The organism is Halobacillus sp. ABD4_316, assembly GCF_056161385.1.
In genome coordinates this window covers 112,885-168,515 of sequence record NZ_JBSWZA010000004.1, presented here as the reverse complement: position 1 = coordinate 168,515, position 55,631 = coordinate 112,885, and the positions used below count along the sequence as shown (strand labels likewise).

Sequence of the window (55,631 nt, the reverse complement as noted above, 5' to 3'; positions counted from 1 at the left end):
CAAGGGCTGTTTCTGTGTCACCGCCAAGGTATTCAAGCTCTACAGAATCCATACCTTCTTCTTCTTTCGCTTCGTTCCAAAGCTTCTTCGCTTCCTCAACATTTGTTTCTACAAGCTCTCCGTTGATTTCACGGAAATCTTCTTCTGTTTCAGGGTGTTTCGCGAAGTTTCCAGGAACATCGCCGCCTGCTGGAACAGAACCGTTATTCAAAATAACATCAATCATGCTTTGGCGGTCGATAACCATCTGAACCGCTTGACGTGCTTTAACGTTGCTCAGCATATCGCTTTCCTGATTCATCTTCAGGTAGAAAAGAGTCGGCTCTTCCTTCACACTGAATTCATCAGAAGTACGGTATTGATCAACAAACTCAGAAGTCAAGTTAACGCGGTCAACTTCACCTGTATCATACAAGTTTACTCCTGTAGCTGTTTCTTTAACAACTTTTACATTGATTTCTTCAAGCTGTACATTTTCTGCATCCCAGTAGTCTTCATTCTTTTCAAGCGTCCAGCCTTCCCCGTGACTCCATTCCGTCATTACAAATGGTCCGTTGGAAAGAAGGTTTTCGGATTCAAGCGCGTACTGTTCACCTTTGTCCTCAACGAACTTCTCGTTCATTGGAAGGAACGTGCCGAACGTCGTCATAGACTCAAAGTATGGAATCGGCTTTTCAAGTGTAACTTCAAATGTGTAGTCATCTACCGCTTTAACGCCAAGCTCTTCCGGAGGAACTTCTCCGTCAGCTACAGCCGTTGCATTAGCAATTACTCCACCCATCATATATGGACCGTATTCAGATCCTGTATCAGGGTTTACAGCACGCTGCCACGCGTAAACGAAATCGTTGGCAGTTACCTGATCGCCGTTTGACCAAACAGCGTCTTCACGAAGAGTGAATGTCCAAGTCAAACCGTCTTCACTTACTTCGTGTTCTTTAGCAATACCAGGCTCGGGTTGACCATTCTCGCCCAGGCGGTAAAGACCGTCTGTCGTAGATCCAAGCCATTGGAATGCAACAGCGTCTGTTGCAAGCGAAGCATCCATTGTTGGAATATCCGCTGTATCCATCAAGCTAAGTACTTGTTCCCCTGAAGCTTCAGAAGAACCTTCTGTGTCTGATGAGTCCCCGCTGTCTGCAGAATCAGACGACTCGTCCGATCCGCCGGAACATGCTGCGAGGAACATGCTTAGTGCCAGTGCCAGGACCAGCAGCAGCCAATTTGTCTTTTTCATCTTTGAAAATGACCTCCCCTAAAAATTTTCAAGAAATTATTGTGGTATTTTGTCCACATATCGAATTATACAAGTTTTCTAACTATTTTGCATTACCTTTTTTTCATGAAAATTCCCAAATTCCCATCATTATTACGTTTCATTAACACAAAATAAAACTAAATACCTAGTTTATTTTACAAAGACTTTGGAATAAACTCTAGTAAATATTAGCCTTTCTGTATAAAAAAAGGGACGCATTGATAAGTATGTGTTGTTTAGCGCAGTTCTACGCTAAAGCCCATGTATGATTTATACATTATTTTATGTTTATTAAATATTCTGTTTCATTAACAACTTTACTCTGCCTTCATACGTGCTCTCCATGCTATAATGATGGGTGAGTTTGTCAGAAAGGTGGAGACCTTGTGAGCATCATGAGAAATAAATGGAGGATGACCGGTATTAATCTGGCGGCCGCTACTTTATTATTTATCATCCTCGCCCCTGTTTACAATCTATATCATTACATTAACCAGCTCTTCTACCTGTCCTTCTTCTATTTAGGGATCGGATTGATTGCGTGGGTGACCCGCGGTGGGTTTTTCGATGGAATCACCTATGGGTTCCGGCGCTTTACCAATAGAATGAGTAAAAACGGGGATTATATGGACGACTGGCAGGATAAGCCCCTTCCTTCTAAGAGTATCAGCGGCTCCTGGCCGCGCTTCTTCTTATTCCATGGGTTTATCTTGATGGTGGGTTTACTTATTTTACTTCTCATTTACTATCTTCTATAGCTACTTGCGGAAATGCCGGTGTTACGCTATAATACAAAATTACTTCAAACATAAGATGAAAAGCTGGGAAGAAGATTAAGTACGGTTCATCTCCCCTCTCCAGAGAGGCTGTGGCTGCTGTGAACAGCTGAGGGCATGAACGGGAACTGGGACTTCGGAGCTTCTGATAGACGTAGCATCGGCGTTAACGATTCGAGAGACTTTCGTTTGTGTAAACGAAAGTAATAAGGGTGGCACCACGGTCATTCGTCCCTTCCACAAGGAAGGGATGGATGGCTTTTTTATATTCCTGCTTTTCTTACTTATAAACTAAACCAGAGGTGAAAAAGATGACAAAAACGATTTTTTCCGGTATTCAGCCGAGTGGAACATTGACGCTCGGTAACTATATCGGGGCTATGAAACACTTTACAGAGCTTCAGGATGAGAACAACTGCTATTTCTGTATAGTAGATGAGCATGCCATTACCGTTCCGCAGGACCGTTTAGAACTTAGAAAGAACATCCGTTCACTCGCTGCTTTGTATCTGGCTTCCGGCATTGACCCGGACAAGGCGACCTTGTTCATCCAGTCTGAAGTTCCTGAACACACTCAGCTTGGATGGATGCTCCAAAGTATCAGTTACATCGGGGAACTGGAAAGAATGACACAGTTCAAGGATAAGTCTGCCTCCGGAGGTAAGGACGGCGTTTCCTCCGGCCTCCTGACGTATCCTCCTTTGATGGCTGCTGACATCCTTCTTTATAAAACGGATATCGTACCCGTCGGCGATGACCAGAAACAGCACTTGGAGCTGACACGAAACCTGGCCCAACGCTTCAACAACAAATTCAATGACATTTTTACGATTCCGGAAGTGCGCATTCCTAAAGCAGGAGCCCGGATTATGTCCCTGCAGGACCCGACGAAAAAAATGAGTAAATCCGACGAGAACCAGAAGGGCTTCATTTCAATGCTGGATGACGAGAAAAAAATCCTGAAGAAAGTGAAAAGCGCAGTGACCGATTCGGACGGAATTGTGAAATACGATAAGGAAAACAAACCAGGGGTCTCCAACCTGCTTACCATTGAATCGGCCTGCAGCGGTGTTTCCATCAGCGATTTGGAAAAGAAATATGAAGGAAAAGGGTACGGCGACTTCAAGCAGGGGGTAGCGGAAGCGGTCATTGCTGTTCTCAAACCGATCCAGGACCGTTATGAAAGCCTGATTGACTCTGAAGAACTGGATGATATTCTTGATCAAGGTGCTGACAAAGCGTCTTATGAAGCCGGGAAGATGATCCGGAAAGCGAAAAAAGCTATGGGCCTTGGAAGAGTGAAAAAGAAATAAAATCAAAAACAGCCGGAATTGAGTGTTCTCAATTCCGGCTGTTCATATGTTGGGAAACGCGTTCATTCTCTCCATGCCAGATGGTTTCAAAAAATGGTTGTCCTTTAACCATCTTCTTACATAATTCTTCATGAACCATTGACCAACCGCTGCATGTCCCTTTATACAAACGGTCCCAGGCTTCCTGTACGCTGAACTGCTTGATGGACGCATACTGCCCCGGATCCCATTCCGTGAGCCAGTAACGTACTTCCTCAGGATGGTCCGAATTCTTCAGCTGATCAAGCGCCATCATAAGCAGCTGCTTCAACTGCCGTTCCCTGCGGGTTAAGCCGGCCATTTTACGGGGGTCCAGGGATAAAATATGATGCTCTTTCAAAATGTTTTTATCCATATAATAGGATTCCGGCATTTTCCCCTGAACCATTTCAAAAACAAGACGTTCCTGCCTTGGAATCAGACGGCTCTTCTTGACCGGGAGGGTATAGCCGATCGTGTCAAAAACGACGACATCCTTTCCATTTGTCACAACCGCAGCATACTCCACGGTCTGCCGCTCCTGGTTCTTTTTCATATACGTCTTCCGGTGGATATCCTGAAGCAGTGCCGGCGGCAGATCCTGAAGATCGTTTTCAATAAAATGAAACAGCTCATCATTCACAAACAAAAGTGGAATCTGATCGATCAATTCAATGCCGTCTTCTTTCCTCCACTCATGGAATCGGCACACATTGTACCCGTTCTCTTCACCTTCAAACCAGTTCACCCATAGATCATGCATGTATAACATTACGGACCCTCACTTTCAATCAGTGATCTCTTTTGGTTACATTATGACCATTACTGGCTTTTTTATTCTTTCAATCCATATTTTAGAAAATTAATCATCCATTAAAATCAGGGCCGTCGTGATGAGTAGAATCCCAAGAGGAAACAAGTAACATTCCAGGCGGGTTCGGATCAGCAGGAAAAATTCAATCCAGCTGAGACCTGCGGGAACAAAGTTCAAATAGGTGATGGTGATCGTCCCTCCAGCCACAGCAAAACCGAAACCGGTTAACAGCAATAACCAATACCACACAGGCAGCCTCCTCCCGGCTCGTCCTCCTACAGCTATCTTATGAAGAAAATCTTCTGGAAATGCGCGGAAATACTGAGAAATCCCAGTCTTTACAACTCTTCCATTAACAGGTACATTATTTATCAGGTACGTTTCTACTTTGAAAGGATGATGAGGTTTGAGTAATTCCCGTTCCTTGCGGAAAAGACGGAATAAACGCCGCAGACGCAAGGGGATAATCGCCCTGTTCGCTTTTATATTGCTGGCCTTCAGCAGTTATACCGCTTACGAATTTTTAGCCGGCAAGCACCGTTCTCTCAATAACCAGACCGCATCGGCCGAGAATGCCTTCTCAGAAACGACGGAAAGCCTCTATAAAGATGAATTTAAAGGTGTCGATAATGGGGATGACCAAATGATGGTTCTCCTTCTGGGTATTGACCAGAGAGGATCGGAAGTGTCCCGGACTGATACGATGATGCTCGCTCAGTATGATAAAAAGACGCAGAGTACGAAGATCGTTTCATTGATGAGAGATATGTATGTGGACATTCCAGGTCACGGCAAAAACAAATTGAATGCCGCTTTTGCCATCGGCGGACCTGAGCTCCTCCGCGAAACAATCGCTGAAAACTTCGGTATTGAAGCCGAGTACTATTCGATCATAGATTTTAACGGTTTTACCGAAATTGTGGACACCCTCTCCCCTGACGGAGTAGAAATTGACGTAGAGAAAGATATGCAGTATACGTCCGGGGACGGCTCAACCAACATTGACCTCGAGCAGGGAAGCCGGATTTTATCCGGAGATGAACTGCTTGGCTATGTCCGCTTCCGTAGTGATGCTTCGGGAGACTTTGGCAGAGTGGAGCGGCAGCAGAAGGTGATTCAAATTTTGAAGGACGAACTACTGTCTGTGCAGGGCGTTTTGAAAGCTCCCCGCCTCGTCGGATCCATCCAGCCTTACATCGACACCAATCTAAGTGGAACAAGCATCCTGAATGCCGGGAAGGATATCCTTTTCCAATCTTCCGGGAGCATTGACATGATGAGTGTTCCAACAAATGATAACGTGTGGAATGAACGCAAGGACTATCCGGTCGGCCTCGTGTTGAATCATGATTTTGTAGAGACCGCTCAGACGTTGGAAGAATTTTTCGAAGAAGACAAAGAGTCCGGTGTGTCATAACGACACACCGGACTCTTTTTTATTAATCCTGATATTTTTGGAAGATCAGACTGACGTTATGTCCGCCGAAACCGAGGGAATTACTCATCACCGTGTTCACGTCCTGGTGACGGGCTTCGTTCGGTACATAATCCAGATCACATTCCGGATCCGGTGTTTCATAATTAATCGTTGGAGGCAGAATGCCATCATTGATCGCTTTCAATGAAATAACCGCCTCAACGGCACCAGCGGCTCCCAGCAGGTGACCGGTCATCGATTTTGTAGAAGAAATCGCCAGTTTTCCGGCATAATCCTGGAATACGGTCTTCGCCGCATGGGTTTCAAATTTATCATTCAGTTCTGTAGATGTTCCATGAGCGTTCAAATAATCGATATTCTCGGGTTTCAGGCCGGCATCACCGATGGCTTGAAGCATAGCTCTTGATGCGCCTTCGCCTTCCGGGGCTGGAGACGTAATGTGATACGCATCTCCTGTCGAGCCGTAACCTGTGATTTCGCCGTAGATTTTCGCTCCGCGTTTTTTCGCAGATTCCAATGTCTCAAGAATGAGAATCCCGGCACCTTCACCCATAACAAAACCGTCACGGTTCTGGTCAAACGGGCGGCTTGCTGTTTGTGGATCTTCATTTAAGGACAGTGCACGGGCGGATGCGAACCCTGCGAAGGACATTTTGTTCATTGGTGCTTCCGTACCACCCGCAATCATAATGTCCGCGTCTCCACGCTGGATGACCTTGTAGGCATCTCCAATCGAGTTGGCACCTGAAGAACAGGCCGTTACCGTACAGGAGTTGATCCCTTTCGCACCGAGAGAAATCGACACCTGTCCCGCAGCCATATCCGGAATCATCATCGGGATGAAGAATGGACTGACACGACGGTATCCTTTCTGCTGGAAAGTCTCAAACTGGGACTCATACGTTCCCATGCCTCCGATACCGGATCCGATCCACACACCGGTACGCGGCGCAATTTCTTCTGTGATTTCAAGGCCGGCATCTTCGACGGCCATATGAGAAGCAGCCATGGCGTATTGAACAAATGGATCCATACGGCGCGCATCTTTACGATCCACCCACTTGGAAGGGTCGAAATCCTTCAATTCCGCAGCGACATGCACCGGGTAATCGTCTTTATTTACTTTTGTGATTTCTCCGATACCGGAAACGCCGTTTTTTATACTGTTCCACATATCTTCCACTGTATTACCGACAGGAGTTACGGCTCCCATTCCAGTAATGACGACACGTTGTTTATCCATGAAAATTCCTCCTTGGTTACTTACCCCATCGAAGAGCTACGGCGCCCCATGTGAGACCACCGCCGAATCCGACAAGAACTACGAGATCATTATCTTTAATTTTACCTGCCTTCACGTCCTCTGACAAAGCGATCGGAATTGAAGCAGAAGAGGTATTTCCATAACGTTTAACGGCTGTAGACATTTTCTCTTCTGGTATCCCAAGACGCTGGCGGGCCGCTTCCATAATACGAATGTTGGCCTGGTGAGGCACCAGGTAATCGACATCCTGTTCACTTAAGCCGATCTTTTTAACCACGTTCACGGATGATTCCGGCATTTGACGAACTGCGAACTTGAATACTTCCCGACCATTCATCTGAAGTTTTGCCTCGGGTTTCTGATATAGATGCTGGCCGCCTGATCCGTCAGAGCCAAGCTCAAAGGAAAGAATCCCCTTGTCCTCACTGACAGGACCGATCACAGCTGCACCCGCGCCGTCCCCGAAAAGAACACACGTATTACGATCGCTCCAGTCCGTAATTTTAGACAGTTTCTCAACACCGACAACGAGTACATTCTGATAAGCGTTTGATTCAATGAATTGTTTCGCTGTTATGACACCGTACATGAACCCTGCACAGGCCGCACTCAAATCCATAGCGGCCACTTTTCTCGCTCCAAGCTTTTCCTGAAGAACGGTGGCGACCGAAGGGAAAGGCGTGTCAGGAGTGACGGTGGCTACAAGGATCATATCAATGTCCTGAATGTCCAGACCAGCATCCTTCAAAGCTTCCTGAGAGGCGCGGACAGCAAGGTCAGAAGTGTCCATATCATCGGAAGCGATGCGGCGCTCTTCAATTCCTGTCCGCGTCCGGATCCATTCATCACTTGTATCTACTATTTTCTCCATATCTTTGTTGGTCAATACTTTTTCAGGCGTGTAGTGTCCTATTCCTAAGAATCCTGCCTTCATATGTTCATCCCCTTAAAGGTAATATCTAATATCAATTCTTATGACTTGGTACTAATTCTAATTCATACAGAACATTTCTGCAAGCACACCGCCATCTCCTCCCCTTTTCAAAAAATCATGATATTTCCAACCGTATTAAAAAGCCGCCCACATGGCCGGCGTTCCTGCTCATATTGTAGAAATAAGGAGGTGTATCATGAATGACCAAGCGTAAATCATCCCCGTTTGATGATTTCTGGGGATTCAACAATAAAGATAACAAGGAAGATAAGGAAAAGGAGTCTTCCCTCCACTTCCCTGACTTATTTCAGGAAGCTTCGAAAACATGGAAATCCATTTCTCCAATGATGAAGCCGTTTATGGATAAATTTAAGAAATGAACGAAAAAAGACTTTGAAGGCAGATGCCTCAAAGTCTTTTTTCACTGCGGGAGCGTGCCCGTTTCCTTATAGTTTTCCACTTCCGCTTCCAGATTCTCCTGGAATTCTTCCGGAACGACAGGACTGAATTCCCCCATCGTAATCGCTCCTTCACTGAAATCAAAGGTAAGTGCTTCTCCGGGAAGGTCTCCGTTGAAATAACGTTCCATAGCCAATTTGTATACTTCATCAACGTTTTGAACCGTGCTCGTCAAAACCGTTTGAGCAGCAATGGAGGACTGGTCTTCCAAGTAACCGACTGCAAGACGGCCATCATCCCTCGCCTGTTCGATAATGGGCACCGCAAACAAATCACCCGCCGGATAAAAAACGTCAGCTCCCTTGTCCCTCATTCTTTCATACTGCATAAGAGCAAGTTCAGTGTTTTCCCAGCTGTTCAAAAGAGCCACATCGACGTCAGCCTCCGGATTCTGATATTTCACACCCTCATAAAATCCTTCCACCTCGGGCTGCCATTCAAAAGCACCGATCAAACCAACTTGATCCGCCTTCGTCATTTCACCGGCGACCATGCCTCCGAAAAACCCCATCGCCCTTGCATCAAAGTTCAGGCTCGTTACGTTTTCTGCGGCAAACTGCCCGTTAAAGTATATGAAATCAATCTCAGGATACGCTTGATGCAGTTCACGAAAGTAACTGCCATAGATATTGCTGTGTCCGAAAATCACCTCGGCTCCCTGCTGAACAAGCGCTTCCACAGCTTCCGCCGATTGCTGGTAGCTGCGGATTTCTTCTTTATAATAGATATCCACCCCATACTCTTCCTGAATTGCCTGCAGCCCCCGGTACCCCTGCTGTCCCCAGGATTGATCGTCAATCGAAGTTTCCACGAGAAGGCCGACATCGACGTCTTTTTCATATCCAGGGAACCATTGGCAGCCAGCTAGAAAAACAATCAGAAGCAGAATCATGATGACTCGATTTTTCAACGGTATGCACTCCTAAACCCCTGCGGCTAGTCTATCCCTATATTCTACATCTTTTTCAAAGAGAACGCTATGCCGCGGGAGCAGGGGGTCAACAAAGGAGCTGCCAGCTGTGAAAGACGGCTTCGATCCGCTGTTCCATCAATTCCTCATCTTCGACATGGCCGGAAAGCTGAAAAGGCTGATTGCCTAAAAGGCTCTTGGATAAGTCGTTCAAGAAGTCTCCGATATACACCGCTTCTTTCTTCTTGATCCATGATTTCAACTGCTCCGTGTCCTGAATACCAAATCGCTGAAGATCCATCCATTCACCATACAGGGCGGGAAGTTTCACCCAGAGCGTTTCTCCGTTTTTCCGGACAAGGAGGTGATGATCGACATATTCCACAGAGGCTTCCTTCTCTGTCCCCTGCACGTGGTTTTCTTTATCTTCCCTTTGGAAAAAGTGCTGAAAATTACTATTCCGGCCGACATACATATATAAGAAATCACTCTGATTCGTTTCAATAGGATCGATCCCGATCACTTCCACGCCTTCCTGAAGAAGATAGGATGTGATATGAAATCCAATCCAGTGAAAGCACGGCTGGACGGTTACAAGCATAGAAAATCACTCCTTCTTTATCTTCCTACATCCTATTCCACCTGATGTCTTTTCATGAAGCGATTTCATATTTCTTTTTTTTCGACATTCTGCTACTATAGAAATAGATTGCGTAAATGAGGTGAGTAACGATGCGGATGATATGGACAATTCTATGGGCTTTTGTATTAAGTTTTATGTCAGCGTATGTGATCAGCAACATGGCCGGAGGCAGTTTCGCTTTCAGCCAGGTGATTGTGATGACCATTCTTTTCACATTAGCCGCTGTTGTACTTGGGGACGGTCTGATCAAGGACGAAGCTTGAGCCAAAACGCTGCTATCTTCGGATGGCAGCGTTTTTATGTGTCTGAACAGCTGAGGATATGAATAAATAGACCGATTGTACATAAAAATCAATCAACGATATAGTGGATAAAGCTATGGTTGATCTGGGTAGGAGGAGAAAAACATGGAAGAAATATGGCTGATTATTAAATACTTATTTCTCGGGATATTCCAGGGGTTTACCGAACCCATCCCGATTTCATCAAGCGGACACCTCGTTATCGTACAGGAGCTGCTCGGTTTAAACCTGAAGGGGCTCACCTTTGAGGTTCTCGTAAACTTCGGCTCTCTTGTCGCCGTCCTCATTATTTACAGAGAAGATCTGATCCGTTTGTTCAGAAACGGCATCGGCTACATCATGACAAAAGACAGCCGGCAGAAAGATGATTTTGATTTCGTCCTGTATTTGTTTATCGGAACCATTCCTGCAGGTGTTCTCGGCGTTTTACTTGGAGATGCGATTGAAACCTTATCCAGTGTTCAGACGGTTGGAATCACACTGATCATTACAGGAATCGCCTTATGGCTCATCCGTAACATGAAAGGCAGAAAAGGCGACGGGCAGATGACATGGAAGGATGCGCTCATCGTTGGTATGGGACAGGCGGTTGCCTTGATCCCCGGTATCAGCCGGTCAGGAGCGACCATTGTTGCGGCTATGTTCCTTGGCATGAAACAGGAAACCGCGCTGCGCTTTTCTTTTCTTCTGTTCATCCCTGTCAGCTTAGGGACGATGCTTCTTTCGATGGATGATGTCATTGCGGATGCCGGCGGTTCTACAGGTACGTGGATTGCCTATGTTGTCGCCTTTGCCGGTTCGGTAGTCGCTTCCTATTACTCCCTTCGCTGGTTCATGAACATTATGGAGCGGGGAAACTTAAAATACTTCGCTTTCTACTGCTTCATCGTCGGCGGACTTGTCGTTTTATTCTTATAAGTGTAAAAGAGGCGTTTCACACAGATGTGAAACGCCTCTTTATTTTGTAGAAATGGTCAACGTCTTCAGGAGCTCTCGTTCCCCTCCTCTCAAATGGAGGGGCGGTTTTCACCCTCCACTGACAGGAGGCAGAAAGGCAATCGTGTCGCCTTCTTCAATTTTATGTTCCCGGCCGGCGAACTCTTCATTGACCGCGACCATACTTGTTTGAAGCTGGTCACTTGGGCAGACTTCAAAGACCTTCTTTTTCACTTCCTCCACCGTCAAGCCGGCAAGATCCATATCAACGTTTTCCGTACCGGCGGCTTCTTTCAAGCCGGCAAAAAACAACAGCTGATTCATCGGCTTTCCTCCTTCGTCGGCACTCCAGGTTTGGTTTCCTTCTGATTCCCGATCCACTCTTCGCCATCTTCCCAGTGTTCTTTCTTCCAAATCGGAACAATTTCCTTGATCCGTTCGATGGCATACCGGCTTGCCGCATAGGAAGCGTCCCTGTGCGGGGTGGAAACAGCAATCACAACAGCGATATCCGTGATATCCAGGCGGCCTGTGCGGTGGGCCATCACCGTTGTTGTGCCCGGCCACTGCTGTTCTATCTCGTCAGCAATCTGCTGAAGCTTCTTTTCTGCCATGGATGGGTACGCCTCATAGTGTAAATGCAGTGTTCTTTTCCCTTTTGTAAACTCACGGACCGTACCTATGAACGTGTTGATTGCCCCTGCATCCCTTCGCGTCACCATGGCAATAATATCACCGGGAGACAAAGGTTCATCGGTCACCCATACTTTTTTACTGTTCACGTCTCTCCTCCCCTTTCGCTAGACGATAGACCTCCGACAGACGCTTTCTCCAGTCTTTCAGTGCTATCACTGGAAAAGGAACATCCACGGTCACCGCTTCATTCCATGTAATGACCAGCTGGATATTGTGCAGCTGATCGAGAAGTTTTAGATCTTCTTCCCTTTTTATGATGACAGCTTTCGGGTAGGCTTCGTTCTTATACCCTTCCACAGCAATTAAATCCGGATCAAACTGGCGGTATAAAAAAATAAGCTTGTCGAGCGTATAGACCTCTTGATGGGACAACTCAAGCTGAAAACGTCCGGGACTGTCGACTCCTGTCATAAAGGCACCCGCCTCATGAAGGCGGCAGCTGTCTGTTTCATGATGCATCACCTTCAATGGTTCTTCATGGGTGTGACGCTTGATGGCGGCAGTTTTTTCTCCACGCTCTGCTCCGAATGCAATCAAATCGGAGAGCAGGGATGTTTTTCCGCTGTTTTTATACCCGACGATTTGGAAAACCGGGGCTTCATTCATGTCGTTCCCTCCCTCTCGTATTCACGAGCAGGCACGGCAGGCTTTCCCTACCCCAACCCAAATGCTTCACTTATGTAAAAAACCCTGCCGCATTTCATACGGCAGGGGCCTCACCTTTCATCAATCCGGAATTCCAAGAGCGATTTTCGCATAACGGCTCATGCGGTCCTTCGTCCAAGGTGGATTCCAAACAATGTTTACGGTAATCTCATTCAATTCAGGCAGATCAGCAAGTGCGCGCTTAACGTCCTGCTCAATGTGTCCTGCGAGCGGGCAGCCCATGGCAGTCAAGGTCATTGTCACCTTTGTGTCTCCGTTGTCTTCTATATCAACACCATAGACAAGACCGAGGTTGACAATATCAATGCCGAGTTCCGGGTCAATGACATTCTCAAGGGCGCCCATTGCGTTTTCTTCCAATGCAGTTGTACTCACTTAAGTTCCCCCTTTACAGTATTTCAAACTCTATTATAAACAAAATATTGGAGATAATAAAATAATCCCGCTGTTACAGCACAAGTTCCAGCCAATTGACCATTTCAACCATTCCGAACCGGCTCACTTTATGGTCCCGTCCCACTTCTCTCAGGAAACGGATATTTTCTGGATTTTTATACTGTTTGATCGCTTCATTATAGAAGTCGTACGAATGCTCAAACGGCACAACTGGATCGGCATCCCCGTGCCAGAAGAACAGCGGCCGTCCAAACAGCTTATCCATCTGTCTGGAAAGGTCGATGCCTGCCAGGGAATCATACATCTCATCCAGATCCTCCTGACTTAGAGGCACATGAAGACCTGCCTTCTCCGCTCCTTTGATGGTACGCTCTGCAAAATCCACAATTTTCGGTGACCCCATCATGACTGCTGACGCCTGGATCCATGGATACATCGTCAAAGCTGCGCTTGTCGTGATTCCACCCATGGATGTGCCTCCTACGCCGATACGACGGTCAAGAATCAGATCAAGGCGGTCAAGTTCATCCTTCAGATCCTGCAGATCCTTCAGGTTTTGATACACGATGTCCCAGAACTTCATATCCAGTTCCTTTTTTGAAAGGTCCTCTTCCCGCTCTCCGTGAAAGGCGCTGTCCGGCAGAACTACACGGAAGCCTTTCTGCGCGAGCATATAAGCCTGTGGAAGATTGTGCTCCTTTGCACTTGTGAAGCCGTGAAAATAAATGAATACAGGGAGCGGCTGGTCCTGTTTTTCTGTATCTACAATGGTAAGTGCTGGTACGTTTTTGTATGAATTACGGTATATCCCTATCATTGCGGCTGGTTCCTTTCTGATAATCTTTACTTGGCCTTAAGGCATGTTTAATAAAAACGGTCTATAATTTATCGTAACACTGCGGTTCTTGATTGGAAAGTGTTAGGTCATCAAGGAGGATATTCTTTACAATCCATTACCTGACCGATAAACTATACATACAAAATGAGGTGAATAGTATGAAACAGCATTTAATTGCATTGGATTTAGACGGTACTCTTTTGACTGACGAGAAAAAAATCAGTGAAAAAACGAAGGGCATCGTTCAAAAGGCCATGGATCAGGGGCACATCGTTGTCATCGCTACAGGCCGTCCACACAGAGCAAGCATCGATTTCTACCATGAACTTGGACTGGAAACACCGATGGTCAATTTCAACGGGGCCCTGATTCACCATCCTTCCGACCACCGCTGGGATGCGATCCATTCTCCTTTAGGGATCCGCACCGCACATAAAATCATTCATACCTGCCAGGAACTGGGCGTCAAAAACATCCTGGCGGAAGTGAAGGATCAAGTATACCTTGACCAATATGACGAAGATATTATGAGCATTTTCCAGACGAAAAATGATCCGATTACGGTCGGGCGTCTGCAGGCCAACTTGAAAGATGACCCGACTTCCATTCTCATTCATCCGGAAGAGGAAAAAATTAAAGCGATCCGTGCGGAACTGGATGAACACGCTGCGCTGATCGACCACCGCAAATGGGGCGCTCCCTATCACGTAATCGAAATCGTAAGGGCAGGGCTGAACAAGGCGGTCGGCCTGGATAAGATCTCCCGCTATTTCCACATTCCGCAGGACCGGATTATCGCATTTGGTGATGAGGATAATGATCTTGAAATGATCGACTATGCCGGAGTAGGCGTTGCTATGGGGAATGCGATCAACGAATTGAAGGACGTCGCCAATCACATCACCGGCACGAACGAAGAAGACGGCATCGGGGCGTTTCTCGATCAGTACTTGAGCCTCAATAAACGGGCGATCTAAAGGAAATGGTTTCCTCGGTTAAAACCACTGCTCTCTGCCATACTAAGCTTGAACGTGAAAGCGTTCAGGCTTTTTTATGACAGGAGGGTCTTGTCATGGAGCAGCGTAAGCAGGACAGCCGCAAAGACAACAGCCGGGTGGAAGTGCAGACATTTGACGAAAGCATCATGGAGCCGAAAAGGCTGACAGATGCAGATCGTAAACAAATGGAAAGCGACCGGCATACAGTAGGAGGGTTTTAACCATGGAGAAAAACCTTTTTGAAAATGCGCGCGATGCAGTCAACCGTTTCACCCAGCGTGGCGGAAGACATGATGCTACGAGCCAGCAGGATATGGAGGCGGCCAGACAAGCGATCCAATCTGCCTATAGCCAATGTTCACAACAGGAGAAACAACAGCTACAGCAGTTGGAGCAGCAGATGGAAGCCCATCATAACAACCTGCAGTAAATTTTTTATTCAGACCGGATTGATTTCCGTCTGTAAGGGGTATAACAGAAGTGCCCCCCTAATGATTTTCATAAAAAAGAAAAACACCCGTCCTGCGGGTGTTTTTCTCAGCTTGTAGAGAAACCTCTGTTTCTTTACAAGCTTTTTTCTTTCTTACCGCCAGGAGCGAAAGCCCCTTGGGAGTTCTTTAACATCGAACAAGACTCTCCTTCTCCCCGCTCACCTTTGCTGGATGGAGGAGAGTTTTTTTTATATTCCGGCAGGCAGCCGTATCAGCGGCTGTTCCTTCCCTTTTTCTTTTCCACGTAAGCGGCCATAGTGCAGCCCGTGCCGTTCGCTTGAATCTGCGAACCTGCGTAAGGCACAATCTCTCTCCTCTATATTCTAACGTCGGCACGAGAAGCGTTCGGTGGTGACGCCTGCGGGAAGAGCACGGGCCGAAGATCCACTTGGTCCAATGGGTTTCTTGACCATGTCAGCGGAGTCCGTGCCCGCGGCAGGCATCCACCGATAAGCGGAACGTGTCCCCCCAACACGACGTGCGGAGAACTCTGACTGGATAACACAGGCTTTTTCTTCGGACTGCCGGATTGAATTCCGGCAGTCCTTTTCATTGGGTTCCAAAAACTTCTGCACTTTTCCTGAAACCCCTCTCCCCCACTTGTATACAATAGCTGTAAGGAGGCGGAGAGAAATGGAACAGGATCAGACTTTCGGTTTATGGGTGACCGCTGCAGGGACAATCGCCTCGGCTGTGAGCATAACCATTGATAATGACGACCTCGATCTCATCGGTAATGTTCTGCAAGCATCCGGAAACGGGCTTGCTGCCAATGAAGACGCAACCTTTACACTCCGTACAGCCGGAAGCTTGATCCAGGCCTCGGGAAATACAGTCATCGTTTACAGCCTGCTCGCGCATCTGCCGGAAAACGAGGCGTTGTCCCTGGTCATCCAAGGAAATCTTTTACAGGCGCTCGGGGGAACCATCGCCTTTTCCGAAACTCTGAAAGACCCCTCCAGTCGTTTTTCCGTCTATACTTTGAACGGCCAGCTGATGGAAGTCATCGGAAATTCCATGCAGGCCGTCGGGTCAGGAAAAGAACGGCGCGGAGAGGAAGACCCGTCCCTCAACCTGATCGGCAGCTGGATCCAGGCCGGGGGAGCCGTTTTGTCCGCCCTGGCCGCTGAGGCAGCCCGCATTCACGAAAAAAAGACGGGGAAGACCCCGCCTTTTACGTAAAACGATCATAGGATTTTTTCAAGGTCACGGCATAAAGGACATGACCGAACAGCCAGAAGAGAACGGCGGATCCATCTGTTACCGGTGGCGTTTCCTTAAGTGCAAGGATGGTGAGCGGGACATACGTCAAGGCGGCAGGCGCTGTCAAAAGAGCCGCTGCCCGCCAATGGTTCCGGGACGTACTTTGGACCCGGTACATAAACAGCCACGCATACACCAGACCGATGATCCAGGATATGATCATATGAAAAAACCACTCCATAAGAACCGGCCAGTCAATACTTCCGAACCACGGAATAAAGTCTACGTTCATCAACAGCGTATACACTTTATCCCCCGTAATCTTCTCGACGAACCACATGTACAGGCCAAGGACAATGCCAGATGTCGTTCCGATAAACAGTCCCCATCGAATCATAGGCTTCCTCCAGGTTTAATAGGCTTCCTGCTTCCTAAGTTCCCTCAGAAGATTTTCTAAAACCTGTCGAAGCTCCCGGTAATCCCCTTCAAGCATACGGAAATACATCGCTCTCATGAAATGCTTGCTGTTGTTGATAATGATGTCTTCCTTAGGGTCCTGCCACCCGTCTCTTATATAAAGCAGGGTCTCCAGCCATTCCATCCGCTCCACATGGTCAATTTTACGGAACATCATCAATACAGCGGTGACCATTCTTTCTTCTTCATCAAAAAGGTAAGGCTGGTCGATGAGAAACTGCTCCCGGATGACGGGAAGCATATGGAGAATCTCCTCACGGGTCATTTCCTCACAGGCGGCTGCACTGTAAATGGCATCCGCTGCATGAGCCATGGCGTGAGCCCATCCCTTCCCTTCCACATAACCTCTGTGATCTTTTTCCTGCTGCATGTATTTCTTCAAATGCTCCCACACCCGGTGGACCTCCTCTTCCTTCAGGAAAGGAGCTTCCCTGTGCTTCTGCATAATGGGCGGAATCAGCAAAACGGAAAAGCTCCGCTTGAATACAGCATCTTCCTCCTGCTTGGACGTACCGATTCTGTAAAACAAATAATTTTTATTTAAGACGGACTGAAGTATATTTTTCAACTGGTCATTCGAATAATGACCACGCTCAATAAACGTTGTAAAAACGGAGTGGATCAGGTTATCTCTCAACTCAGGATGTACCGTTCCGATTTTCTGAAGCATCATCGTCGTCAATTCCTGCAGGTTCTGCCCCTCTGGAAGAGCATAATCGTTCTCTTTAATCGGCTGCAGAACTTCAATTAGTTTCGTTTCCATCTCCCACACCTCCTCAAACATTGCTCTCATTGTACCACAGATATTCCCATCCCACGCCTGATAACGTTTAGGAGTTTTGATTACAGGATTTTTTTGATAGAATAGTAGCAGATGGAACAGAGGAGGATAATCATATGGCTATACAAGTACAGGAAACACCCAATCCGAATGCACGCAAGTTCACGACGGAATCCATGATCTTTCAGGGGGACGGCAGTGTGTCCGTTATGCCCGGGCAGACGAGTGAGCACAAAATCATGAACGATCTAATGGAGCTGGACGGTGTCGATAACGTATTCGGCTTCCAAAACTTCATCACTGTGAACAAGCTTCCACAGGGAGACTGGGATGAGCTGACACCGAAAGTGAAAAGCACACTGGAAGAATACGGGTATTAAAAAACAGCCCTGCCGTTCTAAACGGCAGGGCTGTTTTTTTATTCGGTCGTTTGTACCTGTTCAAGAGGAATATAGTTCAGATGAATCGGACGCCCGTCGTCTGAACTTTCCTCAAATAAAATCAGAGTGACCATGCCGTAATCCGGCATATCCTCCTTCGGGATGGAAATATTGATCTCAAAAGGAGACCAGGAAGGAGCTCCCTCTTTGACTTTTACTGGTGTTGGGGATACCTGTACGTTATGACCGTCTTCCACACTGTAAAGGAAAGATCCTTCAGAAACGCGGGCTTCCCCTTTTACGACATACGATCCGTTATCTCCTGACACCGTCACTTTACGGAAAGCTTCCCCTTTGCCGTATTCCGCCTCTTTCAATCCGGTCTCATCCGTCTTTGCTTCCTCTTCGGTTACAGCATCCTTCCCTTCAAGGGTGAATGACTGGGTCACTTCAAAAGGATTGGCATCCAGCGGCTGATCGTTGATCGTATCCACAAGGAACGTCATCGTTGCCTCGTAGTCTCCCGGCTCAATATCAGCCGGCCACGTTTCAGAAGCCTCCAGAAGGCCTCCTGCTTCGACTTCCTCGGTCGTTAAGCCCTGCGCAAACATCTGATCCGCGGAGTAGGTATACACCACTTCTCCTTCTTTGTCTTTCACCTGGATTTCATACTTCTGACTTGAGGTGAAGCCCAGAATGACCGGGTCCTCCCCCGTATTCTTCAAGGAAAACTGAAACGAAACTTCTCCGGAGTCCACAACTACTTCCGCATCCATCACCATTTGTTCGATCAGGCCCTCCATATCAATTTCCGTCTGCTGATCCTCGGTCATCTCCTCGGATGCCGCTTCTTCGCTCTCCTCACCTTCCGCCTGTTTGACTTCCGATTGGTTCGAGCATCCTGCGGCAAATAAGAGCGCTATTCCGAAGATACCGGCTAGCACGTTTTTCATGACCCCCACTCCTCTTTATGCTATTTAATGTATTCGTCGTTTCAGAGGTGGAAAAGTTACATCATTGATCGTCTTTTCGGAAAAACCCGAAGATACCTGTCGTCTGAACGATGTTGGTAAAGGCTTTGGGATCCACATCCTGAATGATGTGCTGCAGGTCATAAAGCTCATAACGCGTAATGACCATGACGAGCATGTTTTTATCCTGCTGGGTAAACGCCCCGCGGGCAGGAAGTGTCGTAATCCCACGGACCATGTGACCGTGGATGGCTTTTTCAAGATCGGCTGCCCTGGATGTAATGATCATCGCTGTCAGCTTCTCATGACGTGTATGGATCGCATCAATCACCCTTGTTGTAACATACAGCGTAAGGAGTGTATAAAGGGCGTTCTCCGGTTCGTAAAGCACTCCGGCAATCACGATGATGGCACTGTTAATGATCAAGAAATAAATGCCGATCGGGCGGTCTTTCATTCTCGACAGAATCATCGCGATAATATCGAGACCTCCCGTGGAAGCCCCCCATTTCAAGGTGATACCAACACCTGTACCACCAATCACTCCCCCGAACACCGCATTCAGGATGATGTCTTCGGAGAGCTGCATCACAGGGATGACCTCAAGAAAGAACGTCGTAAAAGCAACAGAAATGGCACTATAAACGGTAAATCCTCTTCCTACTTTCATCCATCCTAAAATGGCTACAGGGATATTAAGTATGAATAAGAGCAGCCCGGTACTGACCGGAATGCCGGCGAAATCATTCAAGATACTCGTTAACAGCTGGGCGACACCTGTAAAACCGCTCGCATAAACGTTGGCTTCAATTAAGAACAAGTTCAGTGAAATCGCGTTCAAAACCGCACCGAACAAAACAATCAGAATCCTTTTTATTTCTACTGTAAACACCGAAAAACCTCCTAACCTCTATCATCTATTCATTTTTATCACCCGATGTAGGTAAAATCAAGTTAAACTTGAGGAAAATACCCTGATTTTGTCGAACGATGGTTCACTTTTTATTTTGACTATCCACAGGATTGTGCCTACACTTAACATACAAACTCTATGACAGTAGGTGACGCAGATGAACGTGCAGATTATTTGTGACTCGGCCAGTGACTTGAGCCGGGACACTGTTGAAAAGTATGGGATTATCTCCCTCCCTTTAAAAGTGATTATGAAAGACGAGGAATATGTGGATGGGGAGACGATTACCCCGAAGGATGTATACGACCGTATGCGCCAGGGGGATGCACCGAAAACGGCGCAAGTCTCTGCGCAGACATTCAGAGAAACGTTTACGGATCTTGCCGACAAGAACCAGCCTTTCATTTATTTCTCCTTCTCCTCCGAACTTTCCGGCACGTACCAGACGGCAAAAATGGTCGAGCAGGAAATCAAGGAGGACTATCCGGATGCCGTTTTTGAAGTGGTGGACACAAAGGCGGCCTCCCTCGGATGCGGTCTCATCGTTATGAGAGCCGCAGAAATCGCCCGTGAGGGAGCAGACCTTGAAACCGTTCTGGAAACAGGAACCTATCATGCAGAGCATATGGAGCACATCTTTACAGTCGATGACCTTGAATACCTTCAGCGCGGGGGCCGGGTGAGCCGGACAGCAGCTTTCGTCGGAGGACTGCTGAAAATCAAACCGCTTCTGCATATGGAGGGTGGAAAGCTGATCCCCCTTGAAAAAATTCGCGGATCCAAGAAAGTCATGAAGCGGATGCTTGAAGTCATGGAAGAGCGGGGACATGATTTGAATAACCAGCGTGTGGCCATCAGCCACGGAGACGATTTCGAAAGAGCCGGACAGCTGGCTGAAATGATCAAGGACCAGTTTGGAATATCCGATATTCACATCGATTATGTCGGTGCAACCATCGGCGCCCACTCAGGCCCGGGCACGATCGCTTTATTCTTCTTAAACGACACATATCAATAACTATTCCCTGAACGATGTAACCCTACTCCCTCTTTGCGCGTCTCATTTATAAAGACAGCCGGGGAGGCAGATGGGATTTACAGTTCCCTCCCCCTGTCCCACGCGATCGGGGGTTTTTCTTATAAAAAAAGCTCTGTTAAAGTCTGTTGTTGATATTTTAAACGATTACTAAATCGTCTCCATCTGGAATCAGGGGTCCGGTCCGTTATTACTCAGAGCGTGGGATGGCAGGGAAAACCGTCCGCTTTCCGCGGGGAACGATGAGCCTCCTCGGACTTCGGTTATGTCCTTTCTAACTCCCCTTCTTTGAAGAGGCGGCCTTGGGAATGGCGGGACTCCTGTGGGATGAAGGTACATCGTGAGACCCCGGAAGGCGCTGCCTGAGGAGGCTCACGGTACCCCACGGAAAGGGAGTCATTCCCAAGGCCGCCTCCTACAAATCCCATGACAGAAAGGGGTGATCTGAGCTCACATGTTACATAACAACACCAAGCAATAACAGAGCCTATAAAAAAAGCAGCATCCACGTTTTTTCTTTTTTCATTACTTCTCTTCCTTTTTACTGGCTGTCAAACAGACAGGGAAGGCTCAGAATCCCACGAAAATGAAGATACAGCGGTGGAACAGGATCAGACGACCGAGCCTTCCGATTCCGGACTTCAAGCCGACAGGGAAAACGGCAAAGCTGAGGAAGGGAGCAGTATCGGAGAGTTGATGTTGTATGAAGCTGTCCTCACTCTTGAAACCGATGATTTTAACTCTTACCAAACAAACATGAACAAAAGCATGAAGCAGTATGATGCGTACATGGTCGAAACATCCATTCAAAAAACAGCCAGCGGCGGGCGTGAAGGACACATCACTCTGCGAGTACCGCAGCCGTCGTTCACTCCTCTTCTTGACGCCCTTGAGGCCGCGGCAGACGACGTGAAGTCGAGAAACATCAGCAGCCGTGATGTCACCAGACAGTATGTCGATCTGGAAGCCAGATTAAAGACGAAGGAAGAAATTGAAGCCCGTCTCCTTGGATTTCTAGAAAAGGCCGGAGCCACTGAGGATTTGGTGCGTATCTCACAGGATCTGGAGCGGGTTCAGGGAGACATCGAGTCCTTGAAAGGTGAAATGAACTTCCTGGAAAACCAAAGCGAACATTCAACAATCACTTTGATGATCAAGGAAACAAACCTCTCTGTACCTGAAAGTGCGTCACTTCATACAGGAGAACGTATCAAACAGGCGTTTTTCCGTTCCTTGAACGGACTGCTCCTGGGCAGCGGTAGGACTCATTGGGTACGCTCCCTTTGTCGTTCCACTTCTGGTGGTCGGCGCATGGTTGATTCTCAGATATCGCAGACATTCCAGAAAAAACAAATAAAAAAAGCGTTCCAGCAAGCTGGAGCGCTTTTCATTCCCAGGCTGTCGAAAAAGTTGTCGACAGCCTTTTTTGTGGACTCGTTTCCCCATATGGTTTGAGCCCGTACCCGAGGCAGTCCCCGTCGATAAGTGGATCCACCAGAAGGTCTATGCTTTTTCAGACGAACGGCTTTTTCGGCTCAAGATGATAACCGCCACGGTAAACAGAAGCAGAACGCCCCCGACAAAGCCGATGAACAGCCAGTTATAGCCGCTGTTCTCTTCAATGATGAATACATCCGCCGTTTCCCTGTCCATAGCCAGGCGGTACGTCCCATCCGACTGTTCCCGTACCACTCCGTCCTGGAGAAGGCCGCGCAGCTGGAGGCCGCTGTCCAGGTGATCCAGCTCTGCTGTTTTCGTTTCTGCCGCATTGTTGATGGCAACAATCAGCGACTCTTCTTCGTCCCTGCGCTCGAAAACGATCAGCCCGTTGTCGTTATATAACTCTTCATATCCTCCCCGGGTCATCGCCGGGTATTGGTCCCGCATCGACGTTAATTTTTCAATCCGCTGCTTTAACTCCTCATTTCCGGCTTTCACATTGATCATCGGTACCGTTTCAGGGTCCCCTCCATCATCCAGCGGCGTTTCCGATCCGTAATACACAACAGGAACGCCTGGTGTTGTAAAAAGATAGGTAAGGCCGAGACGCCAGCGGGTAATGGGGTTCTGCCCGTTTTCAACCGCCTCATGTGTAAAGCGGCCGGTAAAAGGGCCGTCGAGCTGCTGGACACCGGTTGCCGATGATGCGATGCCTGCTACAGCACCCGGAGCTTCGAAGACGTTCCTGATCTGCTCAGGAAGATCCCCTGCCTCTTCCAGGCTGGTTGTATAAAGAACAGAATCCTTCTCCTCCATCATCTCTACACCCGTTTGTGATATAACGTGGAAGCCGTCTACTCCCGCTTCTTCCTCCCAGAACTCCATCGTTTCCTCCATGTAAGCAGCGGCTGCTTCCTTTTCCATGTTCAGCTGCGGAAGATCGTCAAGCCATGACAGAGGCGCATCTGTCACACCTTCCTTCAACCAGCTGCTTTTCGTATCGTCTTCGAGCCACGGATGTTCAGCAGCTGTGAACAAAGGAAGATCAAGCACCACTTTCAGGTCACGATCATGAGCTTCCTGGACGAACGCTCTCATTTCCTTCATCGTCCCGAGCTGTTCCTCGACAGCCTGGAAGTCTGTGACCCAGAAGCCATGAAATCCTCCAGGCGCATTGGCCATCACCGGGGACAGCTGGATTTTCGTAAAACCAAGTTCCTCTATGTAATCCAATTGGCTGGTCAGACCTGCAAGATCCCCGCCTTGATAAGCCTGCGGGTCTTCAATGTCCACTTGTTCATCGTTGCTGCGGTCGCTGTTGAAAAAGCGGTCCACCGCGATATAATACACACTCTCGTCCTGCCACCTGCGCTCTTCTCCTTCGACAGCTGTGGAAACCATGCTGTTTAAAAGGAAAAAAGAAAGAAGCAGAAGGATCCCTGCTGCCTTTTTCATATTCCGTCCTCCCTCGACCTGAAAAACACTCCTCTCTAAGGGTACCGCTTTCATAACTGCACCGTCAATCCTGTGTTTACGGAGAGAAGAATTGAAAATCCAGCGGCAGACCAAAAACCTGTGCGGTGTTTTTCAACACCGCACAGGTTTGGCTGCTCATCCCTAGAGCTGGACACGATATGTTCTGAACCAGTGATCGATCTGACAGAGGTGAGCAATCAGCTGCGGACCCGTCATCAGCTGACCGAACCACGGCGTATCCATCGACTTCCCTTCGCTTTCTTTCAGCTTTCTTACTTGATCACGATCAAACAATTGAAACAACGGAGCACGCTCATCGGTCAGAATATCATCCATCCACCGGCAGACAGCCCGGGTATAGTCAGGGTGGAAGGTTTTCGGATACGGATTCTTCTTCCGGAACAGCACCCGGTCAGGAAGGATGCCGCGCAGCGCCTGGCGGAGGAGTCCTTTTTCCTGATCGTTATGAAACTTCATGCTCCACGGCACATTCCACACATACTCCACCAGTCTGTGATCGCTGAAAGGAACGCGGACCTCAAGACTGGCTCCCATGCTCATCCGGTCTTTCCGCTCCAGCAGCGTCTGCATAAACCAGTTCATATTCAAATACGACATCTGTCTGTGCTTCTGCGCATCTTCACTTTCGCCATCAAGCAGCGGTGTCTCGGCGATGGTTTCGTTATAACGCTTCAGCATATACCATTCAACATCAATGTCGCCTTTTAAATCACCCCGGACCAGCCGGTTTCTTTCATCCAAGGACCGGATCCACGGGAAACCCTTCCGCTCTTTATCTTCTTTCCTGTAAAACCACGGGTAGCCTCCGAAGATTTCATCGGCGCATTCCCCCGACAATGCGACCGTCACATGTTTTTTTATTTCTTCACAAAACCAGAGAAGAGACGAGTCCACATCCGCCATACCTGGAAGATCGCGCAGCTCTACGGCCTGTTTCAACCGGTCCATCAAATCATCCGTAGCGGCTTCCATCACCGTATGGTCTGTCTGATGCTGCTGACTGACCAGCTGAATAAAAGCTTCATCCCGATCCGGCTGGAAGGCATTTTTCTTAAAAAAGCGGGCCTGGTCCTTATAATCAATGGAAAATGTCTGCAGCGTCCCCCTTTGATTCTGCTTATACATGTCGGCGGCCACTGCTGTGATGGCACTGGAATCCACACCGCCCGACAAAAAGGTGCCGAGCTTCACATCTGAAACGAGCTGCCGTGTGGAAGCATCCATAAAAAGCTCTCGGACTTTTTCCACCGTCTCATCAAATGTATGTTCATGCGGGGCACTCTTCACATTCCAGTACCGTTTCACGGCAAGCTTTCCTTTTTCAAAAAGAGCCCAGTGCCCCGGACGGATTTCCTGAATGTCCTTGAACACGCCCTGCCCCGGGGTACGGGAAGGTCCGAGCGATAAAAGTTCATGCACACCGGATCGGTCAAGGACAGGGTCCACTTCAGGATGAGCAAGAATAGCTTTCATTTCTGAAGCATAGAGCAGTCGATCCCCTTGATGACTGTAAAAGAGCGGCTTCACACCGAGACGGTCTCTGGCAAGAAACAACCGCTTCCGTTTCGTTTCCCATACGCTGAAAGCAAAAATGCCATTCAAATGGTCGACACAGTCTGGTCCCCACTCTATATAGCTGATGAGCAGCACTTCTGTGTCTGAATGGGAAGCGAAGCTCCATCCTTTCGATTTTAAGACCGCGCGGATGTCTTCTGTATTATAAAGTTCTCCGTTATAGCATAGAACAAACTGTTCATCCCTGGCGGTCCGGACCATCGGCTGCCTGCCTCCATCAGGATCGACAACAATCAAGCGTTGATGACCGAAGGCGGCAGATTCGTGTATCCATGTTTGATAATCATCCGGACCGCGGTGTCTGAGTGTATCCGCCATACGGTCCAGTATAGAAGCTTTCCCCTCTGTCCGGGAATCACTGTCCACCCAACCGACAATTCCACACATCCTGCTTCACCATCCTTTTTCTAACAGAAGTCTTTCGATAAAACATCCATGATGACTCACTATATGAAGGATCACAGACTTCTATGAAAAAGGCTGTGGTAAACTTCAGGGTTGATATTCCACCTGAAAAATAACCCTCCTCTCACTGGCTTGTATATAAAGATTATGAATGATTTCATGTCTCCCCGTTTTTTTGATTGTATCTAAACTGTTTAATGGAAAACTTAATTATGTAGTAAACAGACCCTATAACCAGCACTAAACATGCTGAAAAACTTAAAGTCATCAAAAATCCCCCCACAGCAGTTTGGAAGACATTATTTAGAATGAAGGTCACAGCCGCAAAAACAATCGTTAAAATCAAAAAAGTTTTTTTATTCATCTACTCCCTCCTTATTTTTCAAAAACACGAAAGCCATTTAAATCCTGACCCTTGATTGGTATGGCTTTATAAATCGCCCGAAGTCTGTACCCCATACATTTTGGGATGAAAGTTTTTGAGCAATCCATTTGTCTGTCACTAAGAAATGTTCGCAGCCTTTATTTCAACATTGACTTTTAACATAGCCAAAGAAAAAGGAATAAACCTGTTGACACCGGGAATGATAATCATTATCATTGTATATGTAAACAACATCCGTTATCCCCCAAGTAGCGGACATAAGAAACAGAATTGAAGCCCCCTTCTACCTATAAAAAACGCTGCATGCGATTCGCGCATGCAGCGTCATTTTTATGCAGGTAAAATGCCCGCGCCAAGAAATCCGAAGCCGAGTACAAGAGCAATGACCGCAGCAACGAGCAGCTGTCCCCACCAGATCGCAGCCGGTTTCTTTTTCTTATATTTCACGCAGACCATTTCCATTGCGGCGATTGCCCAGAGCCCTACGAGTACTTTTATGATAATCATAGCTCCGTACACGGAGTAGCTGGCAAACAATGAACCGCCGGAGTACAAGATCAACAGATAGAAGACCCGCAGAATCATATGCGAAATCTTCGCTGCTTTTTCTCTTCCTCCCCGTGCAAAAGTCGTCACAAGGGCGACAAGCACAAAAGCGATTACCCAGGAAGTAATATGTAAGTGCGCCATAATGGTTTCTCCTCCTTTTCTATCCATCTACCGCTATGATACCACGACTGGCTTCCACTTTCCTATTCAAAACTAAGACGGATAATTTTTTCAATAGTACGAAAAACAGGGCATAACCTGTTATAATGATTGGAGATTGAATAGAAATGGGAGGGATCACATGTCTGTTATAAGCAGTCAAAACATTATCGACCAGACACAGGAATACGGGGCCAAAAACTACCATCCACTGCCGATCGTTATTTCCAAAGCGGAAGGCGTATGGGTGGAAGATCCGGAAGGGAACCGCTATATGGATATGTTAAGCGCTTACTCTGCCGTCAACCAGGGCCACCGCCATCCAAAGATCATCCAGGCTTTAACCGATCAAGCCAGCCGCGTGACCTTGACTTCACGCGCTTTCCATAATGACCAGCTCGGCCCTTGGTATGAGAAGATCTGTAAATTGACGCATAAAGATATGGCACTTCCGATGAATACAGGAGCTGAAGCTGTTGAAACCGCGATTAAAGCAGCAAGACGCTGGGCTTATGATGTCAAAAAGGTGGATGAAAACCAGGCGGAAATCATCGCCTGCACCGGCAACTTCCATGGCCGGACGATGTCAGCTGTGTCCTTGTCTTCTGAAACTGAATATAAACGCGGCTTCGGTCCGATGCTTCCAGGTATTAAGCTTGTGCCTTACGGCGATATTGACGCGTTGAAAGAAGCCATCACAGAAAATACAGCTGCCTTTCTACTTGAGCCGATCCAGGGAGAAGCAGGCATTGTGATGCCTCCGGAAGGATTTCTTAAAGAAGCATACGATGTGTGTAATGAGGAGAATGTCTTGTTTATTGCGGATGAAATCCAGGCCGGCCTCGGGCGGAGCGGTAAAATGTTCGCCTGCGACTGGGAAGGTGTGTCTCCCGATATGCTCATTCTCGGCAAAGCCCTTGGAGGCGGTGTATTCCCCATCTCCTGTGTTGTTGCCAATAAGGATATCCTCGGTGTCTTCAATCCAGGATCCCACGGCTCGACGTTCGGCGGCAACCCGCTTGCCTGTGCGGTATCAACCGCCTCGCTTGAAGTGCTTGAAGAAGAGAAACTGGCAGAGCGTTCCCTTGAACTCGGTACGTACATGATGGAAGAATTAAAGTCCATCGACAATCCAAAAATCAAGGAAGTACGCGGCAAGGGACTGTTTATTGGTGTAGAAATGACCGAACCTGCCCGTAAATACTGTGAACAGTTAAAAGAGAAAGGTCTTCTCTGCAAGGAAACGCATGAAAATGTCATCCGCTTCGCTCCTCCACTTGTGATCCAAAAAGAGGATTTAGACTGGGCGATCGAGCAGATCAAAGCTGTTCTTGCTTAATCAAAAAAACCTCCCCGTTGGAACGGGGAGGTTTTTTGGTTATAGAGAAGCTCGGTCCATTTCCTTTCCACGGAGAGCGTTCAGTGATGAGGCCGTACCCGCGGCAGGCATCGACCGATACGCGGCACGTGATCATCCCGACCATTCAAGCCCTTCCGCATTATTCAGCGTTTAATCCAAGGAGACAATTTTTTTCTGATTCCACGGAGCGAGCACAATGGTTACGAGCCGTTCTTCCTCCTGCTCCCACATCCGCCCCGTATTTTCTTCAATATAATAACGGTTCAGCCCGATATCCACGTGATGGATGGAGGCACGCTCATCTTCCCACAGGTAACGTGCTGCCAGCACGACCTGCCCCTCTTCAGAATCAGGCCGTTCCACACCTGCCTTCTGCAGTTCATAGATGCCGCCTTCAACCGCTTCAAGAAGAAGAAAGACCTTCGCTCCCCTGTCCGGAGCCTTTTTCCCCTGCCACTGGTCTTCGGAAATTTCTTCGATCTCATAACCGAGCTCCACATAATATCCGTAAAAAGGGTCGCGCGGATCCACAGGAGCTGTTTTCAGCACCACTTTTTCTCCTACAACGTCCATCGCATAATAACCACCAGCCATCAGAAGGAGAAACAAAACCTGAACGGATACAAGTCCATAAAACCACCACTGCTTCTTCACTCTTCCTCTCCCTCCTTACGGAACGACCGGCGTTTCTTTTCCAGCCCATAACTGAGGCCGAATAATAAGAGACCTCCGACGAAAAAGAAGACAGAACGGTCCATAAAGTCCCAGGCCAGCTGGAAATAAGCAGCCAGTGTCGTGAGCAGGAAGGCCGCTGTTCCTTTGTTCACCCAGCGCCGCACTTCCTGCTGGTAGCCGGAAACAAGCCATAACACGGCATAGACGAACAGGACGATCAGCGAGAAGAGATCTCCTGATGGAAAACGGAAAACAGGTATAAACAACAGCAGATCAATCCAGTAATAATTGGTCGTACTAAGAGCCGAACGTACAACAGCAAAAACAAACAGAACTGCCCAGATGAGAAAGAAGTAAAGGGAAGATTCCGTTAACGTTTCAGCGTATCCATCGCCAAGGAAGAAAATCTGCAGAAAAAAGACGGCGAACATGAAGACGACTGCTGATGTTTTCCATATTCTCGTCTGACCTTTTTGGATGATAAAGTCATCAGCGATATAAAGGGCCATCGATACGACGATCAGCCAGTAGTACGGATATCCGCCGCTGAAGACCAGGACAAGGGCCTGGATGTAATAGGAAGCAGCGAACACTCCGGCAAACGGAAGAGAGCGTGTCACGTAGACCGCCCATCCAAGACCCACAAGCAGCAGAAAGCCGAGCCACAGGTAAAAGTCCTGAAAAACAAGACCGCTGTAAACCTGTCCGGCGGTTAGGATCACAGCCGCTGCGTAATAAAACAAGCTTTCTCTCATAATGTAGTACAATCCTGCCGCGGCCATGGACCACAGCAGAAACGGAGACGCACTGAAAGCCGTATAATGATACATCTGGCCGATCAGGAAAATAGCTGCACCGAAAATGAGCAGCGCTGTCAAGATAAGACTGGAACCGACTCGGGCGGATTTCTTCCTGTACACCCTTTCCCCTGCCACGTAAAAAGCGGACATGGACAAGAGAAGAACCGCCAGGCGCCCCCAATCAGCCAGGTAGGACCAGTTGGATGCCGTAAAAGTAAGAAAGCCAAGACCGATGAATAAAGCAGCAAAGGTGAGCAGAACCGGTTTATATTGTTTTTCAGGGTAGTGCTCCAACAGCTTTTCCCGCTGGGCTTCCGTAATGATCGCTTCTTCCACCCACCACTCACTTTCTTTCAGCAGTTGATTACGCTTCAAATTCTCCGCCTCCTGTTAAGAAACCGCCTTTTTCCGGCGTTTATTCGGCTGCTTCTGTCCGTAGGTGAGCGTCCGCCACAGCCATTCCAACGGACCGTACCGGTAGTTTTTCAGCCAGAACCGGCTGAGGAATACTTGAACGATGTAAAACAGGATAACAATCCCCATACTTGCTGCAGGCGACACTTGACCGTACAACCCGAAGCCGGCGGAATAGAACAGCACAAAGCAGAAAACGGACTGCAGAATATAATTGGACAACGACATCCGTCCCACCCATACCAACGGGGAGGCCAGTCTGGCACCCATTTCCGTGCGGAACAATAGAGTAATAGATAAGACGTAAAAAATAGCGGAAGCAGAGCCCCCGGCACCGTCCTGCATAAGGCCGAACCACAACGGATTCCCATAGAAGTGAGGACCGGCTTTCAACGTGACAAACAGAATGCCTGTAACCACCCACACCTTAAGGATCGTACTCCTGTGGGCGTCCGGCTCATGAAGCCACCGCTTCCGGCACACATACATGCCTAATAGAAACATCGGCACAAGACTCAGCACTAAAAATGGAAGATTGCCGATGGCATTGGCATACTGCCAGTCTGTAAGGTTCTGCTGCCAGATATCAAACAGAGAACCATTCCCATAATGGCTCAACGCGCTCTCAATCGCGGGACGATTCACAGAGCCCTGAAACTGTCCCCGGGTCACGTAAAGGGCAAGCGTAAAAGGAAGCGTGAGAATCCCGAGCAGACCGAATGCCCAGCCAAGCAGAAATCCGGGAGACACTTGAAAAAAGACCGGCAGGATAAGCCCGAGCACCCCGTAGCTGAGCAGGATATCTCCGTGCCAGATTAAAAACGCGTGCACCATTCCGAAACCAGTTAAAACGAAAAGCCGTCTGTAAATGACCGGCATATACGGAATCCCTTTTTCCTCGAGCCGGTCCTTCATCATCTGAATCCCAAACCCGAACATAAAGGAAAACAAGGTGTAGAAACTGGCTTGGAAGAAAATATCCACGATACTCTGAACCGTCTGGTCCACCGAAGAGGACCAGAATTCCTCCTGCCCGCCGTATAGGAAGTACGGGGCGTTAAAGGCCGGGACGTTCACCATGAAAATCCCGAGGATCGCCAGGCCCCTGGCGGCATCAATCCAGTTCAGCCTTCCTGAATCCCCGAGGGGAGACGCTTTTGTATTCATATGTATTCCTCCTCTGACCTTTATTTTACTTTTCTTACGTTATTTAAACAACGAGGTTTCATAAGATATAGAAAGGAGTTTTTCTATGCCTGCCAAAGTAGGAGCTGTCAAAGTCATCTCTCTTTCGTCTTCGAGCATCTTCAATATCGGTGATGTGTACTATATGGCGCCTCAAGCGGCCGCCAAGACCTTTGCCGGCGGCGGTTCCTTCAACACTGGCGACGGCATCCGCATCCACATCAACCGGTCGGATACGTTCGTCAATGACTCTGAAAATATCGATCAGCCTATTATAGGGAATGCGTAGGAGGAATGTTATGAACATAACCGTACATCAATCGATTTACATTCACGTATTGAGAATCGGCAGTGTCGCCAACTCTTCCGTCGTTCAAATTGGAAGCTCCGGGGTGATTCAGTCAAAATCAGAACTGTACAATTCCGGTGGATACACGGCACCTGGAAAGAAAGCGCAGCCGGAAGACGGGGAGGTATCTATCCCTGAATTCGGACCTGGAACACTCGTCCCTCTTTCGATAACATAGCTGTCCTCTTTTTTTCATAGGATGGTACAGGGAGGTGAGTGGAGTTGAACCCGTATTATTCCTGGCAGGCATGGGTGGACCAGATGATGAAGCAGATGGAACAGCAGCAGCAAATGATTGATCAGCTGCAAAAGAAAATCGATCAACTCCAGTCCGCAGAACCCCCTGCAAAAACCGTCATTGAAAAAATTGAGTACCACTTTGATCAGCTTAAAATTGAAACCCTCGAAGGAACGCTTCAGATTGGTCTGACCCCGGGCGGCAGCGACCTTTCCGACATCGGGGATCTATACAACGGGCAGGGACAGCATCCTCAACTGCCTCAAACGGATGAGCAGTCCCTTCATTTTCTGCACGAATATATGGTTTCGGATATTCCCGGCTGGATGAACCAGTACTGCCGGGATCATGAAAGGGAGATTTCCGACGCTCACAAAGAGCGGATGATTGCCGACATAAGGAAGCAGCTGCCTCAGCGTCTTGAATATTACCGGAGTGAAAACCCGGAATCACCGCCGGAGAAGATCTTCCATCAAGTGAAGGCGGAGATTCAGCATTCCATTGCCCAGTATCTCGATAACCTCGAAGGAGATGGTCAAGGATGAATCATATCGTCCACAATTACGGGCTGCATGTAGGAAACATCCATGTTACAGGGGTCGCAGCCTCTTCAGTCTTCTTGATCGGTGATAACAAAACCATACGTCTGCAGTCTTTTTTTGATACGCCACCGGAATCTTTGATTATCGGACCGTTCGAAGAAGTGGATGCTGAAGCCGATGCCGGCTTAGAAACAGAACGAGAGGATGAGCATCCGGCCGATGATTAAACGGATGGTCTATACGAACGATATCGAAATTCAATCGCTTGCGATCGGCTCCATCGCTGATATCGGTGATGTGTATAAAGCTTCGCCAAATTCGCGCGTGCTGGCTGTGCAGAAAGAAGGACCTGCGTTCGAAGAAGACGTATTTCAGTTTGATGATTTTTCCATTTTCTCTTTAAAAAGCCCTCCCCCTCCCCTTCCTCTGAATGTAGAAACGTTCACGTTTCAAAACAATCCGATCATCATCCATAACGTAAGAGTCGTCGGTGTATCAACGGCGGGGATTTTTCAAACCGGCGGGATCGACCATATCGATGCGCTCAGTTATACGAAACACTTCCGAATCCTAAAGGATGAACCATAACCTGCACGACTGCATAGGTTGTTGGTATATGGCTTGAACCGTACATGAAAAGGAGGCACTGCTATGCCTGCGATTGTCGGTCCGATCAGCATTAACAGCGTAGGAGGTGGGGTCGTCAACTTCGGAGACTCGTTTTATTTATCTCCTAAAGCGACGTCCAAAACAAATGCCGGATCCGGAGCATTGAATACTGGCAACTGGATTATTACCAACAATGGACTCAGCTCCACGAACCCCTTTGATCCGGACATTGCCGACCAGAATATTACAGCCAACGCCTGAAGCGGCACCTGTGGAAACAGGGGCTGCTTTTTTTCAGACAGAAAAAAACCGGGGGCGTCCCCGGTTTTTCAACGTTTCCTTCGATTGGATTTTCTCGTCGTTATTTTCTTTTCCGGATCCTGCTTTTTCACCCATCGCAAATACTTCTGCATGGCAGGGTGATCCTTCAGGCGTTCAGGTGTGTGATAAAAACCAGCCAGCTCCGCATTCGTAAACAGTGCATGAATCTGACGATGGCAGGCACCGCACAGCCAAATCGTCGGTCCTTCCACACCACCGTACTGCCTTGGAACCAGGTGATGCTCCGTCGTTTTCACGGGCGAGCGTCCACACAGCTCACACGTTCCCTCCATCGGTCTCCACCTCCACCTCGAGTGGTCCATCAAAGAAGTACAGGCACGTATTCCGTACCGGCTGCTTCCAGATTTTTTCGAGAGCCGTTTTATATAACCCGAGCTGCATCCGGTAACGATCGGCCAATTTCTGTGCGGCCTTCTCTCCCTGCTCGGGAATCTGGTCAGATTTATAATCAAGAATCATCCATCCATCCTCATAAGGAATCACCACATCAATCACCCCTTGGATGAATACCTGCTCCTCTGTTTCTGTTTCCCACTTGGCATACACTTCGTGGGCCGGCAGCGTCAAACTGAAGGGGATCTCCCGTTCAATCGTCTCTGCTTTCAGCACCATGGCCCCGACAGACGTATGGAAAAATTGCGCGACCGCTTCGGGATCCACCGCATCGGCTTCCTCCCGGCGCATAATTTCCTTGAGCACCAGGTGTTCCACATACTCTTCTACTTCGGCTGCTGTCCATACTTTTGTCAAAGGAAGATGCTGCATGACGGTGTGCATGGCTGTTCCCCGCTCCGCTGCTGTCAGCTTTTTCTCTTCCTGCATAAAACGCGGGCGCCTGACAATCGGGGCGCGGTAAGGAATGACCAGCTGGTCGCCGGCGTATTCATCAAGCGTTTCCCGCTGGCGTTTTATTTCCGTTACTGTCTGCTTCGCTCTCGTATAAGCGGCCTGCTCGTGAGGATAGACAAAGTTCAGCCGCTCCACATAAGAAGGATCCACATCGGCTTCCACGTCCACCTTCGTCCACTCCTCAACCGCCGTCTGCAGTTCTTCATCCCGCTTTTCCATCACTTCGTCAAGCACATTGAACTCACTTCCGTGGGCGATATGAACCTTCCACTGCGAGTGGTCATACTGGATGGATTCAGCGGTCTGCACTTCTATTCCTCCACGGAGCTCATCTGCCTGGTGGTGACGGATCAATGCAGGACCGATCCAGTCAAGGTACGACTTTGCCTCGAGCCGGTCATGTGGTGGAAGGACCCAGTCCTTGACATCAGCCGCCAGCTGCCACTTTTTCTGCTTTTTATCAAAAGAAGCGACATTTCCGACCATAACAAGCTTTTCCTTTGCTCTCGTCAAGGCCACGTACAAGACCCGCATTTCCTCAGCCAGAAGCTCCCTGCGCTTCGCTTCTTTCAACGCGTGATAGGCAAGTGTCGGATACATGAGCCGCTTCTGCGGGTTAATATATCTTGTACCGAACCCGTAATCTTTATGAAGCAGGTACCGGTTTTTCAAATCCATCATATTGAACTGCTTGTCGACAGCTCCGAGAATGACAAACGGAAATTCCAGCCCTTTACTTTTGTGAATGGTCATGATCCGGACAACGTCCTCCTGCTCACCGAGCGCACGGGCCGCCCCGAGGTCATCGCCCCGCTCTTCGATCCGCTCAATAAACCGTAGAAAACGGAACAATCCCCGGAAGGACGTTGCTTCATAGGAACGGGCCCGGTCATACAAGGCACGGAGGTTGGCCTGACGCTGACGTCCACCCGGCATACCACCGACAAAATCGTAATAGCCTGTTTCTCTGTAAATCTCCCAGATCAACTCTGACAGCGCTCCCTGGCGCGCCCGTTCGCGGAAACTCTTCAACAATTTGAGAAAATCATCCACTTTGCGATCCAGCTCATTGTTTCCCACATAAGCCTGCATCGCTTCATAGTAGGTCGAGCGTTTCTTCGCCAGACGGATCTGCGCAAGCTCATCCTCATCCAGTCCGACAATCGGCGATTTTAATACCGAAGCTAGCGGGATATCCTGCATCGGGTTATCAATGACCTTCAGCATACTCAGCATCACCTTGATTTCGATCGCTTCAAAATATCCGGTTGAAAGTTCCGCATAAACCGGAATCCCCTGCTGTTTCAGTTCATCAACGATTGTCGGAGCCCAGGTCATGGAACGCATCAAAATGACGATGTCCCTGTATTGGATCGACCGCTTCGTTCCAGTCTCCTTGTCGACGACCTGAGCAGGCTCCCCGCCTTCATACCCGAGCCATCGCCGGATCATTTTTCCGTAGGCTCGTGCTTCCAGCTGCGCCTTTTCCAAATCTTTGTAGGCTTCGTCATCTTCCGAGTCCCCCTCCTGGGACTCCCGGTCAATAACAAAAAGCTCTGCTTCGGTATCATCCGAAGTCAGTTCATCATAAATCGTGTTGCTGTAAATGAGTTCGGCTTCTTTCTCATATTCCATCTCCCCGACTTCTTCGTCGAGCACCTGACGGAAAATGTAGTTCGCCGCATCCAGCACCTGCTTCCGGCTTCTGAAGTTCCGGGCGAGATCGATACGCTCCCCCATACTTTCATCCGCAGCGTAAGCCTTGTATTTATTCAAAAACAACGAAGGTTCGGCGTGGCGGAAGCGGTAAATGCTCTGCTTCACATCGCCCACCATGAAGAGATGACCGGCGTCTTTTCCTTCGGTCAACAGGCGGAGCAGCGTCTCCTGCACAAGGTTGGTATCCTGATATTCATCAATCAGCACTTCAGAAAACTGGCGCTGAAAGCCCTCCGCCACCGGCGAAGCTGCCAGTTCCTCAGAGGAGGCGGAATCATCAAGGAGGATATTGAGGCAGTAGTGTTCCAGATCGGAAAAGTCGACGATCGCCTTTTCTTTTTTCAACTGCTCATAGCGCTGCTTAAAGTCCTTAACGATGATGACCAGCTGTTCCATGACCGGATACAGATCCTTCATATCCTTCAGATAGCTTTCCAGGGTGCGGGAAAACCACTCGTCCCTCAGCTCATTCCACCGCTTCTTATACCGGTCGCGGATTTTCTTCGCCTCATCCTTTTTCTCTTCATCTGCGTCCATTTTCTTTCTGGAAAGAGCCTTGAATTTCTGTCCTTCCATGAACGCCTGAAGCTCAGACCACGAATGGGCCAGCGCCCCCTTCGCCTGCTGGATGAGTTCAAGATCGCCTTCTGCGGTTTCTCCGTATGCATACGGGCCGTCCGGCTCCCTGGTGAGATCGAGCATCTGCCGGGCCTCGGTTTCCATCGCCTTCAGCTGGCTGGATACTTCCTGTTTCAGCAGGTCGAGCCACACCAGCTTTTCTTCTTCCTCATCTTCCCGCACATCATACATGGCTGCCATTTGATCGAGCCATTGGTCCGGCCACGGATTCTGTGTGGCAAACGTATAAAGATCAAGCACGAGTTTCTCCACATCCAGGTCGCTGCGGTCACTGGAAAACCGTTCCACAACGTCAAAGAACCGTTCCTGCTCTTCTCCATCTCTGCCGTACCAGTCCTCAAACAGATCCTCCAGGACTTCCTGCTGGATAAGATCAGCCTCTACTGTGTCCGCAATACGGAAGCCGGGATCAAGGTCCAGCATATAGGCATACCGCCGCACCACGTCCATACAGAAGGCGTGCAGCGTTGAAATCGACGCATTCTGCAGCAGAGCCAGCTGCTTTTTTAAGTGATGGGAGCCCGGATTGTCCTCAAGGGCTTTTGCAAGGGCCTGTCCGACCCTGTTCCGCATCTCCTGAGCGGCTGCGTTTGTGAAGGTCACAACAAGCAGGGAGTCGATGTCCACGGGATTTTCCTTATGCAGCAGCTTTTGAATGATCCGTTCAACGAGGACGGCCGTTTTTCCAGAACCAGCCGCCGCTGCTACGAGGATATCGGAGCCGTGCGAGTAAATGGCCCGCTCCTGTTCTTTTGTCCAGCTGACCATTATGAATTCTCCTTTCTTCCAGCCAGTCGTGCCAACACATCGTCATCGTTCAAGTCCTGCAGTTTGCGGTACTCGTTCCCCTCAAGGGTCGGATCAAACTGACAGACGGAACGGAACGAGCAGTGCTCACACGCGACCTGCTGTTTCTTCTGATAGGGATCCAGTTCAATTGTTCCATTCGTAATTTTCGTCCCTGCCTGGCCCATCAAATCGCGGATATAGGCTTTCAGCTGTTCAAAACGTTCGGCATCGGCCGTTTTTGAACTCTTGTAAAAGCCTCCGTTCGCTTTCAGAGCCGCCGGGACAATCTGGCTGTATCCCTTGTCAAGACCCGTGTCCATCATCTGGACAACGCGTTCATTTTCCAGCAGGAGCCCCTGCATTTTGAATTTCTTAAAGATTTCTTCTTCGATCTGCTGATCCTGCAGCAGCTGTTTCCCGGTAATCATCGGGTTGTGTACGTGGAAGTACAGGACCCCCGCCGGTGAAGCATTCATGCCGAGCCACTGCTCCGCATTCGTCAGGACGACATCCAGATACGCGAGCATCTGCAGAGAAAGGCCATAAAAAACGTCGACGAGGTTCAAGCCTTTGCTGCTTGATTTATAGTCAATGATTCTAAGAAACAAATCTTCCTGAGACAAAGCTTTGTCGACCCTGTCAATCCGTCCGCGCAGCATCAGTTCATAGCCGTTCGGCAGATCAAGAGATAACGGGGGCAGCTCGGCACCTTCCGTCCCGAAACCAAGCTCAAGGCCAACGGGAGAGAAGCTGCTCTTCCGGGCCTGTTCACTCAGGACGAAAGCAGCTCTCGCAATGACCTGCTGAAGCTTCTTCTGAATATATTGATAGCGGTTGGAGCTTTTCAATATTTGGTTCTGCAGGATTGGAGCAAGGTAGCTTGTCGCCCGTTCCGCATACTGGTCCGTCTCCGGACGCTGCAGCTGGGAAAAATCGCGCCCTTCCTCCTTGATCCATTCGGTAATCTGCTTCAGCGCTTCGTGGAACAACTGCCCGATATCCGGGGCGTCCAGTTTATACGTACGCCGCTCTTCCAGGTTGAGGCTGTGCTGGGCAAAGTACTGGTAGGAACAGCGGTGATACGTCTCAAGTCTGGAGACACTCGTTTTCAGCCTTTTATCAAACAGCTGGTTTGTCGTTTCCTCTTTCAAATCGACCGGCTGATTTCGATAAAAGAGGCTTTGCAGCACGCGGTTCGTCAGACCGTGGGCCGGCTCATGATCGATGTACCAGTTGAGCAGCTCCCACCAGACCGGCTGCATCATATACCCTTTTAAATATCTGGAAAACTGGGCCGTCAACGCTGATCGTGTTTTTGCCGGATTGGTAATAAACCGGCGTGCATCGTGGAGATCATCCGGCTCCTGCCACAATTCATGCTCCGCGCAGCGCGGGAACAGTTCTTCGATCCGCTGAATGAGCGGCGCAGGCACTTTCGATTTTCCTTCTTCGTTGCTCAACGGATAACTCACCCATAACTGCTCAGAAGCCATCGTCAAAGCAAGGTACACGTAAAAACGGTCGTCCAGCAGCTGCCGGCTGCTTCCGTCGGCAAGTTTCAATCCGTGCTCAGCGAGAAGCGAGCGCTCCTGTTCGGAGATCATTCCGTCACCTGGCGGCTTCATCGGCCACATCCCATCCGTCACACCGAGCAGGAATCCGGCTTTGATGCCAGTCATCCTGGAACGGTCCACACTTCCGATAATGACATGGTCCATGCTCGGAGGAACGTGGGCAAACGTGAGAGCCTCCAGCCCGCTGTCCAGTGTTTTCCGGAAGACCTGCAGCGACATTTTTTCCTCTCCGGCCATTTCCACCATTTCATCCAGCAGCTGCAGACATGCGTCCCACACCTGCTCCTGTTCACGCCCCCGCTCAATCTCTCCTCGTTCATCATAATCGTTCCGCCACGTTTCCAGCTGTTCTGGAACACGAAGGTTTTCAAGCCATTTATACAGCACCCCTGCTCTGCCTTCAATAGACTCTGCCGCACGCAGCTGTTCATCGAAGGACTGCAGCGCCTCGCGTACCTGCTCCCGGTAGGCGTTGATCCGGTCCTGTTTTTCCTTCTCCTCATCTGTCTTGGACGCCTGCTCAAACCCGCGGAACCGCTGATATACCCAAGGTTCTTCCGAAAACCACTGACTTCGGGAGCGTATGCCGTATTCAAGCACATAGTTCTCCAGTTCATCAATGGCATCCTCCGTCAGCGGCCAGCGCGGATGGGAGGCTGGAATAAATCCGGTCTTTAACAGACGGAACACCGCATCATAACGGAAGTTTCCTTCCACGACGTCCAGTCCCGAACGAATCAGTTCAATCATCGGGTGGTTGAGCATCGTCCGTTTTTCATCAATAAACACAGGAATACCATAATCATCAAACAAGGTCTCAATCAAACTGTGATACACATCCGGCTCCCGCATCAACACCGCCATATCCTTAAACCGATAGCCCTGGTCGCGGACAAGCTCAAGAATTTTCTGTGCGACACCTTCAACTTCCGCCCGCGGATGGACGGCTTCCGCAATCGTCACAGGGGCCTGATCAGGATAAGTCTCAGCCGGGCGCACATCATAATACTCCTCCAAGTGAAGGAAGGCAGGGTTATCTTTCATCCGGCCCGCAGTATGATCAAGCACTTCCACGTCATCAACTGTCGTGCCCGCCTCCTCGGCCGTCCTTTTCAGGTCAAGGTAGGTCTGTTTCGTCTCATAAAACAAATCCAGCTCTGAATTCCCTGTCTCTTCCGGGTTCTCGGTCGTAAGAGTGACGTGGACGTTCTTCACCTTTTTCAATAACGCTTCGATGACCCCGTATTCCTGTGGGGTGAAGCTGTGAAAACCGTCAATATAGACGTCCGCATCTTCTAAATAACCGGCTTCCCCGATTTTTTCAGATAGAAGCTGAAGCTGATCCTCTCCGTCTATGTACTGCTCTCTTAGAGCATCTACAAGTTTATCGTAAATATAGAAAAGATCGTCCAGCTTTTCCTTCAGTCCTTCTTCCTGACTGGTGGAATGAACGAACTGCTCCAACGCATCCATCTGGGAACGAAGATCATCAGGTGTAATCCGGTACCGTTTGAATTCGGTGATGATTCCTTCCAGCTGAGCAATGAACCCCTGCTTCTCCACAGCCTTCTGGAAGACGCGCCAGTCGGATGTGCGCTCTTCTACAATTTTCCTCAGCATCATCTGAACGCCTGTTGAACTGATAAACTTCCTCGTTCCCCCGCCCGTCTCCTGAAGCACACGCCAGGCGAGGCGTGAAAAGCTGAAGACCTGGGCTCTGATCGATCCCTGCATGCCTTCGCGTTTCAGCAGCCCGTATTCCTGCTGGAACGTCATTTGATCAGGCACAATATAGACAATGGCCGGACCGCGCGGGGCTTCCTGCAGACGCTGCTCGATTTCATCGAGGCAGCGCGTACTTTTTCCCGCTCCCGATCGGCCGATTAAAAAACGCAGACCCATCTTTTCCGCTCCCTTCTTTCTTCCATACTGCTTCTATTTTATCACTTTTCCCCACCAAATGAAGAATCCCGCGACTCTGCAAAAAGGAAGAGCTTGTATAGAAAGTCTTTGTTGCTTCAGTGCTTTCAGGAGCACAGACCCTCTTCGAACGTCCAAGTCTCCTCTGGGAAGATCATCCTGCCGGGCTTTTCCCACAGGAGCGGAAGGGCTGATTCCTTTCAGGATCGAAACGGATTCTCCTCCACCTGTGTTTTCCCCCTGTTGAAAAATAAAAAGGGGATCATCTGTTATACAGATGATCCCCTTTGTTGAGCCCCCCATTGCGCAAAGGCATGTGGAAGGTTCTGCAGGGACGTATACAGGAACAGGGCAGACAGATGATCTTCCTGCCCAAGTTCGCTGCAGCCGTTTCCCAGCTATTTAAACTGTATTCCAGCCTGACTGAACGGCCAGTAGCGGACATCCACTTTCCCGACAACCGTCTCTTCCGAAACAAAACCAAAGTAGCGGCTGTCCAGACTGTCTCTGCGGTTATCCCCCATGACGAACAACTGCCCCTCCGGTACCGTTGTGGACCCTGTCACTTCCTCCAGTGTAAAATCCTCCGTAAAAGGAAGGCCGTCACTGGGACGAAGATCATCAAGGTAGCTTTCATCCATAAGGACACCGTTCACGTAAAGCTGGTCATTCTTAAACTCTATTTCATCACCAGGAATGCCGATGACCCGTTTGACATAGTCTTCATCTTCATTAGCATGGAACACAATGACCTGCTGCCTGTCTATTTCGCTCCAGTCATACACCGCTTTGTTCACCATCAAAAGATTGCCGTCATACAGGGTGGGCTCCATAGACTCCCCATCGACGACATAACTCGCAAATAAGTAGGAACGGAAAACAAACGCCAGCAGAAGGGCAAGCAGGACAGTCCGTATCCATTTCAGGTATTTTTTCATGGTCTGCTCCTCCATGTGTTGGTCTATCCACATTTTACCCGCAATGGAACGAACTTAATCGTCGCGGCGCACTTTCCGCTCCGCCTTCCTTTGAATCCGCCCCTCCAGATATTTTCCGAGAATCCAGAATAGAAGAATACAAATACCGACGACAATCGATTTCACCGGATTCTGGGCGAATGAGGCAATGCTTGAGCCGACATAGGAGATGGTGAAGATCATCACCGATTTTCCTAATAGAACAGCAAGAATAAACTGCTGCCGGCTGACTTTGGACAAACCGGAAACGACATTGATGACGGCGGAAGGCGAAAAGGGAAAGCACATCAGCAGAAACAAAGGCCCGAAACCGTGTTCCTCCACCCATACGACGACCCGTTTCACCTGCTTCTGTTCTGTAATGGCGCGGAACGGCTTTTTATCCCCGAGCCTGCGGATGATAAGAAAAACACTGACCGCACCGATCACCGAGCCGATCCAGGAATATAAAAATCCGCGGAACAGCCCGTACACCACCGAATTGGCCAGCACAAAGGCCACTAAGGGGAGAACAGGAAGAAAAGCTTCCAGCAGGGGAAGAAGAATGCCGGGAAGCGGACCGAGGCGATCCAGCTCCTCCAGCTGGCGGATGATATAATCAAACAGCTGATCGTTCTCAGCTAAATGCCGCCATTGATTGATTTTTTCAAATACAGCATCCATGATGAAGCTCCTTATGTACACCTATGAAGAGGGGTTTTCTTTTTATTTTATAGGATAGGTATCCCCTCTGCCCAGTCTGTTTAATCAAGATTTCCGTTTCTTTCTCCCGCTGCCACTTTTAACCTCTTCAAAAAACAGGTTGCATAAAAAGGATGTCTGCGTGGTATAATACAGAACAAGAACGTTTGTTCGTATTCGGAGGGGAATGACATGAGGTACTTAAAACAGAAAGAATTGGATCTCGCTTCCCGCTACTTGTTTTTATCTATGGCGGTTACAGTCATCAGGCAGGATCGGAAACACGTGGAACAGGGGAAATTCAAAATAAAGGAGCCGTACATGGAGCTGCTCGGTAAAATGGAGCTGGAAGCGCGCCAGGAAAGAAAAGAGCTGAGAAAACAGATGGATGCCATGAAGATCCAGGTTGTGGAGTCCGGACGCAATGATTCCTTCACGTCTTTTCTATTCCTTGCCCACGGCTATGAGGAAAAGCGGAACTACTTCAACCCGGCCATCCGCAAAAAGGTGGAAAACATTCTATTTGAGCTTATGAAAAGGTCTCAGCAATCCGGTCCGCCCGTCGCTCAGAGGCAGCCGGCCCATCACGAAAACGGTCTTCGAGAATAACGCGCAGATGAGCCGTGCGCTGTACCTGGTTGGCAAACATCCCGTCAGAAACAGGAAAATTGACGGATGTGCCCTGTCCGAAATGGACCGTCGTCGTTTTATCTCGCTCACCGTTAAAGGTCCGGATATATTTGTGGGCGACCCAGGAGCATTCTTTTCGTTTCGGGGAAATAATAGGGAAGAAATAAATACCCATCGCTTCGGAGATGACAATCGGAGGTTTATGTGTGTAGCTTGTCAGTTGTTTCGTCCCGGCCATGCGCCCGTCCAGACTGCTGGCGAAATAGCGGCAGGAATCATCCACGATCGTACTGGGAGCCGCGTGCACATAAAAGCGCTCTTCCCGCTCCACAACTTCAGTAAAGACTTGTCCATTATCCTGCTGGACAGCAACCAGCGCCATCGTCTTCGGGTTGATTTCATATTCTTTCTTCTGCACATGCGTCATCCACAAACACCCTTTCTCATTTAGACAGCGGTAACTCTCCCTGCAGGTCGATCTTACCGCTTTTCTTCTTCAATTTACCAAAAACTAAGAAAAAAGTCTAAACATTCTCAAAAAAATATCCATATCTGCTATACTACAGTTAACAGCCGCTGCCTTCGGGGTAAGCGTCTTTCTTTTCTTCCCCCTTCTGTCCGAAATCCGGATTGAGCAGTGTAAACACCTCAAGTTCAGGCTGACCTTTCATCACAGGCACCTCATTCCCTCCATTTCAAAGAAAGGAGACTATTCATGTGGAAACGTAAAAAGAAACCTTCACAAGCCGGCAGAAAACAAACATTGGAAGTCCGTGACTTATCGATCCATGATGTCCGCAAGGCCGTCCACGCCTTCGCTGATCACAAACCAGGAGATGTTCCCTTGAGCGTCCTCATCAATCAGGACCTGACACTGGACTATGACCTGCTGGCGCCATATCTCGAGGGACTTCCGGAGAAGAACTACTATATGTCCAGAGAAACTTATGAACTGTTCGAAGAAGACGCCCTTGACTTAGCTCAGGATCTGGACCTCGTTCAATATGCCGTGGATCAATACATGAAACAGACTCAGGAACTTCCTGTCATTGATCATGACCCTTTTAAACGGATAAATTATTATAAGCTGGAAAAACATGATTTGTTACAGCGCCGCCCGAATCGCGACTTTTATCTCACAGACGAGGAGTTTATGATCACCTATAAAAAGCCGGAATAATAAAAGACAAAAAAATGCCAATGCTTCATAGGAAGCATTGGCCAAAAGAGACGACTGGTTAACTTTTGAGTGAGGGAATAAATTGTTTGAAAAGTTCTTCTGAGAGGGAAGATTCTTTTCATTACACTCATCAGTAACAAGTTACTGACCCATTTACGACAACCAATCGCAAATGGTTTGAGATCAATAAGCATCACCGCTTATCTGTTTTTATTGTAATATATCTTCCGCTCATAATCACCGAAAAAAAGTTGCGGTTTCCCGCAACTCCTTGCGTATTTACTAAGAAATGACATTTGACCTTCCCTCACGAGGACTTGATCAGCTCGTCCTGCTCTTCCTTCCACACCGTCTCTTTCTTCTCATAATCCCGCTGCAGAGACTCGAGATCAACAAGAGAGTCGTGTGTCTGCTTTCGAATCCTGCGTACCTCTTCATGGGACTGCTGGATCTTATTCTGTACAAATAAATCCACAATCAAACCATCCAGAAAGTAATCAGCTATCGTCCATCCTTCAGAGATTCGGAGGTCCACATCGGCGAATTCGCCGATGTCCGCCATTTCATTTGCAAACTTCCGCAAATGCTGTTGGGCCATATGAACAGCTTCTTCTGCCTCATCCATTCTGGAATGCTTCACCGCTGTGGTGAGAAGACCCCCGCCAAGCATATCGGCCATTCCCCAGTTTTCCGCTTTCGTCAAAAACTCCGAAGCCGTCTCCAAAGCCTTGTGCGCTTCCTTTCCTGCCTGCAGGGCTTCTTCAATTTCTGTCCGCTCTGCAAGAAGCTGCGAGCGCTTCTCACTAATTTCCAGAAGCCGCTTTCCTTTATCACCGCCGCCGGAGACGAGCGCCTCTTTTCGTTCCTCGTACAGCGTACGATAGCGCGTCCGCACCCCGCTCAGGCTCTGCATTCGTTCTTCAATATGACGTATTTCCCCTTCGATGTCCTTACGGGACTTTTCAGCCTCCCGCCATTTCACACCAGCCTCAACCACTTCCTGCTTTTCTTTTTCCATCCGGTCCTGCTTTTGGCCGGTAAGGACAACGAATAGACGACTCAAACGAACACGCTCCAGCTTTTCCACATCCTCTTTTTCCTCCTCCAGTCTACGAGCGAAATGGGCTTCTTTTCCGCGTGCCTCCTGAAGCTCTTTTTCCAGCTGGTTATGTTCACGTTCCAAACGTTCCAGCCTATGTACGTCCTGTTTGGCTTCCATCAATCGAGATAATTGTTTCTCCACGTTTCATTCCCCCTTTCCTTTTTTACGACCCCACCCACATGAACGTTTCACATCCATGAAAAAAAGACTGCCGTAATAGGCAGTCTACTCATCCAACAGGTTGTTTTCAGCGATATGATCTGACACGATATCCACAAGAAGCTCACCTTCACGCAGGAGCTCCCCACGTCCGAAAGCTTCAAAACCATCTCCGCCGTAAGCCAGATACTGGGTGACAGCGACCGTATAGGTCTGCTCGGGATCGACCGGTTCACCATCTTGATCCCGCAGGTTATATACAGAAATCACTCCGTCGTTCTTCTCCCACTCATATGTCAGCCCTGATGGCTGTACCCTGTTCGTCCGTCCTTCGCTCCACTGTTCAAGCAGAGCGTCTTCAATCTGTTCACCGGTCATTGTCAGACTGACCCCATAATGCTTGAAAGGAAGCGAGGAGTGCAGGTCCACAGCTTGAATGGGACCTTGAGGGATACTTTGACGTATCCCACCGTGATGCACGAATGCCATATCCGCCTGCATCTTCTCCTTCAGTGAACCGGCTACAAGCTCACCGAGTGCAGAACGGCCTTTTTCGTCTTTCTTCCTCGACAAACCACGTTCCGCCTCTCCCAGCACCTGGTGATACTCCTCTTCGATCTGAGCCTGATATGGCTCCAGCAATGCCTTTGTCTCCGGATCCGGGTCCATCCCTTCGTGGTAGGTCACAATAATCTCTGCTTCTTTATTGACGATATCTTGAGTGGCCGGGTCGATCGTCAAATCGACTTTGGAAAATGCCCGTCCGTACGAATACGCCTGAACGATCAGCTTTCCATCTACTTCAATATCTGCATACGTATGGTTATGCCCTGCAAACAGGACATCAACTTCATCATCAATGGCTCCGGCCATCTCTACAAAGGACTCAGATCCTTTTGTGCCGGACTTGTCAGATGCAGCCGAAACATGGCCGAGAACAATAATGGAAGAAACCCCTTTATCCTTCAATTCCTGAACCGCTTCATTGACCGCCGTGACTTCATCCGTAATCCTGACGCCTTCCAAGTTCTCTTCAAGGACATAATCACGCGTGTCTGTCGTTACCACTCCAATAAAACCGACAGGCACACCTTTGATTTCTTTAATGATGTGGGAAGGAAGCAGCGGCTCTCCTGTCGATTCATCCACGACATTTGCAGCAGTATAAGGGGTGGTCGAACCAGAAAACGTCCCCGTCTGCTTATGCCATCCCCCGTCAAGCAGGCGCGTCATTTCCTCTACTCCCTCATCCAGTTCATGGTTTCCTAGTGTTCCAACATCAAAGCCCACCCTGTTCATCCATTCGACCGTTGGTTCATCCTGAAACAAAGAAGAAATTGGCGGACTTCCACCAATCATGTCTCCTGCGTGAACAATAAGAGAGTGAGGGTTCTCCTTCTCATAGGCTTTCAAGTAAGCGGCCAGGTATTCAGCACCTCCCGCTTTCTTTCCATCAAAGGTCAGTTCTGCCTCCAGCTGACCATGCAGATCGTTGACACCGAGAAGCTGAATGTCCACGGGCTCCTCGGAATACAGCGTTTCAGCAGCCAGCAGAAAACCTGTAACAAGCAGCAGCCCCAACAGCAGCGGCATTCGACGTTTGAACGTTCTCATACACCCACCCCTTCCTTATTCCTCTTTAAAGTATCAAGAGAAAATAAACGGGGTCTTAAGTTCTTATAAATGATTGTTAAATTAAAGAAGCCGCTCCGGCTGAATGAAACCGGAACGGCTTAATGATTAAGAGCTGGTGAGCTGCTTGCGTAAGTTCTTTCTTAATATTTTCCCTGTTGTGTTCTTTGGAAGTTCGTGTAGAAACTCAATTCGGGACGGCCATTTATACTTGGCGAGCCGCTCACGGCAGAAAGCGAGCAGTTCGGCTTCCCGGAGAGACGGATTCCTGGAAACAACAAAACTGATGACCGTTTCCCCAAGCTCCGGGTGCGGCGCACCGACGACCGCCACTTCTGTAATGTCCTCGTGGCTGTATAAAACCTCTTCCACTTCTCTTGGATAGACATTATAGCCCCCGACAAGAATCATATCCTTCTTCCGGTCCACAATGTAGAAATACCCTTCTTCATCTACACGGGCCATATCGCCGGTATAAAGCCAGCCATCTCTGATTGTTACAGCAGTTTCCTCCGGCATTTTGTAATAGCCTTTCATCACGTTCGGACCTTTGACGATCAACTCTCCGACTTCGCCGACAGGAACATCTTCTCCTAGTTCATCCACGACGCGGTTTTCTACATTTTTTATATTTCTCCCTATTGATCCAGCTTTTCTCGGACGGTCCAGCGGGTTGAAGGCAGTGACCGGCGAAGCCTCCGACAATCCATACCCTTCTGAGATCCGTACGTGAAACTGCTGTTCAAAAGATTCCAGCAGGGATACAGGCAGCGATGAGCCGCCGGAGATGGACAGACGCATGTGCCGGAAGGTCTGCACCTGATCGCTGCCTGTCTGCTGCAGATAATTATACATCGTCGGCACTCCGGCAAACACGGTAGCTTTATGTTCATCTGCCACAGCAAATACTTCCTGAGGGGAAAACTTCGGAATGACGAGGATGGTGCCTCCATTCATAAGCGGTGCATTCAAACAGACGGTCAGGCAGAAAACATGGAACATCGGCAGTGTGGCAATGACCCGGTCATCGGAAGAAAACTCCAGGTAGTCCGCCACATCTGTGGCGTTGGAATATAAATTCCGGTGGGTCAGCATCGCACCTTTCGGCTTCCCGGTCGTTCCTGAGGTATAAAGGATGACTCCCGTGTCTTCATCCTCAAGGGGCGGTCCCTCAAAAGCCGGGCTGCCTTCCTCCACCGCTTTTGTAAACGATTTCATTTTTGGAGACAAGGAAGATGCGGACAAATCCATACCGCTGTTCGTATCGGCAGCAAAATAATGCTCCACATCGCTTTGGTGATCCAAATGTTCAAAAATCTCCAAAAGGACATCCATTGTGATGACAGCTTTGACATCCCCATTCTTTAAAATGTATCCAATCTCTGATGCGGTGTAGGTCGGGTTGATTGGGATAACAGTCGTCCCCGCACGGAGGGCTCCGTACAAGCCGATCATAAACAGAGGACTGTTCCCACTTACCAAAGCCACATGGTCTCCTTTCCCATAGCCAAGCCTGGACAACGTTGAAGCGAATTTCGTTACGGACGCATCGAACTCTTTGTAGCTGACCGAATGACCTTGAAAAATATAGGCATCCTTGTCAGGGTTTTCTTGAGCCGTCAGCATCAGCTGTCCGCTTAAATTCATGCATGCTCCCCCTTATTATGAATGAATAATCATTCACCATTTGTATTTTCTAATTAATTATAAAATACTGAAAACTTTTTATCAACTTATGTCTAAACGTGAAATAGGAAAAACCCGGCCCCCTCCAACAGAGACCGGGAATTTTTTAATAAAGGATGTTCAAAAAGTCTTCTTTTGAAATTTTCCCAAGGTAATAGGAAATATCCACCTCATCCAAAGCTTCAGAGATGGCCTGGCGTTCATACCTGCATCCGATCAATGTATCCTCGACTACATGGATATCACCGACACCGAAGAAATCTCCAAACACTTTTGCATTCTGGATGGTACCTTTAGACACATCAAGACGGACATCGTAACTCCCTGCTCCTTCAATCCGCTTGGTGTGCTGGATGTTGAACTTCGGAGAACGGCCGTAGTTCCAGTCCCAGTTTTTATAGCGCTCATCGGCAAGTTTATGGATGTTGTCCCAGTCTTCGGCAGTAAGCTTATACTGTGGTACATCCTTCACATCCTCCACATCAAAAATATAGCGGAGAATCAGGTGTTTGAATTCCTCCATGGAAATCGGCTCTTCGAGAAATTCAGAGATGTTCGCAACGCGGCTGCGGATCGATTTGATTCCTTTGGATTTGATCTTTTCTGTTTTCACATTCAGCGCAGATACGACGTTTTCGATTTCAGAATCCAGCATTAACGTTCCATGACTGAACATCCGCCCTCGTGTAGAAAACTGGGCATTCCCTGAAATTTTCCGGCCATCCTCTGCGGTAATGTCATTTCTTCCGGACAACTCCGCATTTACACCGAGCTTTTTCAAGGCTTCTGTCACCGGCTTCGTAAATTTAGCGAAATCATGGAAGCTGTCTCCGTCATCCTTCGTGATGAAGCTGAAATTCAAGTTTCCGAGATCATGATAAACGGCTCCCCCACCGGACAGGCGGCGTACAACATGAATGCCGTTATCTTCCACATAATTGGTGTTGATTTCCTCCACCGTGTTTTGGTTCTTCCCAATTATGATGGACGGTTCATTGATATAGAACAGTAAGTAGGTTTCATTAATATCGAGATTTTTTAAGGCGTACTCCTCGATCGCCAGATTAATCCTGGGATCATTAATGCCTTCGTGGTCTATAAAAAGCATGGCTTTCATCCTTTCCAGTCCTTATTCCATGTACCATTGTAATCGTTTAGAAAAGGAGAAACAATCTATTTACTCCAGGATAAACCTTCCTCTGCGATCTGAATGGTTCCTTGAAAAACGTTCCGGGCTTCCTGACGCAGGCGGGTATGATCCCCGAAATGTGGAAGATGACTGAGCCAGAGCGTATCCACCCCGGCATCCCGGGCGATGGTGGCAGCTTCTGTACTGGTCATATGCCCCGGACCGGTCCCATCCATTCCATGATAGAAGTTCGTATCTGTAATCAACAGGTCCGCCCCTTCTGCAAAATCCCCCCACGGTTCGAAATAACTCGTGTCCGCTGTATAAACAATCGTGTTGTCCCCATCACTGATCCGCATACCATAACAAGGAACAGGGTGGGAGGTTTTTTGAAAGTCAATCGTGAATGGTCCGAGTTTCAGCGTTTCTCCAGGATCATAGCCGACGCCTTCTGTATACTGATGGCTCAGCCGCTCAAACTGTTGTTTGTCTTCTTTGTGCCCATATAGATAAAGCTTCTGATTCGTTTCATGCAGAGTGTTCTGAACGAGCATCGCGTATTGCAGCGGTCCGATATCCGCTATATGGTCATGATGGTAATGAGACAAAAGGACAGCATCAAGATCCATCACTTTTTTGTACTGCTGCAGTCGCGACAAAACACCACTTCCGCAATCGACAAGCATCGTAAATCCATCCTTCTCCAACAAGTATCCGGAGGTCGCACTTCCTGACGCCGGATAGGCTCCCCAGTATCCGATAATCGTCACTTTCACATCATCCACTCCCTTTTTAAAAAAATTCCGCCTAAATATGCTTTGTTTTATAACAGATGGTTGATTTCTGAATATTGTTATAATACAATGGTTTTACATTAAAAATACTTGGAGGCGATTTACCATGATGAATGTTCTTGAGTTTTTCCGTAACCTGCCGAAAAAGCACTGTGCTCAATGTGGAAATGTCATTCAGGAAAAAGCCGACTGTTATGGTAATGTTTGCGACGACTGCGACCACCCTGCCCGTTAATTCCAGTATTCCACAAAAATCCATAGAGTGAACCTATCATTTGAAGCAGCTGGCATCAGCTGCTTTTTTTATGGATGCCATAAAAAAAAGCCATTCGTAGAAAACTACTGAATGGCTGCTTCTCTGCGTTTCGTTGAATTTCTTAATAGAAGCTGATGGGGATAGACATACCGCTTCGGTGCAATGGCTCCCGGATGAAGCAGCTGCTGTATGAGTACTTCCACCGTTTTATCCGCCATTTGTATGACCGGCTGCTGGATGGTTGTGACAGAAGGCACCATCAGGAGCGACACCATCTGATTATCAAACCCTACCACGGCGAGGTCCTCCGGCACCTTCCAGTCTGAGGAAGAAGCTTCATAGATTAAACCGGCTGCTACTTCATCCGATCCAGTAAATACCCCGTCAATATAAGGGAATTCGCTGCGAATCAAATGAAAGACCTTCTGTCCGTCACTGACATCAATCGCCCAGTCGATATTAAGCTCGTCGAGGAAAGGTCGTCCATATTCCTCCAACGCCTCAAGGAATCCCTGCTTCCGCATAGCTCCCAGATGACTTTCCGGCCCTCCGCTGGCGTACGCAATATGTTTACACCCCTGCTCCAGCAAATGAACAGCAGCTTCGTAGGCGGCTGTTTTATGATCCATATGAATCATTGGAATCGAAGCATCCTCCATGTATTCATTGCAGAACACAATCGGACCGGACTCCAGATAAGGCTCGACATCCTTCCAATCATTGATGAGGGAAGCCATAATCACACCATCCACCTGCTTCGTTTTCAGCAGCTGAAGATAGTCGATTTCTTTTTTTCTGGAATGGTGGGTCTGGCAGACGATCACCTGGTATCCCCATTCGGATGCTTTCTGCTCCATCGCTTCAATTAAGTTTCCGAAGAATGGATTGGTAACCCGGGGCAGCAGGACTGCTATGGTTTCTGTTTTCTGGCTGCGCAGGCGGCGCGCAGATGAATTGGGGACATACCCGAGGTCCTTCATGGCCTGGACTATTCGCTGCCGCTTTTCTTCAGTCACGTATGGCTGATCATTAATGACGCGGGACACCGTCGTCCTTGATAATCCAGCCAATTTCGCTACATCTTCAATCGTAGCCATATTCATTTCCCCCTTGATGCTATTTGAAAACGTTTCCAATTATTATCATACTAAGCCTTGTCGTTTCATGCAAGCCCTTTCATAAGGTTGCAGGCTTCTATAAGGAAGGCTGCATATAAAAAAAGCCCCCCGTTGATCCGGGGAGCTCTTCTCGTGCCATTATACAAAAAGATGTGTGAGAACCTTCTCTACGGCCGCTTCTCCCTGGTCAATACAGTCAGGAAGACCGATGCCGCGGTAGGAGCCGCCAGCCAGATAAATGCCGGGCAGCTCTTTTTCCATAGCTGCTGTAATATGCTGCAGCTTTTCCTTATGCCCCACCTTATACTGAGGCATTGCATCATGCCAGCGCGTCACAACAGAAAAATCCGGTTTTTCCGTAATGTTCATCGTTTTATTCAAATCCTTCAAAACGATGTCCTGGATTTCTTCATCCGTCTTTTCGACGATTTCCTGATCCGACGGCTTACCGACATAACACCGGAGAAGCACTTTTCCCTCTGGTGTCGAGTGCGGCCATTTTTTATGTGTCCACGTGCAGGCGGTGATGCGGAAATCGCTGTTTCTCGACACGACAAAGCCTGTGCCGTCAATATCCTTCTTAATGGCTGACGCATCAAAAGCCATGGCGACGTTGGCCACCGATGTGGCATTGGTGTTCTTAAACGGCTCAAGAAAATCAAAGTGGGACAGCATGCGCTGAACCGCGAAATGGGGAACAGCCATAATGACAGCATCCGCTTCCTTCACTGTTCCATTACTGAGCAGCAGTTGATAGCCATCGTCCTGTTTCTCGATATGATTCACTTGGACTCCCGTTTGTACCGTTCCTGGATGCAGCTGCTCTTCGACCGCATCCACCAGGGAGCTGAGCCCGTGTTTCAGGGTACGGAACATGCTCGGTTTCTTTTCGCCTTTTTTACGCTTTGGGATGTTAGTGGTCCGACGCAGTCCTTTAATCAGGCTGCCATACTCCTGCTCCATCTCATAAAACTGCGGGAAGGTCGCCTTCAGGCTCAGCTGATCGATGTCGCCGGCATAAATGCCGGACAAAAGCGGCTCAATCAGGTTTTCGACCACTTGATTCCCCAGCCGGCGCCGGAAGAAAAGTCCAAGCGACTGATCTCCCTCCACCGTCTTTTTGGACTTCACAAGATCCATCGACGCTCTGATTTTTCCTGCAGGTGTGAACAATCCGGAAAAAAGAAATGGACGGATCCGCGTAGGAATCCCCATATAGGATCCCGCCGGCATCTTGTGAAGCCGCCCATTCACTAAGATGTAGGATTGACCTGTCCCATTGGGTACAAGCTCCTCCCCCAGTCCGACTTCACGGGCCAGGCGCCCGGCGCTTTCCTTTCGTTCCAGAAAAGAATCAGGACCGCGTTCAATCGTGAACCCGTCCTTTTTCACGGTTTCAATTTTACCGCCCAGACGATGGCCGGCTTCTAATAATGATACATCGAGAGGGATGTCTTTTTCGTCTGCTTTTTTCTGAAGGTAATAGGCGGATGTTAATCCTGTGATCCCCCCGCCTATAACTACGACTTGTTTTCGTTCCCCCATCGTCTTACTGCTCTTTCGCTTTATCCAGCACGACATCAGCTAGAGTGTCGATAAACTGCGGATGCGTATTCGGCATTTCAGGACGGTAATAGCCTGCTCCGATTTCATCACAGACAACCTTACACTCGTAATCGTTGTCGTAAAGAACTTCCAAGTGATCGGAAACGAAACCGACCGGCGCATACACGAAAGTGGTGTATCCTTTTTCATGATAAAGATCACGGGTAAGGTCCTGCACGTCCGGACCGATCCATGGATCCGGTGTATTCCCTTCACTCTGCCAGCCGATTTCATAATTGGTGATGCCGGCGGCTTCTGCAATCAAATCCGCCGTTTTCTTCAGCTGATCCGGATATGGATCGCCGCCTTCCAAAATCTTCATCGGCAGACTGTGCGCCGATACGATCAGGCAGCTGTTTTCTTTTTCTGCTTCATCCATTTTGCTGTATTCCGCTTCCAAAGCCTGCTTCCAGTAATCGATAAAGCCCGGGGCGTCGTACCAGCTTTCCACAGAACGGATAGTGATGCCGTGTTTGTCTGCTTCCTCTTTCGCACGTCCGTTGTAAGATTTTACGCTGTACGTGGAATAGTGGGGAGCAAGAACAATGGAAACCGCTTCGTCAATGCCATCTTCGGCCATCTGAGCCACCGCATCTTCCACGAACGGCTCAATATGTTTTAAGCCAAGATACATATGGAATTCAACATCCTCCTGTTTTTCATTCAACGCGTTCTGTACGGCTTCGGCCTGATCATCCGTAATGCGGGCCAGAGGCGATATGCCTCCAATGGCATCATAACGGTCACGCAGATCCTGAAGAAGCTCATCCGACGGCTTTCTTCCCCGGCGGATGTGTGTGTAATAACGCTCCAAATCTTCTTCCTTATAAGGAGTTCCATAAGCCATTACTAATAGTCCCATTTTCTTCTGTGCCATGCAGCTTCACCTCTTAGTTCTTTTTTGAGTACGTATGGATTAAATTGGTCAAACGCTTCAATGTTTCCGGTTTGATATCCGGTGTGACACCATGTCCAAGATTAAAGATGTGGGACGGATGATTTCTGCCCTCATCAATGATCCGCTTGGCCCGCTCTTCAATAACGTCCCAGTCGGATAAGAGAATCGTCGGATCCAGGTTCCCCTGCAGCGGTTTCGTCACCCCTGCGTTTCTAGCTTCTGTAATCGACATTCTCCAGTCCAGACCAATGACATCGACAGGAAGATCATCCCATTCGTGGATCAAATGACCTGCTCCGACGCCGAAAGTAATCAACGGGACATTTTCTTCCTTCAATTCAGAGAAGATCCGCTGCATCACCGGCTTGATAAATGTCCGGTAGTCTTCGACGTTCAGGGAACCTACCCACGAATCGAAAATCTGGATGGCTTCGGCTCCGGCTGCCACCTGCGCTTTTACATACGCAATGACCATATCAGCAAGCTTATCCATGAGAGCAAACCATGTCATCGGCTCACTGTACATCAGTGATTTTGTTTTGCTGTAGTTCTTGGAAGGACCGCCTTCAATCATATAGCTTGCCAGTGTGAACGGCGCTCCACTGAAGCCGATCAATGGTACTGTCAGCTGCTCTTTCGTAAGCAGACGGATGGTATCCAGAACATAAGGAACATCCGCCTCCGGATCAATGGTTCCAAGCTTCAAGATGTCGTCTTTCGAGCGGACTGGATTATGGATGACGGGACCGACCCCTTTTTTGATCTCGACATCCACACCAATCGCCGGAAGAGGGGACATGATATCCTTATAAAGAATGGCAGCGTCCACGCCGTACTGCTCGACAGGCAGACGTGTGAC

61 protein-coding genes and 1 other annotated feature (2 of these 62 only partly in view) are annotated in these 55,631 nt (G+C 48.6%); of the genes, 23 read left to right on the top strand and 38 right to left on the bottom strand.

The annotated features are described in order from the left end of the window. Positions 1–1,237, bottom strand: partial view of a peptide ABC transporter substrate-binding protein gene (locus ACXAJH_RS16020; RefSeq protein WP_474967860.1) — the 5' portion only. 446 nt of this gene lie to the left of the window's left edge; only the first 1,237 of its 1,683 coding nucleotides appear in the window; the start codon lies at positions 1,235–1,237; its stop codon lies beyond the left edge, outside the window. Between the two features lie 416 nt (positions 1,238–1,653). Between ACXAJH_RS16020 and ACXAJH_RS16015 the strand changes: the two genes are divergently transcribed. Together ACXAJH_RS16015 and trpS are read left to right on the top strand one after the other, a co-directional pair. Continuing rightward, on the top strand, positions 1,654–2,016 hold the full coding sequence (locus ACXAJH_RS16015; protein WP_474970363.1) for a DUF3899 domain-containing protein: 363 nt from the start codon (positions 1,654–1,656) through the stop codon (positions 2,014–2,016). A 56-nt stretch (positions 2,017–2,072) separates the two neighbouring features. Then, positions 2,073–2,273 (top strand) — a binding site (T-box leader). A gap of 72 nt (positions 2,274–2,345) precedes the next feature. After that, positions 2,346–3,347 (top strand): tryptophan--tRNA ligase, encoded by a 1,002-nt coding sequence (trpS, locus tag ACXAJH_RS16010; protein ID WP_474967859.1) that lies wholly within the window; start codon positions 2,346–2,348, stop codon positions 3,345–3,347. 28 nt (positions 3,348–3,375) lie between these two features. Here trpS and ACXAJH_RS16005 read toward each other — a convergent pair whose 3' ends face one another. Together ACXAJH_RS16005 and ACXAJH_RS16000 are read right to left on the bottom strand one after the other, a co-directional pair. After that, positions 3,376–4,137: a DUF3603 family protein gene (locus ACXAJH_RS16005; protein ID WP_474967858.1), complete on the bottom strand. Its 762-nt coding sequence runs from the start codon at positions 4,135–4,137 to the stop codon at positions 3,376–3,378. A gap of 90 nt (positions 4,138–4,227) precedes the next feature. Continuing rightward, positions 4,228–4,428, bottom strand: a complete 201-nt coding sequence (locus ACXAJH_RS16000) for a YuzI family membrane protein (RefSeq protein ID WP_160834913.1) — start codon at positions 4,426–4,428, stop codon at positions 4,228–4,230. Positions 4,429–4,585: 157 nt separating this feature from the next. Here ACXAJH_RS16000 and ACXAJH_RS15995 point away from each other — a divergent pair, with 157 nt between their 5' ends. Next, positions 4,586–5,596, top strand: coding sequence for an LCP family protein (locus ACXAJH_RS15995; protein WP_474967857.1), 1,011 nt, complete (start codon positions 4,586–4,588; stop codon positions 5,594–5,596). Between the two features lie 22 nt (positions 5,597–5,618). Here the strand turns inward: ACXAJH_RS15995 and fabF are convergent, their stop codons facing one another. Together fabF and ACXAJH_RS15985 are read right to left on the bottom strand one after the other, a co-directional pair. Further along, positions 5,619–6,860 (bottom strand): beta-ketoacyl-ACP synthase II, encoded by a 1,242-nt coding sequence (gene fabF, locus ACXAJH_RS15990; protein ID WP_474967856.1) that lies wholly within the window; start codon positions 6,858–6,860, stop codon positions 5,619–5,621. A gap of 16 nt (positions 6,861–6,876) precedes the next feature. Beyond that, positions 6,877–7,815 carry a beta-ketoacyl-ACP synthase III gene (locus tag ACXAJH_RS15985; protein ID WP_474967855.1) on the bottom strand — a complete coding sequence of 313 codons (939 nt, stop codon included), beginning with the start codon at positions 7,813–7,815 and terminating at the stop codon, positions 6,877–6,879. A 200-nt stretch (positions 7,816–8,015) separates the two neighbouring features. Between ACXAJH_RS15985 and ACXAJH_RS15980 the strand changes: the two genes are divergently transcribed. Further along, on the top strand, positions 8,016–8,195 hold the full coding sequence (locus ACXAJH_RS15980) for a hypothetical protein (RefSeq protein ID WP_474967854.1): 180 nt from the start codon (positions 8,016–8,018) through the stop codon (positions 8,193–8,195). A 41-nt stretch (positions 8,196–8,236) separates the two neighbouring features. Here the strand turns inward: ACXAJH_RS15980 and ACXAJH_RS15975 are convergent, their stop codons facing one another. Further along, positions 8,237–9,184: a BMP family ABC transporter substrate-binding protein gene (locus ACXAJH_RS15975; RefSeq protein ID WP_474967853.1), complete on the bottom strand. Its 948-nt coding sequence runs from the start codon at positions 9,182–9,184 to the stop codon at positions 8,237–8,239. Between the two features lie 88 nt (positions 9,185–9,272). Next, positions 9,273–9,785 (bottom strand): hypothetical protein, encoded by a 513-nt coding sequence (locus ACXAJH_RS15970; RefSeq protein WP_474994536.1) that lies wholly within the window; start codon positions 9,783–9,785, stop codon positions 9,273–9,275. Between the two features lie 131 nt (positions 9,786–9,916). On the opposite strand from ACXAJH_RS15970, the gene ACXAJH_RS15965 reads away from it, so the two are divergent. Then, positions 9,917–10,090: a DUF2929 family protein gene (locus ACXAJH_RS15965; protein WP_084162939.1), complete on the top strand. Its 174-nt coding sequence runs from the start codon at positions 9,917–9,919 to the stop codon at positions 10,088–10,090. 144 nt (positions 10,091–10,234) lie between these two features. Continuing rightward, positions 10,235–11,047 carry an undecaprenyl-diphosphate phosphatase gene (locus ACXAJH_RS15960; RefSeq protein ID WP_474994535.1) on the top strand — a complete coding sequence of 271 codons (813 nt, stop codon included), beginning with the start codon at positions 10,235–10,237 and terminating at the stop codon, positions 11,045–11,047. A gap of 108 nt (positions 11,048–11,155) precedes the next feature. Here the strand turns inward: ACXAJH_RS15960 and moaD are convergent, their stop codons facing one another. The 5 genes from moaD to ACXAJH_RS15935 all read right to left on the bottom strand — a co-directional run bounded on the left by moaD (position 11,156) and on the right by ACXAJH_RS15935 (position 13,640). Further along, positions 11,156–11,389: a molybdopterin converting factor subunit 1 gene (gene moaD, locus ACXAJH_RS15955; protein WP_474967850.1), complete on the bottom strand. Its 234-nt coding sequence runs from the start codon at positions 11,387–11,389 to the stop codon at positions 11,156–11,158. Beyond that, complete coding sequence (locus ACXAJH_RS15950; RefSeq protein WP_474994533.1) at positions 11,386–11,847, bottom strand: molybdenum cofactor biosynthesis protein MoaE; 462 nt, start codon at positions 11,845–11,847, stop codon at positions 11,386–11,388. The genes moaD and ACXAJH_RS15950 overlap by 4 nt, the downstream gene beginning before the upstream one ends. Beyond that, positions 11,837–12,367 (bottom strand): molybdopterin-guanine dinucleotide biosynthesis protein B, encoded by a 531-nt coding sequence (mobB, locus tag ACXAJH_RS15945; RefSeq protein WP_474994531.1) that lies wholly within the window; start codon positions 12,365–12,367, stop codon positions 11,837–11,839. The genes ACXAJH_RS15950 and mobB overlap by 11 nt, the downstream gene beginning before the upstream one ends. Positions 12,368–12,487: 120 nt before the next feature. After that, positions 12,488–12,772, bottom strand: a complete 285-nt coding sequence (locus ACXAJH_RS15940) for a metal-sulfur cluster assembly factor (RefSeq protein ID WP_035531397.1) — start codon at positions 12,770–12,772, stop codon at positions 12,488–12,490. A 103-nt stretch (positions 12,773–12,875) separates the two neighbouring features. Further along, complete coding sequence (locus tag ACXAJH_RS15935; protein ID WP_474909131.1) at positions 12,876–13,640, bottom strand: alpha/beta fold hydrolase; 765 nt, start codon at positions 13,638–13,640, stop codon at positions 12,876–12,878. A gap of 179 nt (positions 13,641–13,819) precedes the next feature. Here ACXAJH_RS15935 and ACXAJH_RS15930 point away from each other — a divergent pair, with 179 nt between their 5' ends. From ACXAJH_RS15930 to ACXAJH_RS15915, 4 genes are all read left to right on the top strand, one after another. Further along, entirely contained in the window at positions 13,820–14,638 is an 819-nt protein-coding gene (locus ACXAJH_RS15930; protein ID WP_474909132.1) for a Cof-type HAD-IIB family hydrolase, read from the top strand. Between the two features lie 95 nt (positions 14,639–14,733). After that, positions 14,734–14,880 (top strand): hypothetical protein, encoded by a 147-nt coding sequence (locus ACXAJH_RS15925; protein WP_474909133.1) that lies wholly within the window; start codon positions 14,734–14,736, stop codon positions 14,878–14,880. Between the two features lie 2 nt (positions 14,881–14,882). Further along, a complete protein-coding gene (locus tag ACXAJH_RS15920; RefSeq protein ID WP_027953513.1) occupies positions 14,883–15,089 on the top strand; it encodes a DUF3813 family protein in 207 nt (68 codons plus the stop codon). A gap of 694 nt (positions 15,090–15,783) precedes the next feature. After that, positions 15,784–16,332, top strand: coding sequence for a DUF6944 family repetitive protein (locus tag ACXAJH_RS15915; RefSeq protein WP_474994529.1), 549 nt, complete (start codon positions 15,784–15,786; stop codon positions 16,330–16,332). On the opposite strand, the gene ACXAJH_RS15910 is transcribed toward ACXAJH_RS15915, so the two are convergent. Both ACXAJH_RS15910 and ACXAJH_RS15905 read right to left on the bottom strand, forming a co-directional pair. Further along, positions 16,325–16,750 carry a hypothetical protein gene (locus ACXAJH_RS15910; protein WP_474967846.1) on the bottom strand — a complete coding sequence of 142 codons (426 nt, stop codon included), beginning with the start codon at positions 16,748–16,750 and terminating at the stop codon, positions 16,325–16,327. The genes ACXAJH_RS15915 and ACXAJH_RS15910 overlap by 8 nt on opposite strands. Before the next feature lie 15 nt (positions 16,751–16,765). Further along, positions 16,766–17,593: a DUF2785 domain-containing protein gene (locus tag ACXAJH_RS15905; RefSeq protein ID WP_474967845.1), complete on the bottom strand. Its 828-nt coding sequence runs from the start codon at positions 17,591–17,593 to the stop codon at positions 16,766–16,768. A gap of 134 nt (positions 17,594–17,727) precedes the next feature. On the opposite strand from ACXAJH_RS15905, the gene ACXAJH_RS15900 reads away from it, so the two are divergent. Further along, positions 17,728–17,991, top strand: a complete 264-nt coding sequence (locus ACXAJH_RS15900) for a NifU N-terminal domain-containing protein (protein WP_027953509.1) — start codon at positions 17,728–17,730, stop codon at positions 17,989–17,991. A gap of 38 nt (positions 17,992–18,029) precedes the next feature. On the opposite strand, the gene ACXAJH_RS15895 is transcribed toward ACXAJH_RS15900, so the two are convergent. Further along, a complete protein-coding gene (locus ACXAJH_RS15895; protein WP_474994528.1) occupies positions 18,030–18,944 on the bottom strand; it encodes a BsuPI-related putative proteinase inhibitor in 915 nt (304 codons plus the stop codon). A gap of 61 nt (positions 18,945–19,005) precedes the next feature. Beyond that, a complete protein-coding gene (locus ACXAJH_RS15890; RefSeq protein WP_160834895.1) occupies positions 19,006–19,854 on the bottom strand; it encodes a YitT family protein in 849 nt (282 codons plus the stop codon). A 178-nt stretch (positions 19,855–20,032) separates the two neighbouring features. On the opposite strand from ACXAJH_RS15890, the gene ACXAJH_RS15885 reads away from it, so the two are divergent. Continuing rightward, positions 20,033–20,893, top strand: a complete 861-nt coding sequence (locus tag ACXAJH_RS15885) for a DegV family protein (protein ID WP_474994527.1) — start codon at positions 20,033–20,035, stop codon at positions 20,891–20,893. 618 nt (positions 20,894–21,511) lie between these two features. Beyond that, the gene (locus tag ACXAJH_RS15880) at positions 21,512–22,366 is read left to right on the top strand and encodes a DUF4349 domain-containing protein (protein ID WP_474994525.1); all 855 of its coding nucleotides are present in this window, start codon (positions 21,512–21,514) and stop codon (positions 22,364–22,366) included. A 48-nt stretch (positions 22,367–22,414) separates the two neighbouring features. On the opposite strand, the gene ACXAJH_RS15875 is transcribed toward ACXAJH_RS15880, so the two are convergent. From ACXAJH_RS15875 to ACXAJH_RS15860, 4 genes are all read right to left on the bottom strand, one after another. Continuing rightward, positions 22,415–23,806 carry an alpha-amylase family glycosyl hydrolase gene (locus tag ACXAJH_RS15875; RefSeq protein ID WP_474967840.1) on the bottom strand — a complete coding sequence of 464 codons (1,392 nt, stop codon included), beginning with the start codon at positions 23,804–23,806 and terminating at the stop codon, positions 22,415–22,417. A 162-nt stretch (positions 23,807–23,968) separates the two neighbouring features. Beyond that, on the bottom strand, positions 23,969–25,810 hold the full coding sequence (asnB, locus tag ACXAJH_RS15870) for an asparagine synthase (glutamine-hydrolyzing) (protein ID WP_474994523.1): 1,842 nt from the start codon (positions 25,808–25,810) through the stop codon (positions 23,969–23,971). Positions 25,811–25,985: 175 nt separating this feature from the next. Beyond that, positions 25,986–26,192, bottom strand: a complete 207-nt coding sequence (locus tag ACXAJH_RS15865; protein WP_474967838.1) for a hypothetical protein — start codon at positions 26,190–26,192, stop codon at positions 25,986–25,988. 351 nt (positions 26,193–26,543) lie between these two features. Next, a complete protein-coding gene (locus tag ACXAJH_RS15860) occupies positions 26,544–26,903 on the bottom strand; it encodes a YisL family protein (RefSeq protein ID WP_027956494.1) in 360 nt (119 codons plus the stop codon). 160 nt (positions 26,904–27,063) lie between these two features. Here ACXAJH_RS15860 and ACXAJH_RS15855 point away from each other — a divergent pair, with 160 nt between their 5' ends. Further along, positions 27,064–28,260, top strand: a complete 1,197-nt coding sequence (locus tag ACXAJH_RS15855) for an ornithine--oxo-acid transaminase (RefSeq protein ID WP_474994521.1) — start codon at positions 27,064–27,066, stop codon at positions 28,258–28,260. Positions 28,261–28,431: 171 nt separating this feature from the next. Here ACXAJH_RS15855 and ACXAJH_RS15850 read toward each other — a convergent pair whose 3' ends face one another. The 3 genes from ACXAJH_RS15850 to ACXAJH_RS15840 are packed head-to-tail and all read right to left on the bottom strand — an operon-like array spanning position 28,432 to position 31,337. Then, positions 28,432–28,935: a GDYXXLXY domain-containing protein gene (locus tag ACXAJH_RS15850; RefSeq protein ID WP_474994519.1), complete on the bottom strand. Its 504-nt coding sequence runs from the start codon at positions 28,933–28,935 to the stop codon at positions 28,432–28,434. Further along, complete coding sequence (locus tag ACXAJH_RS15845; RefSeq protein ID WP_474967834.1) at positions 28,932–30,131, bottom strand: DUF2157 domain-containing protein; 1,200 nt, start codon at positions 30,129–30,131, stop codon at positions 28,932–28,934. The genes ACXAJH_RS15850 and ACXAJH_RS15845 overlap by 4 nt, the downstream gene beginning before the upstream one ends. A gap of 15 nt (positions 30,132–30,146) precedes the next feature. Continuing rightward, positions 30,147–31,337 carry a DUF418 domain-containing protein gene (locus tag ACXAJH_RS15840; RefSeq protein ID WP_474991341.1) on the bottom strand — a complete coding sequence of 397 codons (1,191 nt, stop codon included), beginning with the start codon at positions 31,335–31,337 and terminating at the stop codon, positions 30,147–30,149. 85 nt (positions 31,338–31,422) lie between these two features. Between ACXAJH_RS15840 and ACXAJH_RS15835 the strand changes: the two genes are divergently transcribed. The 6 genes from ACXAJH_RS15835 (at position 31,423) to ACXAJH_RS15810 (ending at position 33,354) form a co-directional block, all read left to right on the top strand. Beyond that, entirely contained in the window at positions 31,423–31,644 is a 222-nt protein-coding gene (locus ACXAJH_RS15835) for a spore germination protein (protein ID WP_474967832.1), read from the top strand. Positions 31,645–31,654: 10 nt separating this feature from the next. Further along, positions 31,655–31,882 (top strand): spore germination protein GerPB, encoded by a 228-nt coding sequence (locus ACXAJH_RS15830; protein ID WP_474967831.1) that lies wholly within the window; start codon positions 31,655–31,657, stop codon positions 31,880–31,882. A gap of 44 nt (positions 31,883–31,926) precedes the next feature. Then, positions 31,927–32,487 (top strand): spore germination protein GerPC, encoded by a 561-nt coding sequence (gene gerPC / locus ACXAJH_RS15825; RefSeq protein WP_474971861.1) that lies wholly within the window; start codon positions 31,927–31,929, stop codon positions 32,485–32,487. Then, positions 32,484–32,711 (top strand): spore gernimation protein GerPD, encoded by a 228-nt coding sequence (locus ACXAJH_RS15820; RefSeq protein WP_474967829.1) that lies wholly within the window; start codon positions 32,484–32,486, stop codon positions 32,709–32,711. The genes gerPC and ACXAJH_RS15820 overlap by 4 nt, the downstream gene beginning before the upstream one ends. Further along, the gene (locus ACXAJH_RS15815; RefSeq protein ID WP_474971862.1) at positions 32,704–33,072 is read left to right on the top strand and encodes a spore germination protein GerPE; all 369 of its coding nucleotides are present in this window, start codon (positions 32,704–32,706) and stop codon (positions 33,070–33,072) included. The genes ACXAJH_RS15820 and ACXAJH_RS15815 overlap by 8 nt, the downstream gene beginning before the upstream one ends. Positions 33,073–33,135: 63 nt before the next feature. Continuing rightward, a complete protein-coding gene (locus ACXAJH_RS15810; protein WP_027956504.1) occupies positions 33,136–33,354 on the top strand; it encodes a spore germination protein in 219 nt (72 codons plus the stop codon). 68 nt (positions 33,355–33,422) lie between these two features. Here the strand turns inward: ACXAJH_RS15810 and ACXAJH_RS15805 are convergent, their stop codons facing one another. The 5 genes from ACXAJH_RS15805 to ACXAJH_RS15785 all read right to left on the bottom strand — a co-directional run bounded on the left by ACXAJH_RS15805 (position 33,423) and on the right by ACXAJH_RS15785 (position 42,565). Then, entirely contained in the window at positions 33,423–33,707 is a 285-nt protein-coding gene (locus ACXAJH_RS15805) for an HNH endonuclease (protein ID WP_474967827.1), read from the bottom strand. After that, entirely contained in the window at positions 33,691–37,410 is a 3,720-nt protein-coding gene (gene addA, locus ACXAJH_RS15800) for a helicase-exonuclease AddAB subunit AddA (RefSeq protein WP_474994518.1), read from the bottom strand. The genes ACXAJH_RS15805 and addA overlap by 17 nt, the downstream gene beginning before the upstream one ends. Continuing rightward, positions 37,410–40,907: a helicase-exonuclease AddAB subunit AddB gene (gene addB / locus ACXAJH_RS15795; RefSeq protein ID WP_474994516.1), complete on the bottom strand. Its 3,498-nt coding sequence runs from the start codon at positions 40,905–40,907 to the stop codon at positions 37,410–37,412. Before addB ends, addA begins: the two co-directional genes overlap by 1 nt. Before the next feature lie 416 nt (positions 40,908–41,323). Beyond that, on the bottom strand, positions 41,324–41,863 hold the full coding sequence (gene lepB, locus ACXAJH_RS15790; protein ID WP_474967824.1) for a signal peptidase I: 540 nt from the start codon (positions 41,861–41,863) through the stop codon (positions 41,324–41,326). Between the two features lie 54 nt (positions 41,864–41,917). After that, positions 41,918–42,565: a TVP38/TMEM64 family protein gene (locus ACXAJH_RS15785; RefSeq protein WP_474967823.1), complete on the bottom strand. Its 648-nt coding sequence runs from the start codon at positions 42,563–42,565 to the stop codon at positions 41,918–41,920. A gap of 210 nt (positions 42,566–42,775) precedes the next feature. Between ACXAJH_RS15785 and ACXAJH_RS15780 the strand changes: the two genes are divergently transcribed. Further along, positions 42,776–43,192 (top strand): YhjD family protein, encoded by a 417-nt coding sequence (locus ACXAJH_RS15780; RefSeq protein WP_027956510.1) that lies wholly within the window; start codon positions 42,776–42,778, stop codon positions 43,190–43,192. Here ACXAJH_RS15780 and ACXAJH_RS15775 read toward each other — a convergent pair. After that, complete coding sequence (locus ACXAJH_RS15775) at positions 43,113–43,640, bottom strand: competence protein ComK (protein WP_474967822.1); 528 nt, start codon at positions 43,638–43,640, stop codon at positions 43,113–43,115. The two genes, ACXAJH_RS15780 and ACXAJH_RS15775, sit on opposite strands and share 80 nt — an antisense overlap. 288 nt (positions 43,641–43,928) lie before the next feature. Here ACXAJH_RS15775 and ACXAJH_RS15770 point away from each other — a divergent pair, with 288 nt between their 5' ends. Next, entirely contained in the window at positions 43,929–44,393 is a 465-nt protein-coding gene (locus ACXAJH_RS15770; protein WP_474967821.1) for a DUF3939 domain-containing protein, read from the top strand. A 307-nt stretch (positions 44,394–44,700) separates the two neighbouring features. Here ACXAJH_RS15770 and ACXAJH_RS15765 read toward each other — a convergent pair whose 3' ends face one another. The 5 genes from ACXAJH_RS15765 to ACXAJH_RS15745 all read right to left on the bottom strand — a co-directional run bounded on the left by ACXAJH_RS15765 (position 44,701) and on the right by ACXAJH_RS15745 (position 50,877). Beyond that, positions 44,701–45,636: a hypothetical protein gene (locus tag ACXAJH_RS15765; protein WP_474994514.1), complete on the bottom strand. Its 936-nt coding sequence runs from the start codon at positions 45,634–45,636 to the stop codon at positions 44,701–44,703. Positions 45,637–45,720: 84 nt separating this feature from the next. Then, a complete protein-coding gene (locus tag ACXAJH_RS15760) occupies positions 45,721–47,268 on the bottom strand; it encodes a bifunctional metallophosphatase/5'-nucleotidase (RefSeq protein ID WP_474971866.1) in 1,548 nt (515 codons plus the stop codon). A 126-nt stretch (positions 47,269–47,394) separates the two neighbouring features. Continuing rightward, positions 47,395–48,933 carry a fatty acid--CoA ligase family protein gene (locus ACXAJH_RS15755; protein ID WP_474967818.1) on the bottom strand — a complete coding sequence of 513 codons (1,539 nt, stop codon included), beginning with the start codon at positions 48,931–48,933 and terminating at the stop codon, positions 47,395–47,397. Positions 48,934–49,078: 145 nt separating this feature from the next. Further along, positions 49,079–50,080 carry a lipoate--protein ligase gene (locus tag ACXAJH_RS15750; RefSeq protein ID WP_474970362.1) on the bottom strand — a complete coding sequence of 334 codons (1,002 nt, stop codon included), beginning with the start codon at positions 50,078–50,080 and terminating at the stop codon, positions 49,079–49,081. Between the two features lie 65 nt (positions 50,081–50,145). After that, the gene (locus ACXAJH_RS15745; RefSeq protein ID WP_474971867.1) at positions 50,146–50,877 is read right to left on the bottom strand and encodes an MBL fold metallo-hydrolase; all 732 of its coding nucleotides are present in this window, start codon (positions 50,875–50,877) and stop codon (positions 50,146–50,148) included. Between the two features lie 124 nt (positions 50,878–51,001). On the opposite strand from ACXAJH_RS15745, the gene yhfH reads away from it, so the two are divergent. Further along, positions 51,002–51,130, top strand: a complete 129-nt coding sequence (gene yhfH, locus ACXAJH_RS15740) for a protein YhfH (RefSeq protein ID WP_084163219.1) — start codon at positions 51,002–51,004, stop codon at positions 51,128–51,130. A 104-nt stretch (positions 51,131–51,234) separates the two neighbouring features. Here yhfH and ACXAJH_RS15735 read toward each other — a convergent pair whose 3' ends face one another. The 4 genes from ACXAJH_RS15735 to hemE form a co-directional block, all read right to left on the bottom strand. Further along, positions 51,235–52,248, bottom strand: a complete 1,014-nt coding sequence (locus tag ACXAJH_RS15735) for a LacI family DNA-binding transcriptional regulator (protein WP_474967816.1) — start codon at positions 52,246–52,248, stop codon at positions 51,235–51,237. Between the two features lie 159 nt (positions 52,249–52,407). After that, positions 52,408–53,814 carry a protoporphyrinogen oxidase gene (gene hemY, locus ACXAJH_RS15730; protein WP_474967815.1) on the bottom strand — a complete coding sequence of 469 codons (1,407 nt, stop codon included), beginning with the start codon at positions 53,812–53,814 and terminating at the stop codon, positions 52,408–52,410. Positions 53,815–53,818: 4 nt separating this feature from the next. Next, positions 53,819–54,751 (bottom strand): ferrochelatase, encoded by a 933-nt coding sequence (gene hemH / locus ACXAJH_RS15725; RefSeq protein WP_474967814.1) that lies wholly within the window; start codon positions 54,749–54,751, stop codon positions 53,819–53,821. A gap of 13 nt (positions 54,752–54,764) precedes the next feature. Then, positions 54,765–55,631, bottom strand: the 3' portion of a protein-coding gene (gene hemE / locus ACXAJH_RS15720) for a uroporphyrinogen decarboxylase (protein WP_474967813.1). Its footprint extends 171 nt past the window's final position; the window shows 867 of its 1,038 coding nt (coding positions 172–1,038); its start codon lies off the right edge, out of view; its stop codon occupies positions 54,765–54,767.

Excerpts from the sequence above, each read along its gene's own strand:
- ACXAJH_RS16015 (WP_474970363.1), top strand. The coding sequence starts at position 1,654 with ATGAGAAATAAATGGAGGATGACCGGTATTAATCTGGCGGCCGCTACT.
- trpS (WP_474967859.1), top strand. The coding sequence starts at position 2,346 with ATGACAAAAACGATTTTTTCCGGTATTCAGCCGAGTGGAACATTGACG.
- ACXAJH_RS16005 (WP_474967858.1), bottom strand. The coding sequence starts at position 4,137 with ATGTTATACATGCATGATCTATGGGTGAACTGGTTTGAAGGTGAAGAG.
- fabF (WP_474967856.1), bottom strand. The coding sequence starts at position 6,860 with ATGGATAAACAACGTGTCGTCATTACTGGAATGGGAGCCGTAACTCCT.
- ACXAJH_RS15985 (WP_474967855.1), bottom strand. The coding sequence starts at position 7,815 with ATGAAGGCAGGATTCTTAGGAATAGGACACTACACGCCTGAAAAAGTA.
- ACXAJH_RS15980 (WP_474967854.1), top strand. The coding sequence starts at position 8,016 with ATGACCAAGCGTAAATCATCCCCGTTTGATGATTTCTGGGGATTCAAC.
- ACXAJH_RS15970 (WP_474994536.1), bottom strand. The coding sequence starts at position 9,785 with ATGCTTGTAACCGTCCAGCCGTGCTTTCACTGGATTGGATTTCATATC.
- ACXAJH_RS15965 (WP_084162939.1), top strand. The coding sequence starts at position 9,917 with ATGCGGATGATATGGACAATTCTATGGGCTTTTGTATTAAGTTTTATG.
- ACXAJH_RS15960 (WP_474994535.1), top strand. The coding sequence starts at position 10,235 with ATGGAAGAAATATGGCTGATTATTAAATACTTATTTCTCGGGATATTC.
- moaD (WP_474967850.1), bottom strand. The coding sequence starts at position 11,389 with ATGAATCAGCTGTTGTTTTTTGCCGGCTTGAAAGAAGCCGCCGGTACG.
- mobB (WP_474994531.1), bottom strand. The coding sequence starts at position 12,367 with ATGAATGAAGCCCCGGTTTTCCAAATCGTCGGGTATAAAAACAGCGGA.
- ACXAJH_RS15940 (WP_035531397.1), bottom strand. The coding sequence starts at position 12,772 with ATGGGCGCCCTTGAGAATGTCATTGACCCGGAACTCGGCATTGATATT.
- ACXAJH_RS15935 (WP_474909131.1), bottom strand. The coding sequence starts at position 13,640 with ATGATAGGGATATACCGTAATTCATACAAAAACGTACCAGCACTTACC.
- ACXAJH_RS15930 (WP_474909132.1), top strand. The coding sequence starts at position 13,820 with ATGAAACAGCATTTAATTGCATTGGATTTAGACGGTACTCTTTTGACT.
- ACXAJH_RS15925 (WP_474909133.1), top strand. The coding sequence starts at position 14,734 with ATGGAGCAGCGTAAGCAGGACAGCCGCAAAGACAACAGCCGGGTGGAA.
- ACXAJH_RS15920 (WP_027953513.1), top strand. The coding sequence starts at position 14,883 with ATGGAGAAAAACCTTTTTGAAAATGCGCGCGATGCAGTCAACCGTTTC.
- ACXAJH_RS15915 (WP_474994529.1), top strand. The coding sequence starts at position 15,784 with ATGGAACAGGATCAGACTTTCGGTTTATGGGTGACCGCTGCAGGGACA.
- ACXAJH_RS15910 (WP_474967846.1), bottom strand. The coding sequence starts at position 16,750 with ATGATTCGATGGGGACTGTTTATCGGAACGACATCTGGCATTGTCCTT.
- ACXAJH_RS15905 (WP_474967845.1), bottom strand. The coding sequence starts at position 17,593 with ATGGAAACGAAACTAATTGAAGTTCTGCAGCCGATTAAAGAGAACGAT.
- ACXAJH_RS15900 (WP_027953509.1), top strand. The coding sequence starts at position 17,728 with ATGGCTATACAAGTACAGGAAACACCCAATCCGAATGCACGCAAGTTC.
- ACXAJH_RS15895 (WP_474994528.1), bottom strand. The coding sequence starts at position 18,944 with ATGAAAAACGTGCTAGCCGGTATCTTCGGAATAGCGCTCTTATTTGCC.
- ACXAJH_RS15885 (WP_474994527.1), top strand. The coding sequence starts at position 20,033 with ATGAACGTGCAGATTATTTGTGACTCGGCCAGTGACTTGAGCCGGGAC.
- ACXAJH_RS15875 (WP_474967840.1), bottom strand. The coding sequence starts at position 23,806 with ATGAAAAAGGCAGCAGGGATCCTTCTGCTTCTTTCTTTTTTCCTTTTA.
- asnB (WP_474994523.1), bottom strand. The coding sequence starts at position 25,810 with ATGTGTGGAATTGTCGGTTGGGTGGACAGTGATTCCCGGACAGAGGGG.
- ACXAJH_RS15865 (WP_474967838.1), bottom strand. The coding sequence starts at position 26,192 with ATGAATAAAAAAACTTTTTTGATTTTAACGATTGTTTTTGCGGCTGTG.
- ACXAJH_RS15860 (WP_027956494.1), bottom strand. The coding sequence starts at position 26,903 with ATGGCGCACTTACATATTACTTCCTGGGTAATCGCTTTTGTGCTTGTC.
- ACXAJH_RS15855 (WP_474994521.1), top strand. The coding sequence starts at position 27,064 with ATGTCTGTTATAAGCAGTCAAAACATTATCGACCAGACACAGGAATAC.
- ACXAJH_RS15840 (WP_474991341.1), bottom strand. The coding sequence starts at position 31,337 with ATGAATACAAAAGCGTCTCCCCTCGGGGATTCAGGAAGGCTGAACTGG.
- ACXAJH_RS15835 (WP_474967832.1), top strand. The coding sequence starts at position 31,423 with ATGCCTGCCAAAGTAGGAGCTGTCAAAGTCATCTCTCTTTCGTCTTCG.
- ACXAJH_RS15830 (WP_474967831.1), top strand. The coding sequence starts at position 31,655 with ATGAACATAACCGTACATCAATCGATTTACATTCACGTATTGAGAATC.
- ACXAJH_RS15820 (WP_474967829.1), top strand. The coding sequence starts at position 32,484 with ATGAATCATATCGTCCACAATTACGGGCTGCATGTAGGAAACATCCAT.
- ACXAJH_RS15815 (WP_474971862.1), top strand. The coding sequence starts at position 32,704 with ATGATTAAACGGATGGTCTATACGAACGATATCGAAATTCAATCGCTT.
- ACXAJH_RS15810 (WP_027956504.1), top strand. The coding sequence starts at position 33,136 with ATGCCTGCGATTGTCGGTCCGATCAGCATTAACAGCGTAGGAGGTGGG.
- ACXAJH_RS15805 (WP_474967827.1), bottom strand. The coding sequence starts at position 33,707 with ATGGAGGGAACGTGTGAGCTGTGTGGACGCTCGCCCGTGAAAACGACG.
- addA (WP_474994518.1), bottom strand. The coding sequence starts at position 37,410 with ATGGTCAGCTGGACAAAAGAACAGGAGCGGGCCATTTACTCGCACGGC.
- addB (WP_474994516.1), bottom strand. The coding sequence starts at position 40,907 with ATGGGTCTGCGTTTTTTAATCGGCCGATCGGGAGCGGGAAAAAGTACG.
- lepB (WP_474967824.1), bottom strand. The coding sequence starts at position 41,863 with ATGAAAAAATACCTGAAATGGATACGGACTGTCCTGCTTGCCCTTCTG.
- ACXAJH_RS15785 (WP_474967823.1), bottom strand. The coding sequence starts at position 42,565 with ATGGATGCTGTATTTGAAAAAATCAATCAATGGCGGCATTTAGCTGAG.
- ACXAJH_RS15780 (WP_027956510.1), top strand. The coding sequence starts at position 42,776 with ATGAGGTACTTAAAACAGAAAGAATTGGATCTCGCTTCCCGCTACTTG.
- ACXAJH_RS15775 (WP_474967822.1), bottom strand. The coding sequence starts at position 43,640 with ATGACGCATGTGCAGAAGAAAGAATATGAAATCAACCCGAAGACGATG.
- ACXAJH_RS15770 (WP_474967821.1), top strand. The coding sequence starts at position 43,929 with ATGTGGAAACGTAAAAAGAAACCTTCACAAGCCGGCAGAAAACAAACA.
- ACXAJH_RS15760 (WP_474971866.1), bottom strand. The coding sequence starts at position 47,268 with ATGAGAACGTTCAAACGTCGAATGCCGCTGCTGTTGGGGCTGCTGCTT.
- ACXAJH_RS15755 (WP_474967818.1), bottom strand. The coding sequence starts at position 48,933 with ATGAATTTAAGCGGACAGCTGATGCTGACGGCTCAAGAAAACCCTGAC.
- ACXAJH_RS15750 (WP_474970362.1), bottom strand. The coding sequence starts at position 50,080 with ATGCTTTTTATAGACCACGAAGGCATTAATGATCCCAGGATTAATCTG.
- yhfH (WP_084163219.1), top strand. The coding sequence starts at position 51,002 with ATGATGAATGTTCTTGAGTTTTTCCGTAACCTGCCGAAAAAGCACTGT.
- ACXAJH_RS15735 (WP_474967816.1), bottom strand. The coding sequence starts at position 52,248 with ATGGCTACGATTGAAGATGTAGCGAAATTGGCTGGATTATCAAGGACG.
- hemY (WP_474967815.1), bottom strand. The coding sequence starts at position 53,814 with ATGGGGGAACGAAAACAAGTCGTAGTTATAGGCGGGGGGATCACAGGA.
- hemH (WP_474967814.1), bottom strand. The coding sequence starts at position 54,751 with ATGGCACAGAAGAAAATGGGACTATTAGTAATGGCTTATGGAACTCCT.